The organism is Pseudomonas sp. F9001, assembly GCF_013385435.1.
Lineage (GTDB): Bacteria > Pseudomonadota > Gammaproteobacteria > Pseudomonadales > Pseudomonadaceae > Aquipseudomonas.
This window is the reverse complement of the sequence record NZ_JACAPX010000045.1, coordinates 1-42,871: the sequence shown is the minus strand read 5'-3', so window position 1 is coordinate 42,871 and position 42,871 is coordinate 1. Positions and strand designations below refer to the sequence as shown.

The window sequence follows — 42,871 nt, the reverse complement described above, 5'->3', positions numbered from 1 at the left end:
CCGATCCGAAGTTCGAAACCGGTACCGTTGAGACTGACAAAGAGCTGCTGCGCAACCTGGTGGCCTACTACTGCGTACTGGAAGGCATCTTCTTCTACTGCGGCTTTACCCAGATTTTGTCCATGGGCCGTCGCAACAAAATGACCGGCGTGGCCGAGCAGTTCCAGTACATCCTGCGGGATGAGTCGATGCACCTGAACTTCGGTATCGATGTGATCAACCAGATCAAAATCGAAAACCCGCACTTGTGGGATGCCGAGATGAAGGAAGAAGCGACACAGATGATCCTGCAAGGGACTCAGCTGGAGATTGAATACGCTCGCGACACCATGCCGCGTGGGGTGTTGGGGATGAATGCGGCGATGATGGAGGACTACCTCAAGTTCATCGCGAACCGTCGTCTATCGCAGATTGGTCTGAAGGAAGAGTATCCAGGGACGACTAACCCGTTCCCGTGGATGAGCGAGATCATGGACTTGAAGAAAGAGAAGAACTTCTTCGAGACCCGTGTGATCGAGTACCAGACTGGCGGCGCGCTGAGCTGGGATTGATTTAAAGCGGCCCCTTCGGGGGCCGTGTTGTTTCACCTGTCGATGTTTTTTTATGCCCAATCAAACCATCAAGACACCCTGCGTCGGCCTGTGCTCCACCGTTTACGGAGACCTGGTATGCCGGGGCTGCAAGCGTTATCACCATGAAGTGATTCAGTGGAACGGCTACAACGCCGAGGAGAAACAGGCGGTGTGGCTGCGCCTGGAACAACTGCTGGTGCAGGTGATGACCAGCAAGCTGCAGGTGCTGGACCCGCAGCGCCTGCGCCAGCAACTGGAAGATCGCAAGATCCGCTTTGTGCCCCACCAGTCGCCGTATTGCTGGGCGTACCAGTTGATTGCCCGGGGCGCGCGGGTGATTTCGAAGCTGGATGCGTATGGGTTGGCGCTGTTGCCGGAGTTTCGCGAGCGCAATCTGGCAGATTTGCGGGATGCGATTGACCGGGAGTTTTTCCTGTTGTCCGAGGCGCATTACGAGCGGTATATCGCGCCGGGGTTTCTGCGTGAATCGTTTGGGGCGCCATTGATAGCCAGTATTTAGACAACCACACAGAACCAGTGTGGGAGCGGGCTTGCTCGCGAAAGCGGTGTATCAGTTGCCGGATATATTGACTGACACACCGCATTCGCGAGCAAGCCCGCTCCCACATTTAGATCTTTGTCGCTCAGGAGGTCCAGGACGGCTCGCGATCGGTCTGCACCCCATAACGCTTTATCGCCTGCTGGCAAACCTGCCTGTCCAGACTCCCCTGCTCTACTAACGCCGTCAGCGCCGCCAGCACGATGTGATGGCGGTCCACCTCGAAGAAATCCCGCAACGCCGCCCGGGTATCGCTGCGACCAAAGCCATCCGTCCCCAGCACGGTGTAAGCCGAATCCACGTACGACCCAAGCATCTGCGGCACCGCCCTTACATAGTCAGATACCGCCACCACCGGCGCGCCCTTGGGCAAACACTCCGCCAGGTGGCTGCGCCGCGCCGGCTGTTGCGGATGCAGGCGGTTCCAGCGTTCCACGTCACGGGCGTCCCGGGCCAGTTCGCTGAAGCTGGTGACACTGAACACTTCAGCGTCAACCTGCCAATCCTCCGCCAACAATTGCGCCGCTGCCTGGGCTTCGCGCACCAGCGTGCCGGAGCCGAGCAACCGGACCTTGCCGCCAGGCTGCCCGCTCAGCCGGTACATGCCTTTGATGATCGCCGCTTCGACGCCTTCCGGCAGGCTCGGCTGCGGGTAGTTTTCGTTCATCAGGGTCACGTAGTAGAACTCGTCCACATCGTGCTCCAGCATCTGGCGCATGCCATGGTCGAGGATCACCGCAAACTCGCCGGCAAACGCCGGGTCGTAGGCACGGCAATTGGGCACGGTGGCGGCCATCAGGTGGCTGCTGCCGTCCTGGTGCTGCAAGCCTTCGCCACCCAGGGTGGTGCGCCCGGCAGTGGCGCCCAGCAGAAAACCTCGGGCACGCTGGTCGGCGGCGGCCCAGATGAGGTCACCCACGCGCTGGAAACCGAACATCGAGTAGTAGATGTAAAACGGCAGCATCCGCAGGCCATGCACCGAATAGCTGGTGGCCGCCGCGACCCAGGAACTGATGGCGCTGGCTTCGCTAATGCCTTCTTCAAGGATCTGCCCGTCGGTGGCTTCGCGGTAGCTGAGGATCGAGCCGATGTCTTCGGGCTCGTAGCGCTGGCCGACGCTGGAATAGATGCCGATCTGCTTGAACAGGTTGGCCATGCCGAAGGTGCGCGCTTCGTCGGCGACGATGGGCACGATGCGCGGGCCGAGGGCCTTGTCCTTGAGCAGATTGGTCAGCATGCGCACAAAGGCCATGGTGGTGGACATTTCCTTGCCCTCCGCCTGGGTGGCAAACGCGCCGTAGCCCGACACCGGCGGGACACTTACGGTGGGTGCCTGCTGGCCACGGCTCGGCACATACCCACCGAGGATGGCGCGGCGTTGGTGCAAGTAGCGCATTTCGAGGCTGTCTTCAGCGGGCTTGTAGAAGCTCAGGGATTCGGCCTGTTCATCCGACAGCGGCAACTGGAAGCGATTGCGGAAGGCGATCAAGGCCTCGCGGTCGAGCTTCTTCTGCTGGTGGGTGGTCATCTTGCCCTGCCCGGCCTCGCCCATGCCAAAGCCCTTTTTGGTCTGGGCCAGGATCACCGTGGGCTTGCCGGTGACCCGGCGTGCGGCGTGATAGGCGGCGTGGATCTTGACCATGTCATGGCCGCCGCGCTTGAGCCGGTCGATCTGCTCGTCGCTCAGGCCCTCGACCAGTTTGGACAGCGCCTCGCTCTGGCCGAAGAAATGTTCGCGGTTGTAGGCACCGTCCTTGGCGGCGAAGGTCTGGAATTGTCCGTCCACCGTCTGCGACAGGGTGCGCGCCAGCTCGCCGTCGGTGTCCTTGGCCAGCAAGGCATCCCAGTCCGAGCCCCAGACCAGCTTGATCACGTTCCAGCCGGCACCGGCGAACAAGGCTTCCAGCTCGTCGATAATCCGCCCGTTGCCCCGCACCGGGCCGTCGAGCCGTTGCAGGTTGCAGTTGACCACCCAGGTCAGGTTGTCCAGGCCTTCACGGGCGGCCAGGGTCAGGGCCGACATGCTTTCCGGTTCGTCCATCTCGCCGTCGCCGAATACACCCCATACGTGGCGGTCGGTGGTGTCCTGCAAGCCGCGGTGTTGCAGGTAGCGCATGAACCGCGCCTGGAAAATCGAGCTGATGGGGCCAATGCCCATGGACCCGGTGGGAAATTGCCAGAAGTCCGGCATCAACCACGGATGGGGATAGCTGGACAAACCTCGGGCACCCGCCTTGCCGGCACCGATTTCCTGGCGATAGTGGGCCAGGTCGGCCTCGCTCAGGCGCCCTTCAAGGAAGGCGCGAGCATAGATGCCGGGGGCGGAATGCGGCTGGTAGAACACCAGGTCGCCGCCAAAACTGTCGCTTCGGGCCCGGAAAAAGTGGTTGAAGCCCACCTCGAACAAATCCGCCGCGCTGGCGTAGCTGGCGATATGCCCGCCCAGTTCGCCATAGGCCTGGTTGGCGCGCACTACCATGGCCAGGGCGTTCCAGCGCACCACTGAGGCCAAGCGTTCTTCGGTGGCCAGGTCGCCGGGAAACGGCGGTTGCTGCTCTACGGCGATGCTATTGATGTAGGGCGTGCCATGCCGGGGTTTCCAGGCGATGTGCGGCGCGCCGCCGGCATCCGCCAGCATGTCGAGGATCTCCCGTGCGCGCGCCGCGCCGGCGTTGGCCACCAGGGAGGCCAGGGCATCGCGCCATTCGGCCAGTTCTTCCTGGTCCATCGCTGTCTGACTCACTGCACTCGCGAAACCGTTCATGGGCACCTCCGGGCTTTTTTCCAGTTTATGTCGGTGCCAAGGGATTTTTTGACTGTTGTGCGCCGCCTCTCGGGGCCTTTTGAGCATAAATCACTGCCAATCAGCAAATTCAAAGCACGTTGTGCTTCAACTCCCGAACACCCCGCAATTGTGTTTAAAATGCCGCCCGCTCAATGACCGACGTTGCCCGATGAACCCAGACGCACTCGCCACCCTGCACACCCATTTGCTGAACGCCCTGCTAACCGTCCCCGCCGAGACCCGGCGCCTGTTTCACGGGCGTGGCCGCTGCTGGCCGGGCCTGGAGCAACTGACGGTGGACTGGCTGCAAGGCGTGGTGCTGGTCTCGCTGTTCAAGGAGCCAGAAGCCACGGAGCTTGAGGCCTTGAAGCAGATGCTGGTGCAGATCGACTGGCGGTCATTCGGCGCCCATACCGTGGCGCTGCAACACCGCTACCTGCCGCAAAGCACCACCGAATGGCTGCTGGGCGAGGTGGTCGACGAACTGACCATCACCGAAAGCGGCCTGCGCTACCTGATCGACCTGGGCAAAAAGCAGAACAGTGGGCTGTTCCTCGACATGCGTTACGGCCGCAACTGGGTACGCGAACAGGCTCATGGCCTGCGGGTGCTGAACCTGTTCGCCTACACCTGTGGTTTCTCCGTGGCGGCCATCGAAGGCGGCGCCGAGCATGTGGTGAACCTGGACATGGCCCGAGGCGCCCTGAGCCGTGGTCGTGGCAATCACCGCCTGAACGGCCACGACCTGAGCAAGGTGACGTTCCTCGGCCACGACCTGTTCAAGTCGTGGGCCAAGGTCACCAACAGCGGCCCGTACGACCTGGTGATCATCGACCCGCCCTCGTTCCAGAAAGGCAGTTTCCTTTTGACCAAGGACTACCAGCGGGTGCTGCGTCGCCTGCCGGATTTGCTCACGGCCCAGGGTACGGTGCTGGCGTGCATGAACGACCCGGCGTTCGTCGAAGACTTCCTGATCGACGGCGTAACCCGCGAAGCGCCTGGCCTGCGCTTTGACCAGCGGCTGGAAAACCCGCCGGAATTCCCCGATATCGACCCGCAAAGCGGATTAAAGGCACTGGTGTTTCGCCAAGGCTGATGCCGAAACGTCCTGCGCTTGCTACGCTTAACCTACGCCGGGTGGTGAACCTTATCCCCCCCTTCCCGGTCGATACCTGCACACTCTGGCCAGATTCGACGGTGCTACCCCGTCGGCTGCCCTGTTTCACCTTTTGGAGAACGCCCCTGTGATATCGACCCTGCATGTAGCCCGTCTCAAGGCCTGGGGCGCCCATGGTTTTACCGCCACCGGCGTGGTGCTGGCCTTCCTGGCCACCCTGGCACTGCTCGACAACCAGCCCAAGGCTTGCCTGCTGTGGCTGGGCCTGGCCTTGATCGTCGATGGGGTCGACGGCTCTCTCGCGCGACGGGTGAATGTGCAAACAGTGCTGCCAAGCTTCGATGGCTCGGTATTGGACCTGGTGATTGATTACCTGACGTACGTGTTTATTCCGGCGCTGTTTATCTATCGCTATATCGCCCTGCCGGACTTCACCCCGTTGTTTACGGTGTCGGTGATTCTGGTGTCGTCGCTGTTCTGCTTCTGCAACGTCAACATGAAGAGCAAGGACAACTACTTCGTCGGCTTCCCCGCCGCATGGAACGTGGTGGCGCTGTGCGTCTATATCATCCAGCCGGAAGCCTGGGTTACCTTGCTCACCGTGATCGGCCTGGCGTTGCTGACCGTGACGCCGATGAAGTTCCTGCACCCGTTCCGGGTCAAGCGCTTCATGCCGATCAATATTGCCGTGACCACCATCTGGTTGCTGTGCAGCCTGCTGCTGGTGATCGACTTCCCGTACACCAATCGCCTGACCCTGGGCCTGTGGTTGCTGATGTCGGCGTACTTCCTGGGGATCTGCATCTGGCGGACCGCACTGGAGTGGGTCGAAACACATAAATAGCCAAGCGGGCAAGGTTGAAATGTGGGAGCGGGCTTGCTCGCGAATGCGGTGGATCAGCCACTCTATCCGGTGACTGACACTGCGCATTCGCGAGCAAGCCCGCTCCCACATTGGGAATGCATCCCGTGACGCTCTGCGTCACCCTTGCGGCAGCAGGACGCGGAGCGTCCAAGGCGGCATTCCCACGCAGAGCGTGGGAACGATCATAGTCGCAGGCCCCCACGCTAATCGGTAAGATACCGGCCTTTCGCGCAGCCCTTGCTGCGCCCTGCCGATTAAGTCTTGCCCATGCCCTTCGAACTCAGCGTTGACCTCACCACCCTGGCGATCCTCGCCGTGGTTGCCTTTATCGCCGGTTTCATCGATGCCATCGCCGGCGGTGGCGGCCTGCTCACCACGCCCGCCCTGCTGACCGCCGGCATGCCGCCCCACCTGGTGCTGGGCACCAACAAGCTCAGTTCCACCTTCGGCTCGGCCACTGCCAGCTTTACCTTCTACCGGCGCAAGCTGTTTCATCCGCGCCAGTGGGTGCACGCCATCGTCGGCACCCTGGTCGGTGCACTCACCGGCGCGGTCGTGGCCCATTACCTGCCGGCAGAAACCCTGAACAAGATGCTCCCGGTGATTGTGTTCGGCTGCGGTTTGTATTTGCTGTTCGGCGGCACGCCCAAGGCGGCGTTGGACAACGACGCACCGATCAAGAAGAAATGGCAGTCCACCCAGGGCTTTGGCCTGGGTTTCTACGACGGCGTCGCCGGCCCGGGCACCGGGGCCTTCTGGACCGTGAGTACCATGCTGTTGCACCCCATCGACCTGGTAAAGGCCAGCGGCGTGGCGCGCAGCATGAACTTCGTCAGCAACGCGGCGGCGCTGACGGTGTTCATTTTCAATGGCTCGGTAGACTGGATTGTCGGCCTGTGCATGGGCGTGTCGGTGATGTGCGGCGCGTTTTTTGGCGCACGCAGCGCCATCAGCGGCGGCGCCAAGTTCATTCGCCCGGTGTTCATCACCGTGGTGCTCGGCCTGACGGTGCGCCTAGCCTGGCAGCACTGGTTCAGCGCGGCCTAGGCGACGGGCCAGGTAGAGGTCGATCAGGTAGCGCGCAATCGAGCGCGACGCCGGCAACGGCGGCAGTTCATGGATGTTGAACCACTGCGCGTCTTCGATCTCGTCAGCCTGGGGCACAATGTCGCCGCCGGCGTACTCGGCGTGAAAGCCCAGCATCATCGAGTGCGGGAACGGCCAGCACTGGCTGCCCATGTACTGGATGTTCTTGACCTCCACCTGCACTTCTTCACGCACTTCGCGAATCAGGCAGTCCTCGGCCGACTCGCCCGGCTCGGCAAACCCCGCCAGGGTACTGTAGACCCCCGTGACAAAGCGCGGCGAGCGGGCCAGCAGGATCTCGTCGCCACGGGTCACCAACACGATCATGCTCGGCGAGATACGCGGGTAGCTGCGCAGGTCACAGGCCTGGCAGAACATCGCCCGCTCCCGTGGCACCTGCACCATCGCCTGGCCGCAACTGCCGCAAAAACGATGCTCCCGGGCCCAGGTGCCGATTTGCGCGGCGTAGCCCAGGACTTTGTACAGCATGTGATCGCCCTGCAGCATGAATGCCCGCAGGCCCTGCCAGCCGCAGCCCGGCACGTCGGCGGGGCTGTTGAGTTCCAGCAGGTACACCGGCTCGCCGTCCAGGTGGCCGATGCCATGCTCGGCGAACACCGAGAGGTCCTGGCGCTTGAGCCATTCCCGGGGAAACAGCGGGCCGTTCTGGTCGTGTAAAAAGCCTTCACGGCTGCGGGCCACGGCCCAGCCGCCCGGGGCGTCGTTGTCCAGCAGCGTTGTGGTAATCCAGCCTGGGGTCATGTTCAGTCAATCCACGAAGTCGGGTTTCTGCTTGCTCATATGGGCCGCGATGGCCACGCGCAGGTCGTTGGATTGCAACATAGCTGAGTTCCAGGTGGCAACGTATTCCAAACCGTCATTGATCGTGTGGTCACGCATGTAGCTGATCATCGCCTTGGTGCCGGTGACCGCGATCGGCGATTTGGCGGCGATTTCCCGGGCGATGTCCAGCACCCCGGCCAGCAGGCTCTGGTGATCGCTGTACACCCGATTCACCAGGCCGATGCTGCGGGCCTCTTCGGCACCGAACTGGCGGCCGGTGTAGGCCAGCTCGCGCAGCATGCCGTCGCCGACGATGCGCGGCAGGCGTTGCAGGGTGCCGACGTCGGCGGCCATGCCGATGTCGATTTCCTTGATGGAGAATTGCGCATCTTCGGCGGCGTAGCGCATGTCACAGGCGCTGATCAGGTCGATGGCGCCGCCGATGCAGTAGCCATGGATCGCCGCGAGTACCGGCTTGCGGCAGTTGTCGACGGCGTTGAAGGAAGCTTGCAGTTCGAGGATCTTGCGCCGCAGCAGGCGCGCGTTGCGGCCCACGTCCTTGCCAAACTCGTTGGCGACCGAGGCCAGCAGCATCAGGTCGATGCCGGAGGAGAAATGCTTGCCGGCGCCGCTGATGACTACGGCACGCACCGCGTCGGTGTTTTCGACCCATTGGAAGATGTCGATGATCTCGGTCCAGAACGCCGCGTTCATCGCGTTGATCTTTTCCGGGCGATTGAGCTGCACATGGGCGACGTTGCCGCTGAGTTCGACGACAAAGGCTTGGTATTCGGACATGGCAGTGATCCTTGACTGGCGGCTGGAATAGGGGCCGAACTATAACAAGGCACCGCGTGAGGTGGTAAGGCTGTGCAAACGCCAAATTCGGGACTGAAGAACGATGAAGATCAAATGTGGGAGCTGGCTTGCCTGCGATGGCGGTGTATCAGTTAGCAAAGATGTAAGCTGACCCACCGCCATCGCAGGCAAGCCAGCTCCCACAATGGTTTTGTGGTGTTCTTTAACTCGGCAGCCAGAGGCGGAAGCGTGCACCACCCAATGGCGAAGCCTGGGCCGTCAATGTTCCGCCCTGCGCCTCCAGCGCCCGCCGGCTGATGGCCAATCCCAGGCCAAAACCGCCAGTGGCTCGATCCCGGCTGCGATCCAGCCGGTAGAACGGCTCGAAAATCCGCTCCCGCTGGTCAACCGGAATGCCAATACCGTCATCATCCACGCAAATCTCGCACCCCCTGGGACACACCTTCACCCCCACCTGAATTCGCCGCTCGCAATACCGCATGGCGTTGCGCAGCAGGTTTTGCAGGGCCCGGGCGGTCAGGCGCGGGTCCAGGGTGAAGCGTTCCACGGCGCAGTCCAGCACCACGTCCATCACGATATCGGGGTTTTCCAGTTCGTCGTCGACGCTGCCCAGGATGCTGTCGATGAACTCATCCAGCACCACTTCCACCTGCTCGGGTGTTTGCGCCGGGTTTTGCAAACGGCTGTAGGAGAGCAGCTCCAGCACCAGCTCATCCAGCTCGCGAATGTGCGCCACCAACCCTTGCAGCCGCTCACGGCTGGCCGCCGGGAGGTCGTCGGACAGCGCCAGCGCCAGGCCGAAGTCCAGGCGCGTCAGCGGTGTACGCAGTTCATGGGAGACGGCATTGAGCAAATCACGTTGCTGGTTGAGCAGCTGTTCGATGTCGTTGGCCATGGTGTCGAACACCGCCGCGAGGCTGCCGATGTTGGAGCTGGGCGGGATTTTTGTGCGGGCCGCAAGGTTGCCCTGGCCGAGTTGCGCGGCGGTGCTTTTCAGGCGTTCCAGGTCACGCCAGTGGGGCCGCAGCCAGAACAGCAGGCATGCCAGCAGCGCCGCGCCGATCAGCACGTTCATGCTCCAGTACAGCAGGTTCATGTCCAGCGGGTCCGGCGGTACCGAGACCTTGACCACCAACTGGTCGTCCAGGGCCGAGCTGACGTCGTCCGCCCAGCCCCACTCGCCCAGGCGAATCACCATCTGGTCCTTTTCCAGCAGGCGCTGTTCTTCAGGGGTGTAGCTGGCGTCCTGGATACGCAGCAGTTGCACCTTCAGCGGCGCGAAATCCGCCGACAGGCGCACGGTGACATTGGCCCACTGCTCCATCGGCACCCGTCGATACTCCTTGACGATCAGGCTCTGCATGCCTCGGGACTGCTCGATGTTGTAGTTCATGTAACGGTGTTCAAACAGCTGGATCACCGCCCGGGGCACCAGGTAGATCGCGGCGGCGAAAGTGACGATAGTGATCAGGTACAGCCGAATCAGGACGCGAAACATGGCTCAGCATTCCCACTCGGAACGGCTGAACAGGTAGCCCTTGCCCCACACGGTCTTGATCTTGCGCGCCTCGCCCGCGTGGTCGTCGAACTTGCGCCGCAGCTTTGAAATCGCCACGTCCACCGAACGGTCGGTGCCGTTGAACTCGATGCCGCGCAGGCGTTGCAGGATCTGGTCGCGGCTGAGCACTTCGCCGGCGTGCCGGGCCAGCACCACCAGCAGGTTGTATTCACCGCTGGACAGCTCAACCGGCTGGTCGCGCCAGGTCACGGTGCGTTCCGACAGGTCGATGCACAGGTTGCCCATCAGGATCTGGTCGTTGGCCACCTGGGGTTCGGTGAGGCTGCTGCGGCGCAGCAAGGTTCGCACCCGCGCCAGCAATACCCGCGGCTCGCAGGGTTTGGTGACGTAGTCGTCGGCGCCCATTTCCAGGCCCAACACCTGGTCGTGGCTGTCGTCGCGGGCGGTGAGCATCAGGATCGGCAGCGTGGCCGAGTCGGCCCGCAGCAACCGGCAGACCTGCAGGCCGTCGAGGCCCGGCAGCATCAGGTCGAGAATCACCAGGTCCGGTGGGTTGAGCCGCGCACGCTCACGCACGTGGTCGCCACGGCTGAGCACACTGACGTGATAGCCGTTGCGTTCCAGGTAACTGGCGATCAATTCGGAGAGCGCGGCGTCGTCTTCCACCAGAAGAATGTTGGGCATGGTATTTCCAAATAATACAATTTCTGAGTAGTACGCAAATCCAATGTGGGAGCGGGCTTGCTCGCGAAAGCGGTGTGTCAGCCGCCGTATGCGTTGACTGAAACACCGCTTTCGCGAGCAAGCCCGCTCCCACATTTGATCTTCGGTGTCAGGAAGATCGTGTAAGGTTCGGCGGTTATGAAGGATATACGCCCGCGTGCATCTGTGGGTCGCACCTTACATTTCTTCACACACCACCTACAGAGCTTCACAGCACTGTGGCGGGGGCGCCCGTAGGATGCGCCAGTCAATATTGGGATATGAGCATGTCGAAGAATCTGTTTGCGCCGTTTTGCCTGTTGGCCCTGACACTGGCGTTGAGCGCGTGTGGCAAGTCGGCGGACGACGCCGCCGAGGCGCCGCTGGCCAAGGTGCGGATCGAAACCCTGGAAGCCAAGCCCCTGTCCATCACCAGCGAGTTGAGCGGACGGATTGCCGCGCCACGCATCGCCGAAGTGCGCGCCCGGGTGGCCGGCGTGGTGTTGCAACGGGTGTTCAAGGAAGGCCATGACGTCAAACAGGGCGATGTGCTGTTCCGGATTGACCCGGCGCCGTTCAAGGCCGACCTCGACAGCGCCCAGGCCAGCCTGCGCAAGGCCGAGGCCAATGCATTCCAGGCGCGCCTGCAAGAGCAGCGCTACAGCCAACTGGTGGAAGGCAACGCCATCAGCGGCCAGGAATACGACAACGCCCGCGCCGCCGCCCGGCAAACCGCCGCCGATGTGGCCGCCAACCAGGCCGCCGTGCAGCGCGCCAAATTGAACCTGGGTTATGCCACCGTGACTGCGCCGATTTCCGGTCGGATTGGCCGTGCGCTGGTGACCGAAGGTGCGCTGGTGGGCCAGAACGAAGCCACACCGATGGCGCTGATCCAGCAACTGGACCCGATCCACGCCGACCTGACCCAATCCACCCGCGAGCTGAACGACCTGCGCCGAGCCTTTCGCGCCGGGCACTTGAAGCAAGTCGGCCAGGACCAGGCCAAGGCCACGCTGATCCAGGATGACGGCAGCCTGTACCCGCTGCCGGGCAAGTTGCTGTTCGCCGAGATCAGCGTCGACCCGGGCACCGGGCAGATCATCTTGCGCAGCGAGTTCCCCAACCCGGACCTCGACCTGCTGCCCGGCAGCTTTATCCGCGTACGCCTGGAGCAAGCCGTCGATCAGCAAGGGATCAGCGTGCCGCAGCGGGCGATCACCCGCGACAGCGCCGGGATCCCGATGGTGTTGCTGCTGGACGCCGAGCAAACCGTGAGCCAGCAGCCGGTAGAATTGGGTTCGGTGGTCAATGACCGCTGGGTGGTGACCCGCGGCCTGAAGGCCGGTGACCGTATCGTCGTCGAAGGCCTGCAACACGCCCGCCCTGGCGAGAAAGTCCAGGTTGACGACAGCCCCGCGCCCATCGCCCAGGCATCCGGCCAATAAGGATCGTTAAACATGCCGCAGTTCTTTATTGACCGCCCGATCTTCGCCTGGGTGGTCGCCCTGTTTATCCTGCTGGCCGGCGCCCTCGCCATCCCGCAGTTGCCAGTCGCGCAGTACCCCAACGTCGCGCCGCCAAAAGTCGAGATCTATGCGGTGTACCCGGGTGCCTCCGCGCAAACCCTGGACGAAAGCGTGGTCAGCCTGATCGAGCAGGAGCTTAACGGCGCCGATCACCTGCTGTATTTCGAATCCCAGAGCAGCCTCGGTTCGGCCACCATCACCGCCACCTTTCAGCCGGGCACCGACCCGGAGATGGCCCAGGTTGACGTGCAAAACCGTCTCAAGGCGGTGGAGCCGCGCCTGCCCCAAGCCGTGACGCAGCAAGGCTTGCAGGTGGAGAAAGTCTCCGCCGGCTTCCTGCTGCTGGTCACCCTGACCTCCAGTGACGGCAAGCTCGATGACGTGGCGCTCAGCGATTACCTGGCGCGCAACGTGATGAACGAACTCAAGCGCCTGGACGGTGTGGGCAAGGCCCAGCTGTACGGCGCCGAACGCGCAATGCGCATCTGGATCGACCCGCAGAAGCTGATCGGCTTCAACCTGACCCCGGCCGACGTCAACGCGGCGATTGCGGCGCAGAACGCCCAGGTGTCGGCCGGCAGCATCGGCGATTTGCCGGGCACCAAGACCCAGGAAATCACCGCGTCGATCCTGGTGAAAGGCCAACTGTCGACCCCGGCCGAATTTGCCGACATCGTGCTCAAGGCCAACCCGGACGGTTCCACCGTGCGCGTCGGTGACGTGGCGCGGGTGGAAATCGGCAGCCAGGAATACCAGTTCTCCACCCGCCTGAACGGCAAGCCGTCCACCGCCGTCAGCGTGCAGCTGTCACCGGGCGCCAACGCCTTGAGCACCGCGACCCTGGTGCGGGCGAAGATGGACGAACTGGCGCGCTACTTCCCGGCCAACGTCGAATACAAAATTCCGTACGACACCTCGCCGTTCGTGAAGGTCTCGATCACCAAGGTGGTGTACACCCTGGGCGAAGCGATGTTGCTGGTGTTTGCGGTGATGTTCCTGTTCCTGCAAAACATCCGCTACACATTGATCCCGACGCTGGTAGTGCCCATCGCGCTGATGGGCACCTTTGCGACGATGCTGTTGCTGGGTTTCTCGATCAACGTGCTGACCATGTTCGGCATGGTATTGGCCATCGGCATTTTGGTGGACGATGCGATTGTGGTGGTAGAGAACGTCGAGCGGATCATGGTCACCGAGGGCCTGTCGCCCAAGGAGGCCACCCGCAAGGCAATGGGCCAGATTACCGGGGCGATTGTCGGCATCACGCTGGTGCTGGTGGCGGTGTTCCTGCCGATGGCGTTCATGCCGGGTTCGGTAGGCGTGATCTATCAGCAGTTCTCGTTGTCGATGGCCACCTCGATCCTGTTTTCGGCATTCCTCGCCCTGACCTTGACCCCAGCCCTGTGCGCGACCTTGCTCAAGCCGATTGCCAAGGGCGAGCACCATGAGAAAGGCGGGTTCTTCGGCTGGTTCAACCGGCGCTTCGAGCAGTTCACCGACCGCTATGAAGGCTGGGTGGCCTACGCCCTCAAGCGCAGCGGGCGTTACCTGTTGATCTATCTGGTGCTGGTGGTGGGGCTTGGGGTGCTGTTCGCCCGCCTGCCCTCGTCCTTCCTGCCGGTGGAAGACCAGGGCTACACCATCACCGATATCCAGCTGCCGCCGGGTGCCAGCAAAAACCGCACGGTGCAGGTCGCCGAGCAGATCGAGGCACACAACGCCGGCGAGCCGGGCGTGGGCGATACCACGATGATCATGGGTTTCAGCTTCTCCGGTTCGGGGCAGAACGCCGCGCTGGCGTTTACCACGCTCAAGGACTGGTCGGAGCGCAGCAGCAAGGATTCCGCCGCGGCCATTGCGGACCGTGCCAACGCGGCTTTCAGTGAGCTGAAGGACGCGATTGCCTATGCAATCCTGCCACCGCCGGTGGATGGCCTGGGCACCTCCAGTGGTTTCGAGTTCCGCCTGCAGGACCGTGGTGGCGTCGGCCATGCCGCGTTGATGGAGGCCCGCACCGAACTGCTGGCCGCTGCCGAGAAAAGCCCGATCCTGGCCAACGTGCGTGAAAGCGCCCTGGCCGAAGCTCCGCAAGTACAGCTTGAGGTGGACCGCAAGCAAGCCAATGCCCTGGGCATTTCCTTTGCCGATATCGGCAATGTGCTGTCCTCGGCCATCGGTTCGGCCTATATCAACGACTTCCCCAACCAGGGCCGCATGCAGCGGGTGGTGGTGCAGGCCGAAGGTGATCAGCGCAGCCAGGTGGCCGACCTGATGAAGATCCATGTGCGCAACAATGCCGGGAAGATGGTGCCGCTGTCGGCCTTCGTCGAGGCGCGCTGGATTCAGGGCCCCGCCCAGTTGACCCGCTACAACGGCTACCCGGCCATCGCGATTTCCGGTGAATCGGCACCGGGCCACAGTACCGGCGAGGCGATGGAGGAAATCCAGCGCCTGGTCAGCCAACTGCCCGCCGGCCTGGGCCAGGAATGGACTGGCCTGTCGTTGCAGGAGCGCTTGTCCGGCTCCCAGGCCCCGCTGCTGCTCGGTTTGTCGCTGCTGATCGTGTTCCTGTGCCTGGCGGCGCTGTATGAGAGCTGGTCGATTCCGACCTCGGTGCTGCTGGTGGTGCCCCTCGGCGTGCTCGGCGCGGTATTGGCCGTAAGCTTGCGCGGGATGCCCAACGATGTGTTCTTCAAGGTCGGCCTGATTACCATCATTGGGCTGTCGGCGAAGAACGCGATCCTGATCATCGAGTTTGCCAAGGACCTGTATGACCAGGGTGAAGACCTGATCGACGCCACGTTGAAAGCCGCACGCCTGCGCCTGCGGCCGATCATCATGACCTCCCTGGCGTTCATCCTCGGCGTGGTGCCGTTGGCGATTGCCACGGGCGCCAGCTCGGCCAGCCAGCAGGCCATCGGTACCGGGGTGATCGGCGGGATGATTACCGCGACGCTGGCGGTGGTGTTTGTGCCGGTGTTCTTCGTCGTGGTCATGAAGCTGGTGCGCAAGCGCCACACGTAATAAATGCGCTATGGTGCTTACACATCCCTGATTTGTGAGCGCCATGCCCTTCCTCGCACGCACCCACCCTCGCCTGTCCTCCGCCGCCGTCCTGGGCCTGGCGGTGGGGCTCCTGGCTCCCGCCGACACGATCATCAGCAAAATCCTCATCGGCTGGAACGCCGGGGTCTGGACCTACCTGGTGCTGATGCTGTGGCTCACCAGCCACTCCCGGGCCGACGACGTGAAACGCATCGCCGAGATCGAGGACGAAAACGCCGGCCTGGTGTTGTTCATGGTGTGCATCGCAGCGATTGCCAGCCTGGCGACCATCACCCTGAACCTGGTGGGCACCAAGGACCTGAGCGATAGCCAGCGCCTGTTGCATTACGGCTTCACCGGCCTGACGGTGGTTGGCTCATGGCTGCTGATCGGGGTGATTTTCAGCGTGCACTATGCGCGCCTGTATTACACCTGGGACGGCCCCGAGCCGGCACTGCGCTTTGCCGAGGATTTACGTACGCCCAATTACTGGGACTTCCTGTACTTCTCGTTCACCATCGGCGTGGCGGTGCAAACGGCGGATGTCGGGGTTGCCACGCGTACCATGCGCAAGGTGGTGCTGGGGCAATCGTTGATCGGGTTTCTGTTCAACACGGCGATCCTGGGGTTCTCGATCAACATCGCCGCCGGATTGTTTGGATGAAGCTGCACAAACCTTCTAGACGCTAAGCCCCTGCAGGAGCGAGCTTGTTCGCTCTTGCAGTGTTTTACCCCATAGGTATTTTATGGCCGCCCACAACTGGATCGACCTGGCTCAGGACGCCGACACCGGCATCGAGACCCTGCGCGCGCATTTCGAGGGCCACGCCTACGACCCGCACTGGCACGACAGCTACCTGGTGGGCGTCACGGAACAAGGTGTGCAGCAGTTCAACTGCCGGCGCACCCGCCATAACAGCGTGCCCGGCCAGGTGTTCCTGGTGGAGCCCGGCGAGCTGCACGACGGCGACGCGCCCACGGCGGACGGTTTTACCTACCACATGCTTTACCTCGACCCGCAGTGGTTGGCGCGGGAAGTCAGCGCAGTGTTCGAAGAAGCGCCGCTCGACAGCCAGCTGGGGTTTGCCAGCACCCTGGCCAGCGACCCGCGCCTGGCCCTGGCCACCAGCCGGGCCTTCCAGACCTTGCACGGAGGTGAGCTGCGCATCGTGCGGCAACAGGCGATGGACCAACTGCTCGAACGCCTCACTGCGCAACTGCACTGGCGCACCCGCTACCATGAAGACCCTCGCCTGCCACGGGTGGCGCACAAGGCCCGGGAATACCTGCATGCGCACCTGCAGCAAGACGTGGGCATGGATGAACTGGCGCGGGCCTGCGGCGTCGATCGCTTTCGCCTTACCCGCGCCTTCAAGAGCGCCTTCGGCCTGCCGCCCCATGCCTACCTGGTGCAACTGCGCCTGGCCCGCGCCCGGCATTGGCTGGCCAACGGCAAGCAACCCGCCGACGTAGCGATTGCCCTGGGCTTTGCCGACCAGAGTCACCTGGGGCGCTGGTTCGTGAGGGCGTATGGCCTGACGCCGGCGGCGTATCGCAAGCGGTGTTCACGCGTTTTGCAGCGCTAGCTGCGCCACCACCACTCGTCGGCACTGTCAATTCTCACAGGTTCGCCACGCCCCCCGATAGGTGTTTGATCTCCTTGTCAGCAGTCGGCCACTCAGGGCCGCGCCTCATTCAAGGAAGCCTGTCCATGCCCAATTTTCCCATAGCCCCGGATAATGCGCCGCTGGGCGACAACAACCCGCCCGGCAACGCCCTCGTGCTGCATAACCCATCGTCAGGTCTGGCGTCGCGCCGCGTCGAAGACCTCGACCCGCCCAAGTCAGCCTATCCGTCGGTCCCGCTGGATGCCACGCTGTATCCTGAAAGAGGGGTCTACGGCCTGGGCATCCGCCACGTGCGCCCCTTTGCCCAGTGGACCTTCGAACGCTGGTTCAACTTCAATTACGACTTCTACGCCCTCTACCTCAACGACCTGGTCAATGCAGTCGCCGCCGATATTGCGCTTGAAGACCGGGACCGTTACGACTTGTTCGTCCCCGAAGAATTCATCCCCGAAGGCGACGTCCAGATATACGGCCGCGTAGTGCGGGCCGGCAGCGGCCAGGAGAGTACGTCGCCGCTGCAAACCATCCTGATCAAGACCACCCGCCCCGGTGGCCGCGATAACGACCCCGGCAGCAAATGGCACCCGGGCTTGGTGATGACGGTGGAAGGCCTGCCTGAGGGCTCCACCGTTAATATAGATAATGCCAACAGCGGGGTCTGGTGCCTGATCCAGCGCTATGAAAACCTGCGCCAGAATGACCAGATCGAGCTGTCGTGGGATGGGGTTTTAGTCACGCATATCGTCAGCCCGGCCGAAGTCGCGGGTTCAGGGCCGATTCGCGTCTTTGTCTCCAGGGACATCATTTTGCAGGGGGGGGCATTTCGGCAAGCTGACCCTGCGGTTTCGGGTCTCGGACGTGGTGCAAAACTTCTCCGGGGATAAATACCAGTATTCCAAACGCTACTTCCTGGACAGCGAGCTGGATCCGAACCTGCTTTCTGCACCGATCTTCCTGGTGGATGGCGAAGAGGCGACCCAGATCGACTTCGATACCCAGAGCGAGGCAACCTTCGAAGTGCTGGTGACGGTGCCTCGGCAAACCCCGGCGCCCCTGCCGCGGCACCAATTGGCGGTGACCTTGTTCGGTACCCTGGGCGACGGTTCGACCCAGGTGTTCCCCTTGGCCCCGGTGGTGGACAGAAACCTCAGCGTTGAATTTGTCACCGTCGACCGCGAGATTATCGAACAACTGGTGGGCGGGTCCTTCCGGGTCTCGTTCCAGTGGCTGAAAAACGACGGCCGCGTGGAGCAATCCGGCAGTACCTCCGTCAGCGTGGTGGGCACGCCGGTGGCGATGCCGGCAGTGACGGTCGCACCGATCGAGGTGGGGCTGATCGAGCCCGATCAGGACATCACCGTGCAGATCCCCTTCTACGAACCCCACAACCCGGACTGGCTGGAAACCCTGGTGATTGAACATATCCGTCCTGGCGGCGGCGGCGAAGACTACGTGGAAGAACAACTGGCGGGCGCCCAGGGCGGCACGCGCTACGTCAGCAAAGAGCACCTGAAACAGTTTGAAGGCGTGGGCGACATCGCATTTTATTACCTGGTCAACGATGGCGCCGGACACGTCCTGGACGGCAACGCATTGACCATTCGCAAGTCTCGCGAGCTGTTCGCCCGCGTGGGTGAGCGCATCGGCAACATGCCGACTGCACACCTGGAAGGCGCCCTGGGCAACAACATCGACCCCAGCCATGTGACCACGCCCACCTTGCTGCTGACCCTGCCCCTGACCTTGCCCGCCCCGCACGGGCAGACCGAAGAAGGTGACCTGATCCACTAGAACGCCATCGGCTCCGGCCTTGACGGCTCGGCCAGTGGCGTTGTGCGCATCAACGGCGGCACGGCAGGCAAGCCCCTGGTTTTCCCGGTGAGCCGGGCGATCCTCGACAACAACAATAATGGCAGCCTGCGCATTACCTATAGCCTCGAACGCAGCGGCCCGCCACGCCTGGTATTGCGCTCCGAGGTGCTCAACCTGACCGTGGGCCGCGGCGTGCAACTGGAGCGTCCGGTTATCGACGGCGCCACCCTGTTCCCCGACGCACTCAACCCCCTGGCCGCATTGAGCGGCGCCAAGGTCATCGTGAGATACCGGCCGATGCAGGCCACCGACCAGATCAAGGTCGACTGGTTGAGCCGCGACGGGCTGGGCAGTGCCACCGAGTACACCTTGGGCAACCCGTCCACCAACGAAGTATTCGTGACCATCCCGGCGCGCACCATCGCCAGGGGTATTCGCCCCGGTGGCAACCAGATCAGCGTGCAATACCACTTCAACCGTGGCGCCTTTCCGTACCCTTCGGACACTGTCGACCTGCACCTGCTTCCCCTCACCGGGCTGCCCACACCGACGATCGACGGCATTGGCGACAGCACCCTGCTCGACCTGTCGAAACTCAATGACCAGGCCCGCGCCCGTGTATCCGTCTGGCCGTTTATCGATGCCGGGCAGTTTATGTGGATGAGTTGGGAGGGCACGTTTGCCGACGGCAGCCCGTACCGCGAGGACACCTACACCGCCAACCTGGTCACCGAAAACGGTGCCGCCAACGGTATCTCGCCACCCGCGCCAGTGGACAAACTGCAGCGCTTGATGGATGGCTCGCACCTGACCATCCGCTTCTGGGTCAGCCTGGCAGAAAGCCCCGACAAAAACACCGCCGTGCTGTTTGGCGTGCGTGAACACCGTGTGCAAACCCTGCCCGCCGTGCTGCCGCACCCACGGTTCAACGACCAGCCCGGGGCAACGCTGACCATTCAGCCGCTGGACCACGTAGACAACGCCAGTGTCACGGTGGCGTATGGCGGCATGAATCCAAGCCATTCCATCCAGTTGCAATGGATTTTCCCGGATGGTGGTGTTGCGGATATTGGCGCCAAGGACGGCCTGGACGGCGGTCGTGTGGATTTCGTCATTACCAATGAAGTGCTGGCAGACAGCGTCGGCAAAACCATTGAGTTGCGCTATGTCGCCACCATCAATGGCAGCCCGGTGCCTTCAGAAACGCAGGTATTGACTGTGGCCAGGATCCCGGCGGGCAGACCGCCACAACCGCGAATCAATAACATGAACAGCGGCACAACCCTGGACCTCCAGGCGTTCACCGGGGATGCACACGCCTCTGTAGCCAAATGGGAATTGAGCAAGCAAGGTCAACGTGTATGGATCACGCTGGAGGCGGCAGGTGTAGAACCTTTGTCGGTGCTGAGGGCACACGCCATTACTGCTGCTCAAGCGGCCAACGGCATCACCAACCAAGCTGTCTCCCGCAGCTGGCTGGCAAGCCTGGGGAAAAACACTACGTTCACGGTGACCTGCAAAGTGACCTATGACGGCAGTGACGATGAGTCAAAAGCCATCCCGCTCCTGCAAAGTACCTATACCGTGACATGGCTAGCGGAGGTCACATTTATTCCTACCCTCCTTCACTCATCAAGGGGGATCGTCGTCAGCCCTGACGGGCGCCGCGTTTATGTCGCTGTTGGCGCGGGTGGTAGAACTGCGATTTACGTTATCGACACAGCAACGGACGCCATTATTCACTCGGCTTCGTATGACATTCAGTCCAGTGGGCACCTTGCAATTCACCCGGACGGATCAAGACTCTACCTGGACCTAATCTACATCGGTATAGCGGTAATCAGTACAACCTCCTTCGCCAGAGTTGCGACCTATGCCACCGGAAATGAACATATAGTGGACATGGCGATCAATACTGCAGGCACTCGGCTATATGTCACTGCGAGGAGCGGTGCTTATACTTACGACGCCGCCACCGGCAATCGGATAGCTCAAATAGCGGGTCAGTCTTACTTCATCGCCCGCTTACCTAATAATACGCGCGCCTATCTGACGACCTATGGCGGCGGCTTCAACCCGGTTGATACGACTGTTATCAATACTGCAAACAATAGTGTTGTGACTGTCATTCAGGGAACGCGCGGGCCGATGGCTTTAAGTACCAACACCCCTCGCCTCTATTTTGCGAGAGGTGATGGCTTGGGGATAATAAACACCAACACCAACAGCTTGGTGACCGTGATTGAGGCGGGATCGGGAACGTCGGTTGCAGTCAACCCGGTACTTCCTCATGCCTATACGGCAGGGTACAGGGCCTTCAACATATTTGACACAAATACGGACAGGCTTATAGCGACTGTACCCGTGGATATTGAGTTTGATTCTGCCGCTATTGCAGTACTACCAAACGGTTCAAAAGCTTATTTCACCAGCCGTGACTCGCAAGGACTCTACGTCATGCGTTATTAATTAACTAACCGAGGTATAACCGGGACAGGTGCATCTAAACCATGGACTTGTCCCTTTTTTTGTCCCCTATAGCTCTCCCGCCACTATCCCCTCCCCGTGTCCGCCCGCCCCTGCTCAAACCTTCCAGACACGCCACCACGCACCTGCAACCATCGACTCCATCGCCCCACTTACGGAGTCGCCCCACCATGTTCCCTACCCTGTTGCCCTTCCTGTTATTCGCTTTTGTAGCCTCCATCACCCCTGGCCCCACCAATATCCTGGTGCTGAGTAACAGCGCACGGTATGGCTTCAAAGCCGCACTGCCTATCGTGCTGGGCGCATGCGCGGGGGCGGCGGGGATTGTGCTGCTGGTAGGCTCCGGCGTTGGCCAGTCGCTGGCGCACTGGCCCCGGGTGCAGGCAGCGATGCAATGGCTGGGGGTCGCCTGGCTCAGTTACCTTTCCTGGCAGATCTTCAGCGCCCCCGCCGAGTCAATCGACCCGGCTGCCGTGCAAAAACCCTTGGGCCTGGCCGGCGCCGCCAGCCTGCAACTGGTCAACCCCAAGACCTGGATGATGGCCCTGGCGGTGGTGAGCGTGTTTGCCGGCAATGGCGATGAACGCCAGAGCCATGTGCTGTACCTGTCGCTGGCGTTCTTTGTGATCGCCTTGCCGTGCCTCGGCGCGTGGGCATTGCTGGGGGTTGGAAGCAGCCGGGTGTTTCGCTCGCCCAAGGCCATGCAACGGTTCAACCGCTGCATGGCGGTGTTGTTGCTGGTCTCAAGCTGGCTGAGCGTCTGGGTGTAGACACAACCGTTCGTCGGCACTGTCAGTTTTCACAGCTATCCGCTATCGGGGCTGCGGGTGTTTGATTTCCCTTGCCTATATGCACAGCCAGCGCTGTGCGTGACTTCCAGCAAGGAGTGGTCAGCATGCCCAACCAACCGATCGACCCCGATGACAATGCCTCGGTCATTGACGACCCAGGTGTACCTGTTTCCGACAGCCCCCTGGCCCTCCTTGAGCCCGCGCCCCTGCCGGTGATCACGGCTGAAGACCTGGCCCCACCCTATTCGGCGTTCCCGCCGGTCTCGCTTGACCGGTATCCCGATGAACCTTACGCCTATGGCCTGGGCATTCGGCATGTTCAGCCCTATGCGTATTTCGTCCTGGAAAAATGGCACACCTGGGCCATCTTCGACGCCTTTGAGTTGTACCTCAATAACGATCTTCAGGTATCTGGTGTCGTCGAGATGGACCAGGATCGTTATGGCATGTACGTCATCGCCGAACGCATGCCTGAAGGTGAAGTGCAAGTGCGCGCGCGGGTAGTGCGCGCAGGCAGCGGCCAGGAAAGCACCTCGCCGCCGCAAAGCATATTGATCAAGACCACCCGTCCCGGCGGGATTGAGAACAATGGTGACGACAAATGGCACAGTAAACTCAGCCTGAGTGTCGACGGTTTGCCCGAAAGCAGCACGATCAACATGGACACGATCAGTCGCGGGTTATACGCCGTGATTGCGCCCTATCCGAACGTGCGCAAGAACGACACCATTGAGTTCTATTGGGACGGAATTGAGATCAGGCACCTGGTCACGGCCGCCGAGGCTGGCGGTATCCAGCCGATCAGGGTATTTATCAGCAAGGAAAATATTCTCAAGGGCGGCCTCAACGGCGCACTCACCCTGCGCTTCAGGGTGTTCGATGTGGTTCAGAATTACTCAGGGGAAAAATACCAGTACTCCAAGCCGTATGGACTGGTCGCCGAACTGGACCCCAGCTTGATGAGCGCGCCGTTTTTCCTGGTGGATGACGCGGAAAGCCGGCAAATCGATTACGACACGCAAAGTAATTCACTGTTCGAAATCCTGTTGCAGACCCCACGGGTGACACCGGCCCCGCTGCCCCCAAATCAGGTCACGATTACCCTGACGGCCACGCTGGCGGACGGCACGATCGAAGAACTGGTGCTTGATCCTGTCGAAGTCAGGAACGGTCGGGAAGAGATCTTCCCGGTGGACCGCGATTTGATCGAGCGCGTCATCGGCGGCTCGTTCAGGGCTTCATTCGTCTGGCACACCGCCACCGGTGGCCACCTCGGGCAGTCTGGCAGTGTCACCGTGACGGTGGTGGGTACACCGACCTCGATGCCGGCAGTGACCGTGACCCCGAGCGAGTTGGGCCTGATCAACCCGGACGATGATGCCTTTATCAGCATCCCGTCCTACCAGCCCCACGCCTACGACTCGCTGGAAACCCTGGTCATCGAGCAAATTGTTCCAGGGGGCGGTGGAATTCGCTATTCCGACCCGCAACTGGCCGGAGACCAGGGCGGCACTCGCCGCGTGCCCAGTGAAGCGCTTCAACAATTCAAGGGGCTGGGTGACGTCGCAGTGTATTACCTTGTCGACGACGGCGCGGATGCCCAGTTGCATGCCTACGGTGCGCTGATTGAACGCAAATCACGGGTGCTGACAGTACGCATCGACGAACGCCTCGAAACCATGCCTGCCCCCACCCTGCAGGGCGCGATTGACGACAACGTTGACCCGGTTGACGTAGTGGGCGACAGCGTGCTGCTGACGCTACCCTATACGGCAACCAGGAGCCGCGACCATATCCAATGGAACATTGTGGGCACGGGCACAGGCGGTTCCGCCAGCGGTTCGGTGACGATCAACGGTGCGACACAGGGCCAGCCACTGGTACTGCAGGTCAGCCGTGCAGTGCTGGATAACAACTTCGATGGCCAACTGCGCATCACCTACAGCTTGGAACGCGAAACCCCGCTGCCGAAACTCACCTTGCGCTCGTTTACAACCCTCCTGACCGTGGGCCGTGGCGTGGAACTGGATGCGCCTGAAGTCGTGGAAGCCGAGCAGTACCCTGACCGGCTTGACCCGCTGGCGGCTCAATCGGGAGCAACGGTGCTGGTGAAATACCGGCGCATGCGCGAGAGCGAATCGTTTTCGGTGAAATGGGTGACGGCCGATCTGCTGGGCAGCACCGTCGAAACGGGTTGGGGCAACCCCGACACCAATGAAGTTAGCGTGCCGATAGAGGCCCGTACCATTGCCAAGGGCATTCGCAACGAGCGTAACCGCATCAGTGTGCAATACAGTTTTACCCGCAGCGGGTTTCCCCATGACTCGGATATTCTGAACCTGGACCTGCTGCCGTTGAGTGGGTTACCCACACCAACCATCGACGGGGTCGGCAACAGCGTGATCCTGCCGACGAACGAGCTCGTCGCTCAAGCCCGCATCCGTGTGGCGGCCTGGCCTTTGGCCTTTGAAGAGCAGTTCATGTGGCTGCAATACACGGGTACCAACACCGACGGCAGTGCGTTCAACCTGGACACTTTTATCGCCGCCCCCGTTGGAGAAAGCGCCACCCTGGGTGTCTCGCAACCCATACCGTTGGCGGAGCTGCAAGGCCTCAAAAATGAGTCGCACCTGACCATTCGCTTCTGGGTCAGCCTGGCCGAAAGCACTGATAAAAACACCGCAGTACTGTTTGGTGTGCGCGAGCATATTATCCAGTCGATCCCCGCCACGTTGCCGCGCCCGGCCTTTGCCAATCTGCAAGGCGCGACCTTGACCATCGACCCACAGGACTGGCAGAACAACGCCTATGTGGCGGTGGCCTATAACGAAATGACCGCGGCCCACCGCATCGCCCTCGAGTGGATTTACCCGAACGGCACCATGGCGACCATCCCGGCGCAGAACGGTAACACCAATAAGCGCGTCGACTTTCAGATCAGCCGGGACATCCTCGCCAACAGCGCGGGCAAATTGATTGAGCTCCGTTATATGGCGACGATAGGGACGACTACTGTCCCGTCAGAAACACAGAAGCTGACCGTCAACCGTGTTCCGTCCTCGGCGCTGCCTCGGCCGCTGATCAATGGCGTCCCTACAGGCGGTGAGTTGAACCTCAATAACTTCAGCACCAATGCCACCTTGAGTGTTGCCCCTTGGCCTTTGGCCGCAACGGGCCAGAAGGTCTGGGTGCAACTGACCAGGGCGGGCAGCGCGCCGTTGAATGTGCTGACAAACTACAGCCTGCTGGCGGGAGAAGTATCGACCGGCTTGGTGAACAAGGCGGTACTGCGCACATGGCTGGACGGGCTGCCTAACAACAGCATCATCACCGTAACGTGCAAGGTAACGTTTGATGGCAGCAGCGTTGAATCCACGGCCATTACGTTCCCCACTGCGACCTATACGGTAATCACTTCGCTGAGGATTGATCAGAGTCAAATGAACTTGAACGGTACAAGGGTGCTCACCAACTGGCCCGCAACCGGGAGGGATTGGGCGGGCAATACGCAGACACGAGTAGCCAGCGGAGGGGTTGGTTCTTATTCCTATGCCTCCAGCGCACCTACTATTGCTTCAGTACACTCAACCACGGGAAAAGTAACAGGCAATCGTAATGGTACGGCCACGATCACCGCGAGAGACAGAAATAATATTTCGCGGTCCTATACGGTCGTTGTCTCTAACATCTTCCAACTACAAGTCAATGAAACACACCAGTCTCCTACTGCTGCTATTAACTGGATGAACTCAATAGGAGGACGCCCACTTGTAATAGGCAACAGCGGAAATGGATCGATAATTTCCGCGTTAAGCTCTATATACAACCCTCCTCCAAGACTCAGAGAGTATGGACTTTGTTCATTCAATGGTGGTTGGTACAACTTCATAACGATAGGAACCGGACCGCTATACTGGGTGGCTGTGCGCGGGCATTACAACATGTCGGCGTGGTGTATGACTCCCTATTAAAAAATCAAGATACGTAACCCCACAAAAAAAGGAAGCCTCGGCTTCCTTTTTTCTTTACCCCTGTTTCCTAGAAGTCGTAACGCACTCCCACATTAACCCCCCACGGCTGATCCACCTTCTTGCCCTGGGCATGTTCAATATCAGCGTGCAGCTTGACGTTCTTCGACACCGACATCGCCACGCCCGCTGCCACTTCAATACGCGAACCGAACACATCGTTGTTGAAGCGCTGGTCGTTCACCTTGACCTTGTTGCTGTGGTTGAACTCATGGGCCAACGCTGTACGCAGGTAGGGCTGCAGCACCCCGCCGCTCTCCAGCTGGATATTCTTGCCACCTGTCACGCCGAGCTTGCCCACCACGGAGGCGGTGCGATCACCCTTGGCCTGCAGGCCATTGTCCAGCTCGTAACTTTGCGCCTGGATAATCGCTGTGCTCAGTTGCGAGTACGGTTCTACAAAGTAACCATCGTCGAGCTTGATATGCCGGCCGACTTCCGCCGATGCGCTCACGGCATTCTGCGTGTAGTTGCCCTTGGCACGCTTGCCGTCGCTCATGGTCACGTTGACCTCGTTGTGCAAGCGGTTGAGCTTGACCACGCCGTCGAAGTACAGCCCGCTCTCGTCGTCGATCCAGGTGGCATACCCCCCCAGGTAGTAGCTGTTGACCTTGCCGCTCCCGGAAGTGTTGGCGCTGATGTCGGACGTGCTGTGACCCGCCATGACACCGGCCATCCACTGGCCATCTCCGCCCGACAATGGCGCATCGGCCCCCAGGCTCAGGCCACGCTGGTTTTGCGTGTAGCCACCACCGTCCTTGTTCCCGGCTACCTCGTATTTGTTGCCGTAGCCACGCATCCAGAACCCGTTGCTCTGGCCGTCGCTGAAACGCAGTTCACCCATGCGGGTACGCAGCAGGGACATCTCGCCGTACAGCACGGTGGGGGCCGTGTTGAACAACGCCATTACGGTTTTGGTGCTGTTGCTGGTACCACGACGGTTAGGATCGAGGTACCAGTCGGTGTCTTCCTTCTTCAGCCCGTAGGAATAGGCGCCCACATCCACGGTGTCGCCGTCCAGCGAGAAGTGCGCATCGCCACCTTCGGTGTGCACCACACGAATCGGCAAGGCACTCGCCAACTCGGAGCCGGTCGCCGCCAACAGCAGGCTGTGGTTGCCCGTGGCAACCCCGTTGACGTTGAGCAAGTCGGTCTGGCCGGTGCTGAAGTCGGTGTGCATCACATAGCTGCCGTCACCCGACAGGCTGTTGACGTCCAACTGGAAGAACTCATCGGCGCCGCCAAAGTGCACGGTGCCGCCGCCCATGATCAAGTCGCCGACTGAACTGTCATCCACCAGCATCCAGTGGGACGCTGAATTGACGCTCAACTCGGCGACGTTCTGCAGTTTGCCGGTGAGCCAGGAGCCATTGTTGAGCTGCAACCTGGCGGTGCTGCCGTCTTCGACCACGACGTCGCCGACCAGGAAGCTGCGGTCGACGTTCATGTTGGCGGTGGCGCCGTTCATGACTTCCAGCAGCACACCGTTTGCGCCGGTCAGCGTGGAGCCATTGAGTACATGAATATCAGCAAGGGTGGATTCCCCGGGCCGGAACGAGCCGACCTGAATCGCCGAACCGGTCTTGCCCTCGACGCTCGAGCGGTCGAGGATCAGGCTGCTGGCCAAAGTCGGGTCGTTATCCACGCCCATCTTCACGCCAATGTCTCCACCAACGATGCTGGTATTGAACGCACGGGCCTGGCCATTGAACAGTTCGATACCCACGCCATCATCTGCGGTCGCCTCGACACGCGAATCGGTCAGGTCCAGCACACTGTGGGCACTGGCCGAGGCACCACGGGTGCTGCCGGTGATGTGACTGTTGACGACCATGACGCTGGAACCATTGGTGGCGCCCAGGGAACGGGCCGCTGCCAGCCCGGTTCCGTTGTTGTGGGTAATGTTGCTGTTGGTGATCAGCACGTTGCTGCCCGTGACATGAACCCCGGCCCTTGCCGAATCCCGCGCAACGACGTCCGAACCATCGATGCGGATGTCGGAGTTGATTGCGGCAATGTCCCGGGTGCTGCTGCCGGCATTGACAAGCAGGGTTGCGGAGTTGGCAGTGATTTGCAGGGTGGGCACTCCCAGAACCGTCAGGCGGGAACCTGCACGCAATTCAAAAGTGTCAGGGCGCGGGCCAGGCCCCGCCATTTCATCCGGGCCGGTCACGACACGCGCTTCGGACAGCTGCGCCATGAGCATCAGCAGTGTGACGGCCTTGGCCTTGAAGGCAAGGCTTAAGGGAGTTGGTTTGAAATTGAATGGAGCTGACATCTTTACGGACCTCTGGGTTGGCGTTCCTTTACGGAAAAAAACTGGCCGGTTCCGAAAAGCGTGTGGACCCTGCCAATCAAGCGGCGCCCAAGGTACCCAGAGCTGTTCCCAACATCTGTAGGACTAATCCCAAGGTGCTGTGCTGAAAGTGAATGCAGTTTGTAGTCGACCCAAGGGCAAAAATGCCAAAGAGGAGCAAGGCTCCTCTTTGGCAATAGGGCTCAAACAAGTATCAAGGAAGCGGGACGGCAGTACCGTCGCAGAAAAAGCCATTCGTTCCACCTATCCGAACCCCGCGAACAAGAGGATGCGCTTCATCGGAAGGTAATGGTCCTTCAGGCAGGTTGATGGTGTACCAGATCCGCGCGGAGCCCGCCAGCCTTGCACCCGAGTTGGGCTGGATGGGTTTGTAGATGGTCTCATAGGGCCCCAGGAGCAACTCGAACCCAGAATTGATCATGGCTTGCGTGAGCGGTATGGAGTCCACTCGACCCACTGCTGCCGGGACCGCTACCATTCCTGCATTGTCGCTGTAGCCCTGCCAGTGCAGCGTAACTACCATCCTCAGTTCAAAGTGCTCCGAAGACGGGATAAACACCACAACGTTTCCGGGAGGATTTTCAGGCCTGAACGTAGTGCAGTTGATCGCCCCTGCGTCCGACAGATGTCGTACCACCGGCGGGGCAAGCTCTTTGAAGTTGGCATTCACCGTCACCGTGGTTTCAGGGGAAAACTGGCGGTTGGTGCTGGCCCCTTGGGCAATGGTGTAGAACACCGTCTTGCGGCCATTGCCATGACGCTCAATGAAGCTCCACGGGATTGAGAGCGGAATCACCTGGCCAGCCGAGGCGCCGGTCACCGGTTGAGTAGCAACGAGTTCGCCCGAATAGTAAAGGCGGATCGTAAAGTCGCTGGCATCCGGTGTGGGTGCCGTACTCCATAACGTTACCCGAGCAATTGCAGGCCGGTTGGCGTGGTCGCGCTCCAGCTCGTCGTCGGGGCCCTCGGTACCGGTTGCGTCCACCCCCTTCACGACTACTGGCAGCAGGTCATCGTTGATCGGGTCCGGGCCAATGGGAGTGGGGCCGACAACAAACAGGTCCAGGTTGACGGTGGTGGTCGGTGTCGCCGGGTTGTTGACAGACCGCCGCCGCACCACATAGGAAACGGTCAACGGCAATAGCCCTCGAGTGGCGCCATACAGGATTTCCAGCACCCTGTACGGAACGTAAACCTCCGCCGGGAAACGGCTGTTGCCCAGTGGCTGGGCCTCCAAGTTAACGGTGGTGATGCTTGTCCTCAATGTGACGAGGAATTCATCTCCATCGACGCCGCGCAGAAAGTTCGTATATTCAGGAATACGCACGATCATGCCGCCGTCCAGCGCAACGTCCGCCCGATCAATCAATACATCGCCGGGGGGTGAGGTTCGGTCAACCAGGGGGGCCAGCAGGTTCTCGGGCGCTGGAAACAGGCCCACGTCCATCTCGTAGGCAGTCGAAAGCCGCGCCCAATTCCCTGCCGCGTCGAACAACTCATACCGCAAATTGCGCAGGCCATCCGGATTGGCGTCAACCACGGATAATGGCAATGGAAAGCTCAGGTCCGCAGGCAGATTCCAGCGTGGCGAAGGATCGGGCGGGTTGGGTGCATAGGGCGTATCGGAGCCATTATAGTAAAGATACGCCCAATCGCCCGCGGCCCGACCATGCGCCACATAATCCGGGATCGTAAACACTGCAGACTCATTGGGCTTGCTTTCAAAGTAGTCGCGGTCGGCAGGTGTCGGCAGGTCGGCAGGCGGAATCGGTGCCGGCGGTGCATCGGGGGAAATGGCATACGGTGGTGTCAGGTCAACGACAACGGTCTGCGGATCTGATTCGGAATAGTTGTCAACGCCACGTACGTTAATTCCGTACTTGATTTGGTACCGCCCCGCGGGCCGCCGACCTTGAGCAATGTTCACCACTGTCTCAGGCCCTGGGGCAACAACGGTGAAATTATAAATGGGCGCGCCCCACTCGGTGTCATCGAAATTTTTCCACCAAACAGTGACAAGATCGTCAAGAAACGGATGGGTATCGGCGTCAGGCCATAGTGGAATAGAGAAATTCAAATTCTCACGCAGGTTGTACTCCCGTGAAAGCAATCCAGGGTAGCCAGGCACCTCACCTTCAAGAAGACCATCAGGCAAGGCGTCAGTCGTATTGGCACTTCGATTCTTTGCATAGTTACGGATAAAGTCGATCGTGTCCTTTTTCATTACGTGTCTCCAGATATTAAGACGAATTACATCTCACCCACACTTCCCTACCATTGACGTAGCCGTTCGCGTCGCGAGACAAAGCGCTTGCACGCCTATCACACGCCGACTATTCCCTGCACAACAACAAATTCACCCAGTCCTTTAATCTTTGACCAACGTTGCCTTTCCATCACTAGTGCAACTAATGACATCCCCGGGTTTACAAAACCCACCCGTTGGAAAGGTCAGGTCGACACGGATATGTCCGCTCCCCTTGACGTCTGGCCGGGAGTCACCCACCTTGCCCAGGTTGCGCCACACTTCGAAACTGGCGACAGCTGAACCGTATTCGCGCATAGGCTCGAGGGTCCGGTCGAACGGTTCCACCACAACGTTAATACCGTTATCAATATGGGGTTGCAGCACCTGGATGGTTTCTTCGTATTCAGTGCCAGCAATAGGATCAACCCAGTTATTACGCGCATAGCCTTGCCAGTGAAAACGCACCTCGTCGTTAAGTTGCAGGCCGATATTGCCCGGAATCAACCAATGCACGCCATATAAAGGCGAAGGCGAAGAACAACAGGTCACATACTCGTTAGTCAGGGTGTGCTGAACTTGCGGAGGAGTAAAATCAATCAGCGCCGTCACATCGACATTCACAAAAGTTGGTGGCGACTGTTGTTCGTTGACCCCATTACTGGTGAGGTAATGGACCGGCAGACGTGGATTGACCGTCCCCTCGATCAGATTCCAGGGAATATCGGTAAACCACACCAACTGCCCTCCTACCTCCCCCAACTGCACCCGATGGCTGGCGACCGGGCCAACACCGTTCCAGAACAGACTGAGCAATTGACCCGCAACCGGATCTGCAAACAAAGGAACATATGCCTGGGCAGCCAGCCCACGATCCAGATGATTGAGCTGATTGGGAGTCCTGGAGCCGCGCCCTATCACCGTGACGCTGGCCAGGGTCGGGTTAAGCAATGCGGGCGCATTGGGATGGTCCTGGCCGGCAATCGTCAGGTCGACATTGAACCGTTCCGATAAGGAACGAAATGGAGGCAGGGCTCCGCGAATGATTTCGTAGCGCACCACCGCCGCTTCGGGAACCGGTACAGGCGCAGGCCCCCTGAGGGTCAGCCATGGAATTTCCACATCACAAGGGAAGCCCAGTACCGGCTGCGGGACTGTCGGACGGGCATTCCAATAGGCGATTACCTGGTCCCCCGGCGCCCAATCGTCGTAGGCGGGGTCAATGCGCATGAACACGCCACGACGTGCATCATCGCGCTTGATCAGGCCGTCGTCGTATGCCGGTGGCCGAATTTGCGGACGCGGCAAGTTGCTCGGCAACGGCGTCAGTGCCAGCTGAAACAGCAGTCCGGCACTCTGGCTGCTGAAATTGCCTGCCTCGTCAAAAATGCGGTAGAAAATATAGGCGTCACCGTTGTTCAACCTGCGAAAAATATCGGGGTCCACGTAAGCAACCAGCGGGTCTGAGGCTAACGCGATCACGTACTCGGCGTCCGCCGCGCTTAGCGGCGGGTTATCCCGGTTGGACAGGTAGAATTCAATCCGGTCCTTGTCCGAGCGCACGGTGTAAAACGGAATATTGAACGCCAGCGGCACGTTATCGAGCAGGTATTGCTCATCGACGTTCGGGGTCGGGGCAACTACAAAACCCACAGTATCCAGAGGGTTCAGTAACTCAGGCGAGTCCAGATCGATGGTGAGTGTTCTCCTGGGATTCAACACACCGACGCCGCCAAAGGAGTCCTCAACCGTGTAGTAGAGTTGCGCGGTGCCGGAGCCCTCATCAGTCAATCGTGACAGGGGCACCTCCAGTGAGATCACCGCAGGCAGAGGGGGTGGCGGGCCAAACACCTGCCGCGAATCAACCACCTCATCGACACCCGCCCACACCCAGTGGAGGCGCACGGTGTGCGGCTCATCCAGCGCCTCGGGGCGCGGGTTCCACATCGGGATGTTGACCTGCAGCGGGCCCTGCAGGCGCGAGCGCGGGATCAGGCCCCGGGGGTCACCACTGTCGACGCCGGGTATGTCCATCGGGTCCAGCAACACAGTGCCCCCGTCGTCTGCGCCCAAGGGTTTGATCAGGTAAGTGGATTCAGAGACGTCAGACATGGGTTTAATCCTCAACACGGTGGACAGTGGCCTGCCGGCAGGCGGCGTGTGTATACCAAGTGGCGTTGAGAGAATTAAGCGCCCGATTCCTTCGTCCGGATACTGTCAGAATTAACAGGTAGACCCCTCCATTCGTCGCTTTTGCTCGGCCTTGCTGCCTGGGCGGTTACTGAGCAGCGCTTGACGAAATTTCCTACTTGGTGTTTCCTGAAACCGGTTTCAGCGATTGGTTTCGCCTTGGAACCCAGATAAATCCAATAAGAAAGGCCCACCGCCGTGACTACTTTCTCCGCCGCCCAACGCAGCCGCGTGACCATGCTGGACGTCGCCGAGCGCGCCGGTGTGTCCAAGGCCAGCGTGTCGCGCTTTATCGGCGACGACCGTGCCCTGCTCTCCGATGCCATCGCCCTGCGCATCGAGCAGGCCATCGATGAGCTGGGCTATCGCCCCAACCAGATGGCCCGCGGCCTGAAACGCGGGCGCACCCGCCTGATCGGCATGCTGGTAGCCGATATCCGCAACCCCTATTCGATTGCCGTGATGCATGGCGTGGAAACCGCCTGCCGCCAGCACGGCTACAGCCTGGTGGTGTGCAACACCGACCGCGATGACGAGCAGGAGCGCCAGCACCTGGCGGCCCTGCGTGCCTACAATATCGAAGGGCTGATCGTGAATACCCTCGGCCATCACCTGGACCAATTGCTGGAACTGCAACGGGAAATGCCCCTGGTGCTGGTGGACCGCAAGGTCGAACCGCTGCACAGCGACCTGGTAGGGCTGGACAACCGGGTAGCGGTGCGCATGGCCGTGGAGCATCTGGAACAGCAAGGCTATCGCGACCTGCTGTTGGTGACTGAAGCCACCGACGGCACCAGCTCGCGGCTTGAGCGCCTGGACAGTTTCAAGGCGGAGATGACCAACCGTCCGACGTTGACCGGCGCCGTACTGGAGTTGGACGGCGAACTGGAACAGCGTCTGCAAAAGTTTCTAGGCAAATCCGGCCCCAAGGCGTTGTTCTGCGCCAACGGAATCGCGGCACTGGCGTGTACCCGTGCATTGAAAAATCTAGGCTGCGACCTGTTTGATGACGTGGGCCTGATCGCCCTGGATGACCTCGACTGGTACCCGCTGGTGGGGAACGGCATCACCGCCCTCGCCCAGCCCACCGAGGCCATTGGCGCCAGTGCGTTTGACTGTTTACTCAAGCGTTTGCGCGGCGATAGCCAGCCCCCACGCACCCTGGATTTCTTGCCACAACTGATTATCCGGGGCTCGACCCAATCCCTTGTGGGAGCTGGCTTGCCTGCGATAACGGTTTCTCCGGCGAAGCAGTAGGCGGCTGACCGCCGCCATCGCAGGCAAGCCAGCTCCCACACGTTTATTTTGCGAATAAAAATGAAACCGGTTTCAGAGGTCCACAACAATGCATAAATACCCCGTCTCCATCAGCCTTTCCAGTTACGGCGCTGACCTGGTCCGCCAGCAAGGCCAGTTGAGTTTCGTCGAGGTGCTGGCTGCCGCCGGCGCGCAACGCATCGAATGGCGCGAAGAGCTGCTGACCACCGAACAACCCCATGAGCTGGCGCAAGCTGCAGCCGATCAAGGCCTGGAGTGCGTGTTCTCATCGCCCCTGGAACTCTGGGTGGCCGGTCGCTCACAGCCCAATGCCGAACTGGCCGCCACCCTCGACCGCGCCCAGGCATTCGGCGCCCGCTGGCTGAAAGTCTCCCTGGGCTATTTCACCGACACCAACGACCTCGACAGCTTGAGCGCCCTGCTCAACCGGCATCCGGTCAAGCTGCTGGTGGAAAACGACCAGACCCTGCACGGCGGGCGCATCGAGCCGATGCAGCGCTTTTTCAACGAAATCGAGCGGTTGGCGGTGCCGGTGAAAATGACCTTCGATATCGGCAACTGGCAATGGCAGGACCAATCCGCGACCACCGCCGCGCGCCTGCTGGGCCGGCATGTGGACTACCTGCACTGCAAGGCCGTGGCCCGGCGCGCCGACGGCAAGCTGGTGGCCCTGCCGCCGGGCGCCGCCGACCTGCATCTGTGGGAACAACTGCTCAAGCACATGACTCAAGGTATTACCCGGGCCGTGGAATTTCCGCTGCAAGGCAATGACCTGGTGCAGGTCACCGCCCAACAGGTCGCCGCCCTCGCCGTCCTCGGCCAGCCCCGCGTGGAGAACGCACATGTCTGAGATCGATATCCTGTCGTTTGGTGAAACCATGGCGATGTTTGTCGCCGAACAGACCGGCGACCTGGCCCAGGTTGCCCAGTTTCACAAGCGCATTGCCGGCGCCGACAGCAACGTCGCCATCGGCCTGTCACGCCTGGGCTTCAACGTCGCATGGCTGAGCCGCGTGGGTGCCGATTCCCTCGGGCGCTTCGTGGTGGACACCTTGCAGAACGAAGGCCTGGACTGCACCCATGTGGCGGTGGACCCGCTGCACCCCACGGGCTTTCAACTCAAGTCCCGCGAGGAAGCCGGCGATGATCCGCAGGTGGAGTACTTCCGCCGTGGCTCGGCCGCCAGCCATCTGTCGGTCGAGGCGATCAAGCCTGAGCTGTTGCAAGCCCGGCACCTGCACGCCACCGGCATTCCGCCGGCGCTGTCGGATGCCACCCGCGACCTGTCGCGCCAGTTGATGACGCAAATGCGCGAGGCCGGGCGCAGCGTGTCCTTCGACCCGAACCTGCGCCCGTCCCTGTGGGCGAACGAGCAACGCATGATCAGCGAAATCAACGCCCTCGCCTGCCTGGCGGACTGGGTGTTGCCGGGCTTGAGCGAAGGCCGCTTGCTCACCGGTTTTGAAGACCCGGCCGACATCGCCGCGTTTTACCTGGACCAGGGCGTGGAAGCCGTGGCCATCAAGCTCGGGCCCCACGGCGCGTATTACCGCACCCAGTTGGACCAGGGGTTTGTCGCCGCCGTGCCAGTGGCCAAGGTGGTCGACACGGTCGGCGCCGGCGATGGATTTGCCGTGGGCATGATCAGCGCGCTCCTGGAAAACCTGAGCTTCAGCGAAGCCGTGCAGCGCGGCAACTGGATCGGCAGCCGCGCGGTGCAGAGCCGTGGCGACATGGAAGGCTTGCCGTTCAGGACCGATCTGCCCCACACCCAGAAAGCCGGTTAATCAGCATCACCGAGTTACCTGTTGCCACAACTACAACAAGCTCAGGAGCAACCTTATGGAACCGTTGAAACTCGCCACCCGCCGTTGGTGGTACATCATGCCCATCGTGTTTATCACCTACAGCCTGGCGTACCTGGACCGCGCCAACTACGGCTTTGCCGCCGCCTCCGGGATGGCCGAAGACCTGATGATCACCCCGGGCATGTCGTCATTGCTCGGCGCGCTGTTCTTCCTCGGCTACTTTTTCTTCCAGGTGCCCGGTGCGATCTACGCGCAGAAACGCAGCGTGAAGAAGCTGATTTTCGTCAGCCTGATCCTGTGGGGCGGCCTGGCCACCCTGACCGGCATGGTGTCCAACGCCTACATGCTGATCGTGATCCGCTTCATGCTCGGGGTGGTCGAAGCCGCCGTGATGCCGGCGATGCTGGTGTACCTGTGTCACTGGTTCACCCGCGCGGAACGCTCGCGGGCCAACACCTTCCTGATCCTCGGCAACCCGGTGACCATGATGTGGATGTCGGTGGTCTCGGGCTACCTGGTGCAGCATTTCAGCTGGCGCTGGATGTTTATCATCGAAGGTTTGCCGGCGGTGCTGTGGGCGTTTATCTGGTGGAAGCTGGCGGATGAAAAACCCGCAGACGCCAAATGGCTGAGCGCCCAGCATAAAAAAGACCTGGAAACCGCCCTCGCCGAAGAACAAGTGGGCATCAAGGCGGTAAAGAACTACGCCGAGGCCTTTCGCTCACCCAAGGTGATCATCCTGGCGCTGCAGTTTTTCTGCTGGAGCATTGGCGTGTATGGCTTCGTGCTGTGGCTGCCGTCGATCCTCAAGGCCGGCCTGAAAATGGACATGGTCGAGGCCGGCTGGCTCTCGGCGCTGCCGTACCTGGCGGCGGTGATCGGCATGCTGGCGGTGTCCTGGGGCTCGGACAAACTGCAAAAACGTAAACGTTTTGTGTGGCCACCGTTGCTGATCGCCTCCATCGCGTTTTATGCGTCCTACGTGCTCGGCGCCGAACACTTCTGGTGGTCGTACACCCTGCTGGTGATCGCCGGGGCCTGTATGTACGCGCCTTACGGGCCGTTTTTCGCAATCGTCCCGGAAATCCTCCCGGCCAACGTCGCCGGCGGCGCCATGGCGCTGATCAACAGCATGGGCGCCCTCGGTTCGTTCGGCGGTTCGTATCTGGTGGGCTACCTCAACAGCAGCACCGGATCGCCCGGCGCCTCGTACTTGCTGATGAGCGGTGCGCTGCTGGTGTCGGTGGTGTTGACGATCTTTCTCAAGCCCGGCGCCAGTGACCGCGAACGCGCCCCGCTACAATCCCTTGAATTGAAGGTAAAGACCTGATGAAAAAGTCTGTCGTGCTCTACAAGAAACTCTCTGCACCGCTGATGGCCCGCCTGCATGAACAGGCCGAGGTCACGCTTATTGAATCGCTGGATGAAAGCGGCCTGGCCAAACTGCGTGAAGCCTTGCCGACGGCCCAGGGGTTGCTGGGTGCCAGCCTGCGCCTGGATGCCAAACTGCTGGATCTGGCGCCAAACCTTGAGGCCGTGGCCAGCGTGTCGGTCGGTGTCGACAACTACGACATTGACTACCTGACCGCGCGCGGCATCCTGCTCAGCAATACCCCCGACGTGCTGACCGAAACCACCGCCGATACCGGCTTCGCCCTGATCCTGGCGACCGCCCGGCGAGTGGTGGAGCTGTCCAATATGGTGCGTGCCGGCAACTGGAACCAGAACATCGGCCCGCTGCATTTCGGCAGCGACGTGCATGGCAAGACCCTGGGCATTATCGGCATGGGCCGGATTGGTGAAGCCTTGGCCCAGCGTGGGCACTTCGGGTTCGGCATGCCGGTGATCTACCACAGCCACTCGCCAAAACCTGCAGTGGAGGCGCGGTTTGACGCGCAATACCGCAGCCTGCCGGACCTGCTCCGGGAAGCCGATTTTGTGTGCCTGACCTTGCCGCTGACGGCTGAAACCGAAGGTTTGATCGGTGCTGAAGAGTTCGCGTTGATGGGCCCGGAGACGATCTTTATCAACATCTCCCGAGGCAAGGTGGTGGACGAGGCGGCACTGATCGAGGCGTTGCAACAGCGCACGATTCGTGCGGCGGGGCTGGATGTGTTTGTGCGCGAGCCGCTGCAGCATGATTCGCCGTTGTTGCGCTTGAGCAATGTGGTGGCGACGCCGCATATCGGTTCAGCGACTCATGAGACGCGGGAGGCGATGGCCAAGTGTGCGGTGGACAATCTGCTGGCGGCGCTGGCGGGTGAGAAGCCGAAGAACCTGGTGAACCCAGCCGCCTGGAAACACTGATTCCTGAAACACCACAGCACCCAATGTGGGAGCGGGCTTGCTCGCGAAGGCGGTGTGTCAGCCACCGAATGCATCAACTGACACACCGCTTTCGCGAGCAAGCCCGCTCCCACATTTTTGATCGTATTTCAGGTCAGATGACGAAGCGCGCCACCATCCCGTTCAAATCCACTGCCAGGCGCGACAGTTCGTGACTGGCGGCTGAGGTCTGATTGGCGCCCGCCGCCGACTGCGTCGCCAGGTCGCGGATGTTCACCAGGTTGCGATCCACTTCGCGGGACACCTGAGCCTGTTCTTCCGACGCACTGGCGATCACCAGGTTGCGCTCGTTGATCAGGCTGATGGACTGGGTGATCTGCTCCAGGGCCACACCGGCAGCCCGCGCCATTTCCAGGGTGCTTTGGGTGCGCTGGTTGCTCTGCTGCATGGACTGCACCGCTTCACCCGTACCGCTCTGGATGCCGGCGACCATTTTCTCGATTTCCTGGGTCGACTGCGCCGTGCGATGGGCCAGGGCCCGCACTTCGTCCGCCACCACCGCAAAACCACGCCCGGCTTCACCGGCACGCGCCGCTTCAATCGCCGCGTTGAGTGCCAGCAGGTTGGTCTGCTCGGCAATCGCGCGAATCACGTCCAGCACCTTGCCAATGTCACGGCCCTGGGTGGCCAGGCCTTCGATCAGCACCGAGGTGTTTTGCACGTCCTGGGTCATGGTCTGGATCGCGCCGACGGTTTCCACCACTCGGTCGCGCCCTTCCCGCGCAGCCTGGTTGGACTGGCTGGACGCCTCGGAGGTGGACACCGCGTTGCGTGCCACTTCTTCTACGGCGGCCGTCATTTCGTTGACCGCGGTGGCGGCCTGGTCGATTTCGTTGTTTTGCTGTTGCAGGCCTTTGGAGGCTTCTTCGGTGACGGCGCTGAGCTCTTCAGCGGCGGAGGCCAACTGCGTGGCTGAGCCGGCGATGTGCTGGATGGTCTGGCGCAGGTTGTTCTGCATCGCGGCCAAGGCGCCGATCAGGCGGGCCGGTTCGTCCTTGCCGTCGTCTTCGATCGCTTTGCTCAGGTTACCGCCAGCGATGGTTTCAGCAACCTCCAGCGCTTTGCGCAAGGGCGTCACGATACTGCGCGTCAGCAGCCAGGCCAGCAGTACGGTCATCAACGCAGCAATCACGGAGACTGCGATGATGCCAGTGATTGCATCCTGATAACTTTGCCCGGCCTCGGTGTCGGCCTGCTTCGCGTCAGCAGCGTTGATGGCGATCAGTTTATTCAACTGCTCGCCCATCTGGTCGGTGCCATCCTTGATGCGGCTGTTGATCAGGGCGCGCATCTCTTCCACTTTGTTCTGCTGCGAAAGGCTCACCATCTCGGCCTGAGCCTTGAGGTAATTGTCGAGCGTGAGGGCAAACGTCTTGTACAGCGCCGCCTCTTCATCCCCCGCCGGCATGGTGGCATAAGCCGCCTGGGCGGTCTTGACCTTGCCTTCCAGCACGCCCATGCGGGTCTGGGCTTCCTGCAAGGCCGCCGGTTCACGGTTCACTAACACGCGAAACGACAGAATCCGCAGGCGCAGGACGTTTTCGGTCATGGTCGCCAGATACCCGACGCTGGGCAGTTGGTTGGAGCCCATGTCGACCGATGCCTGACGAATCAGAGTCATGCGGTTCGCCGCAAACACCCCAAGAATAACGACAAGCAACGCGATGAAGGCGAAACCGAGAAAAGCTCGAGGTGCGATATTCAGGTTACGAAGGGACATAGGGGGCGCTCTTAGAAGTAGTGGCTGCGAGCATCCCTGCCGCGACACGGTCAGTGGGCGTCAACGCGCCGCTCTGACCGGCTGGCGCCACTGTTGTAATAGGTATGTGGGCCTATAAACGGTATCGGCCGGCTTGAGGATTTAATGGGGGATGTTTCGAAATTTTTTTTCACACTTCTGACAACTGGCACTTTCTGGCATCCTGCGCCTCCTTTTTCCTACCCTGGCCCGTATTTTGTCTGACACTCAAACCCCTCGCCCCCGTTATAAATCCGACCTGATCTACGGCCTCGACGACCGTCCGCACTTCAGCGCGGCGATATTTGCCGCCCTGCAGCACGTGCTGGCCAGCTTTGTCGGGATCATCACCCCGACGCTGATCGTCGGCGGCGTGCTGGGCCTGGAAAGCGAAGTGCCGTACCTGGTCAGCATGGCGTTGTTTGTGTCCGGGCTCGGCACCTTTGTGCAGGCCCGCAAGTTCGGCCCGGTGGGTTCGGGCCTGCTGTGCCTGCAAGGCACCAGTTTTTCGTTTATCAGCGTGATCCTCAGTGCCGGCTTCATGGTCAAGGCCCGGGGCGGCGGCACCGATGAGATCCTGTCGACGATCTTCGGCATCTGCTTCTTCGCGGCGTTTATCGAAGTGGTGCTCAGCCAGTTCATCGGCAAGCTGCGCAAGCTGATCACCCCGGTGGTCACCGGCACCATCATTACCTTGATGGGTTTGTCGCTGATCAAGGTGGCCGTCACCGACATGGCCGGCGGTTATGGCGCCAGCGACCTGGGCGCCGCCGGCAACATGGGCCTGGCGGCCCTGGTGTTGCTGACCATCGTGGTGCTCAACCGCTTCAACAACCCGTTCCTGCGCCTGGGTTCGATCGTGATCGGCCTGACCCTGGGTTTTGTGGTGGCCTGGTGGATGGGCCGCGTCGACCTGGGCGCCCTGCCCCAGTTGCCACTGATCAGCGTACCGGTGCCGTTCAAGTACGGTTTTTCGTTCGACTGGGTGGCGTTTATCCCGGTAGCGGTGATCTTCCTGATTTCGCCCCTGGAAGCCGCCGGTGACCTGACCGCCAACTCGATGATCTCGCAACAGCCGGTCAAGGGCCCGCTGTACATCAAGCGCATCAAGTCCGGCCTGCTGGCCGACGGCCTCAACTCGGTGATGGCGGCCACCTTCAACAGCTTGCCGATGGTGACCTTCGCCCAGAACAACGGGGTGATCCAGTTGACCGGCGTGGCCAGCCGTTATGTGGCGTACTTCATTGCCGGGCTGCTGGTGCTGCTGGGGCTGTTCCCGATGATCGGCGCGGTGTTGCAACTGATGCCCAAGCCGGTACTCGGTGGCGCCACGTTGATCATGTTCGGCACCGTGGCCGTGGCCGGGATCAAGATCCTCGCCGAAGCCGGGCTGCACCGGCGCAATGTGCTGATCGTGGCGATCTCCCTGGGCATGGGCCTGGGTGTGGCGGCAGTGCCGGAAGTACTGCGCGAGCTGCCCAAGGCACTGCACAACATCTTCGAGTCGCCGATCACCGTGGGGGCGTTCTGCGCTATCGTGCTGAACATCTTCCTGCCTGAGGAGTTCATAGAACTGGAAGAAGATGAATTTGATCCGGAAGCCTCCACCCTCAAAGTGATGCAGGACCCGGACGTCACGAAATAGGAGAACCCGTTTTATGCGCAAGCTCATGGTTTTGTCACTGCTGCTCACCCTGAGCGCGTGCGCGCTGTTTCCCAACCGCGACCCGGTGAACATCAACGTGGTGGGCATCGAGCCGCTGCAGAGCCAGGACCTGGAAGTGCGTTTCGCGGTGAAGCTGCGGATACAAAATCCGAATGAAACCGCGATCGACTACAGCGGCGTGGCCCTGGACCTGGAGGTCAATGGCCGGCCGCTGGCGTCCGGGGTGAGTGACCAGGGTGGCTCGATCCCACGCTTTTCGGAGACGGTGCTGACGGTGCCGGTGAGCGTTTCGGCGTTTTCCGTGTTGCGCCAGACCCTTGGCTTGAGCCAGACCCAGAGTTTGAATAACCTGCCGTACGTGTTGCGCGGGAAACTCGCAGGTGGCCTGTTCGGCACCATGCGTTTTGTGGATCGCGGGACCCTGGACTTTCCCAACACTGCCACTTGGTAACGACATGGATGCGCAACCTACGCTGTATACCGAACGGCTGATCCTGCGGCCGTTGACGCTGGAGGATGCCGAGGGTGTCCAGCAGCAATTTCCGCACTGGGAAGTGGTGCGTTACCTGAATGCCCTGGTGCCCTGGCCGTACCCGGCGGATGGTGCGCGCAGCTATCTGGAGCATGTTGCATTGCCGGCGATGGCTCGGGGTGAGGAGTGGCATTGGTCGATCCGCCTGAAAAGCGCGCCTGGGGTGTTGATTGGTAATGTCAGCCTGATGGATGAGGTGGACAACAACCGCGGCTTTTGGCTGGCGCCGCAGTGGCAGGGCCAGGGGTTGATGGCCGAGGCCAGTGCGGCGGTGACCGAGTATTGGTTCCAGGTGCTGGGGCGACCGGTCATGCGGGTGCCCAAGGCGGCGCCGAACGTGGCCTCCCGGAGGATTTCCGAGCGTACGGGAATGCGGTTGGTCAGGACCGATGAGGGGCAGTTTGTCGCTGGGAGTTTGCCCAAGGATATCTGGGAGATTACCCGGGAGGAATGGCTGGGGAGTCGGCGGGGCTGAGGTGGGTTTTGGGTGTATATCCGTTATTTGGGTAACGGCTGATATGGGTTCCGCTCTTACAGCGGCTCACTTTTGAAGAGCGCAAAAGTAAGCAAAACGCTCTTGCCCCACCACTCGGCACCTCGCTAATGCTCGGTGTGCCCTCACTCCGG

Annotated in this window: 31 protein-coding genes; 22 read left to right on the top strand and 9 right to left on the bottom strand. The window is 61.1% G+C overall.

Annotation, left to right across the window (positions count from 1 at the left end; genetic code table 11):
* Positions 1–551, top strand: a 551-nt coding sequence (locus HX818_RS28920) for a ribonucleotide-diphosphate reductase subunit beta (RefSeq protein WP_177019348.1), incomplete at its 5' end; no start/stop codon positions are given.
* Positions 552–603: 52 nt separating this feature from the next.
* Positions 604–1,092 (top strand): DUF1289 domain-containing protein, encoded by a 489-nt coding sequence (locus HX818_RS28915; protein ID WP_003208512.1) that lies wholly within the window; start codon positions 604–606, stop codon positions 1,090–1,092.
* A 124-nt stretch (positions 1,093–1,216) separates the two neighbouring features.
* On the opposite strand, the gene mdeB is transcribed toward HX818_RS28915, so the two are convergent.
* Positions 1,217–3,895, bottom strand: coding sequence for an alpha-ketoglutarate dehydrogenase (gene mdeB, locus HX818_RS28910; RefSeq protein ID WP_177021207.1), 2,679 nt, complete (start codon positions 3,893–3,895; stop codon positions 1,217–1,219).
* Between the two features lie 190 nt (positions 3,896–4,085).
* On the opposite strand from mdeB, the gene HX818_RS28905 reads away from it, so the two are divergent.
* From HX818_RS28905 to HX818_RS28895, 3 genes are all read left to right on the top strand, one after another.
* A complete protein-coding gene (locus HX818_RS28905) occupies positions 4,086–5,012 on the top strand; it encodes a class I SAM-dependent methyltransferase (protein ID WP_177021206.1) in 927 nt (308 codons plus the stop codon).
* Between the two features lie 148 nt (positions 5,013–5,160).
* On the top strand, positions 5,161–5,877 hold the full coding sequence (gene pcsA, locus HX818_RS28900) for a phosphatidylcholine synthase (protein ID WP_003208507.1): 717 nt from the start codon (positions 5,161–5,163) through the stop codon (positions 5,875–5,877).
* A 288-nt stretch (positions 5,878–6,165) separates the two neighbouring features.
* Positions 6,166–6,945, top strand: a complete 780-nt coding sequence (locus tag HX818_RS28895; protein ID WP_102605805.1) for a TSUP family transporter — start codon at positions 6,166–6,168, stop codon at positions 6,943–6,945.
* Here HX818_RS28895 and nudC read toward each other — a convergent pair.
* The 4 genes from nudC to HX818_RS28875 all read right to left on the bottom strand — a co-directional run bounded on the left by nudC (position 6,913) and on the right by HX818_RS28875 (position 10,789).
* Positions 6,913–7,746, bottom strand: coding sequence for an NAD(+) diphosphatase (gene nudC / locus HX818_RS28890; protein WP_177021205.1), 834 nt, complete (start codon positions 7,744–7,746; stop codon positions 6,913–6,915). The two genes, HX818_RS28895 and nudC, sit on opposite strands and share 33 nt — an antisense overlap.
* A 6-nt stretch (positions 7,747–7,752) precedes the next feature.
* Complete coding sequence (locus HX818_RS28885) at positions 7,753–8,565, bottom strand: crotonase/enoyl-CoA hydratase family protein (protein ID WP_177021204.1); 813 nt, start codon at positions 8,563–8,565, stop codon at positions 7,753–7,755.
* A gap of 223 nt (positions 8,566–8,788) precedes the next feature.
* On the bottom strand, positions 8,789–10,084 hold the full coding sequence (locus HX818_RS28880; protein ID WP_177021203.1) for an ATP-binding protein: 1,296 nt from the start codon (positions 10,082–10,084) through the stop codon (positions 8,789–8,791).
* 3 nt (positions 10,085–10,087) lie between these two features.
* Positions 10,088–10,789 carry a response regulator transcription factor gene (locus HX818_RS28875; protein ID WP_003214048.1) on the bottom strand — a complete coding sequence of 234 codons (702 nt, stop codon included), beginning with the start codon at positions 10,787–10,789 and terminating at the stop codon, positions 10,088–10,090.
* Between the two features lie 305 nt (positions 10,790–11,094).
* On the opposite strand from HX818_RS28875, the gene HX818_RS28870 reads away from it, so the two are divergent.
* The 9 genes from HX818_RS28870 (at position 11,095) to HX818_RS28840 (ending at position 26,067) form a co-directional block, all read left to right on the top strand.
* Positions 11,095–12,252: an efflux RND transporter periplasmic adaptor subunit gene (locus HX818_RS28870; protein ID WP_023658897.1), complete on the top strand. Its 1,158-nt coding sequence runs from the start codon at positions 11,095–11,097 to the stop codon at positions 12,250–12,252.
* Positions 12,253–12,264: 12 nt separating this feature from the next.
* Complete coding sequence (locus HX818_RS28865; RefSeq protein ID WP_003214052.1) at positions 12,265–15,357, top strand: efflux RND transporter permease subunit; 3,093 nt, start codon at positions 12,265–12,267, stop codon at positions 15,355–15,357.
* Between the two features lie 43 nt (positions 15,358–15,400).
* On the top strand, positions 15,401–16,042 hold the full coding sequence (locus HX818_RS28860) for a DUF1345 domain-containing protein (RefSeq protein ID WP_003214055.1): 642 nt from the start codon (positions 15,401–15,403) through the stop codon (positions 16,040–16,042).
* Between the two features lie 82 nt (positions 16,043–16,124).
* Positions 16,125–16,964, top strand: coding sequence for an AraC family transcriptional regulator (locus HX818_RS28855; protein ID WP_177021202.1), 840 nt, complete (start codon positions 16,125–16,127; stop codon positions 16,962–16,964).
* 125 nt (positions 16,965–17,089) lie between these two features.
* A complete protein-coding gene (locus tag HX818_RS31350; RefSeq protein ID WP_256344779.1) occupies positions 17,090–17,890 on the top strand; it encodes a hypothetical protein in 801 nt (266 codons plus the stop codon).
* On the top strand, positions 17,868–18,797 hold the full coding sequence (locus tag HX818_RS31345; protein ID WP_256346366.1) for a hypothetical protein: 930 nt from the start codon (positions 17,868–17,870) through the stop codon (positions 18,795–18,797). Before HX818_RS31350 ends, HX818_RS31345 begins: the two co-directional genes overlap by 23 nt.
* A 42-nt stretch (positions 18,798–18,839) precedes the next feature.
* Positions 18,840–21,287 (top strand): YncE family protein, encoded by a 2,448-nt coding sequence (locus tag HX818_RS31340; RefSeq protein ID WP_256346365.1) that lies wholly within the window; start codon positions 18,840–18,842, stop codon positions 21,285–21,287.
* A 188-nt stretch (positions 21,288–21,475) separates the two neighbouring features.
* Positions 21,476–22,075 carry a LysE family translocator gene (locus HX818_RS28845; RefSeq protein ID WP_177021201.1) on the top strand — a complete coding sequence of 200 codons (600 nt, stop codon included), beginning with the start codon at positions 21,476–21,478 and terminating at the stop codon, positions 22,073–22,075.
* 125 nt (positions 22,076–22,200) lie between these two features.
* Entirely contained in the window at positions 22,201–26,067 is a 3,867-nt protein-coding gene (locus tag HX818_RS28840; protein ID WP_177021200.1) for an Ig-like domain-containing protein, read from the top strand.
* Positions 26,068–26,134: 67 nt separating this feature from the next.
* On the opposite strand, the gene HX818_RS28835 is transcribed toward HX818_RS28840, so the two are convergent.
* From HX818_RS28835 to HX818_RS28825, 3 genes are all read right to left on the bottom strand, one after another.
* Complete coding sequence (locus tag HX818_RS28835) at positions 26,135–28,402, bottom strand: autotransporter outer membrane beta-barrel domain-containing protein (RefSeq protein ID WP_177021199.1); 2,268 nt, start codon at positions 28,400–28,402, stop codon at positions 26,135–26,137.
* 232 nt (positions 28,403–28,634) lie between these two features.
* A complete protein-coding gene (locus HX818_RS28830) occupies positions 28,635–30,665 on the bottom strand; it encodes a hypothetical protein (protein WP_177021198.1) in 2,031 nt (676 codons plus the stop codon).
* A gap of 144 nt (positions 30,666–30,809) precedes the next feature.
* A complete protein-coding gene (locus HX818_RS28825) occupies positions 30,810–32,798 on the bottom strand; it encodes a hypothetical protein (protein WP_177021197.1) in 1,989 nt (662 codons plus the stop codon).
* A gap of 276 nt (positions 32,799–33,074) precedes the next feature.
* On the opposite strand from HX818_RS28825, the gene HX818_RS28820 reads away from it, so the two are divergent.
* The 5 genes from HX818_RS28820 (at position 33,075) to HX818_RS28800 (ending at position 38,269) form a co-directional block, all read left to right on the top strand.
* Positions 33,075–34,133: a LacI family DNA-binding transcriptional regulator gene (locus HX818_RS28820; protein ID WP_177021196.1), complete on the top strand. Its 1,059-nt coding sequence runs from the start codon at positions 33,075–33,077 to the stop codon at positions 34,131–34,133.
* Between the two features lie 88 nt (positions 34,134–34,221).
* Positions 34,222–35,004 (top strand): sugar phosphate isomerase/epimerase, encoded by a 783-nt coding sequence (locus tag HX818_RS28815; RefSeq protein WP_087694384.1) that lies wholly within the window; start codon positions 34,222–34,224, stop codon positions 35,002–35,004.
* Entirely contained in the window at positions 34,997–35,941 is a 945-nt protein-coding gene (locus tag HX818_RS28810) for a sugar kinase (RefSeq protein ID WP_087694383.1), read from the top strand. Before HX818_RS28815 ends, HX818_RS28810 begins: the two co-directional genes overlap by 8 nt.
* Before the next feature lie 55 nt (positions 35,942–35,996).
* A complete protein-coding gene (locus HX818_RS28805; protein WP_003214078.1) occupies positions 35,997–37,292 on the top strand; it encodes an MFS transporter in 1,296 nt (431 codons plus the stop codon).
* Positions 37,292–38,269, top strand: a complete 978-nt coding sequence (locus tag HX818_RS28800) for a D-glycerate dehydrogenase (protein WP_177021195.1) — start codon at positions 37,292–37,294, stop codon at positions 38,267–38,269. Before HX818_RS28805 ends, HX818_RS28800 begins: the two co-directional genes overlap by 1 nt.
* A gap of 133 nt (positions 38,270–38,402) precedes the next feature.
* On the opposite strand, the gene HX818_RS28795 is transcribed toward HX818_RS28800, so the two are convergent.
* Positions 38,403–40,028, bottom strand: coding sequence for a methyl-accepting chemotaxis protein (locus HX818_RS28795; protein ID WP_177021194.1), 1,626 nt, complete (start codon positions 40,026–40,028; stop codon positions 38,403–38,405).
* Between the two features lie 235 nt (positions 40,029–40,263).
* Between HX818_RS28795 and HX818_RS28790 the strand changes: the two genes are divergently transcribed.
* From HX818_RS28790 to HX818_RS28780, 3 genes are read left to right on the top strand one after another with little or no spacing between them, the layout of a single operon-like run.
* A complete protein-coding gene (locus HX818_RS28790) occupies positions 40,264–41,691 on the top strand; it encodes a nucleobase:cation symporter-2 family protein (RefSeq protein WP_008431217.1) in 1,428 nt (475 codons plus the stop codon).
* Positions 41,692–41,704: 13 nt separating this feature from the next.
* Positions 41,705–42,163: an LEA type 2 family protein gene (locus tag HX818_RS28785; protein ID WP_177021193.1), complete on the top strand. Its 459-nt coding sequence runs from the start codon at positions 41,705–41,707 to the stop codon at positions 42,161–42,163.
* A 4-nt stretch (positions 42,164–42,167) separates the two neighbouring features.
* Entirely contained in the window at positions 42,168–42,719 is a 552-nt protein-coding gene (locus HX818_RS28780; protein WP_177021192.1) for a GNAT family N-acetyltransferase, read from the top strand.
* Positions 42,720–42,871: the final 152 nt, after the last annotated feature.

What these genes read in the sequence shown, in the direction of transcription:
- HX818_RS28915 (WP_003208512.1), top strand. Translation starts at nt 604, where the DNA reads ATGCCCAATCAAACCATCAAGACACCCTGCGTCGGCCTGTGCTCCACC.
- mdeB (WP_177021207.1), bottom strand. Translation starts at nt 3,895, where the DNA reads ATGAACGGTTTCGCGAGTGCAGTGAGTCAGACAGCGATGGACCAGGAA.
- HX818_RS28905 (WP_177021206.1), top strand. Translation starts at nt 4,086, where the DNA reads ATGAACCCAGACGCACTCGCCACCCTGCACACCCATTTGCTGAACGCC.
- HX818_RS28895 (WP_102605805.1), top strand. Translation starts at nt 6,166, where the DNA reads ATGCCCTTCGAACTCAGCGTTGACCTCACCACCCTGGCGATCCTCGCC.
- nudC (WP_177021205.1), bottom strand. Translation starts at nt 7,746, where the DNA reads ATGACCCCAGGCTGGATTACCACAACGCTGCTGGACAACGACGCCCCG.
- HX818_RS28885 (WP_177021204.1), bottom strand. Translation starts at nt 8,565, where the DNA reads ATGTCCGAATACCAAGCCTTTGTCGTCGAACTCAGCGGCAACGTCGCC.
- HX818_RS28880 (WP_177021203.1), bottom strand. Translation starts at nt 10,084, where the DNA reads ATGTTTCGCGTCCTGATTCGGCTGTACCTGATCACTATCGTCACTTTC.
- HX818_RS28875 (WP_003214048.1), bottom strand. Translation starts at nt 10,789, where the DNA reads ATGCCCAACATTCTTCTGGTGGAAGACGACGCCGCGCTCTCCGAATTG.
- HX818_RS28870 (WP_023658897.1), top strand. Translation starts at nt 11,095, where the DNA reads ATGTCGAAGAATCTGTTTGCGCCGTTTTGCCTGTTGGCCCTGACACTG.
- HX818_RS28865 (WP_003214052.1), top strand. Translation starts at nt 12,265, where the DNA reads ATGCCGCAGTTCTTTATTGACCGCCCGATCTTCGCCTGGGTGGTCGCC.
- HX818_RS28860 (WP_003214055.1), top strand. Translation starts at nt 15,401, where the DNA reads ATGCCCTTCCTCGCACGCACCCACCCTCGCCTGTCCTCCGCCGCCGTC.
- HX818_RS28855 (WP_177021202.1), top strand. Translation starts at nt 16,125, where the DNA reads ATGGCCGCCCACAACTGGATCGACCTGGCTCAGGACGCCGACACCGGC.
- HX818_RS31350 (WP_256344779.1), top strand. Translation starts at nt 17,090, where the DNA reads ATGCCCAATTTTCCCATAGCCCCGGATAATGCGCCGCTGGGCGACAAC.
- HX818_RS28845 (WP_177021201.1), top strand. Translation starts at nt 21,476, where the DNA reads ATGTTCCCTACCCTGTTGCCCTTCCTGTTATTCGCTTTTGTAGCCTCC.
- HX818_RS28840 (WP_177021200.1), top strand. Translation starts at nt 22,201, where the DNA reads ATGCCCAACCAACCGATCGACCCCGATGACAATGCCTCGGTCATTGAC.
- HX818_RS28835 (WP_177021199.1), bottom strand. Translation starts at nt 28,402, where the DNA reads ATGTCAGCTCCATTCAATTTCAAACCAACTCCCTTAAGCCTTGCCTTC.
- HX818_RS28830 (WP_177021198.1), bottom strand. Translation starts at nt 30,665, where the DNA reads ATGAAAAAGGACACGATCGACTTTATCCGTAACTATGCAAAGAATCGA.
- HX818_RS28825 (WP_177021197.1), bottom strand. Translation starts at nt 32,798, where the DNA reads ATGTCTGACGTCTCTGAATCCACTTACCTGATCAAACCCTTGGGCGCA.
- HX818_RS28815 (WP_087694384.1), top strand. Translation starts at nt 34,222, where the DNA reads ATGCATAAATACCCCGTCTCCATCAGCCTTTCCAGTTACGGCGCTGAC.
- HX818_RS28810 (WP_087694383.1), top strand. Translation starts at nt 34,997, where the DNA reads ATGTCTGAGATCGATATCCTGTCGTTTGGTGAAACCATGGCGATGTTT.
- HX818_RS28805 (WP_003214078.1), top strand. Translation starts at nt 35,997, where the DNA reads ATGGAACCGTTGAAACTCGCCACCCGCCGTTGGTGGTACATCATGCCC.
- HX818_RS28800 (WP_177021195.1), top strand. Translation starts at nt 37,292, where the DNA reads ATGAAAAAGTCTGTCGTGCTCTACAAGAAACTCTCTGCACCGCTGATG.
- HX818_RS28795 (WP_177021194.1), bottom strand. Translation starts at nt 40,028, where the DNA reads ATGTCCCTTCGTAACCTGAATATCGCACCTCGAGCTTTTCTCGGTTTC.
- HX818_RS28785 (WP_177021193.1), top strand. Translation starts at nt 41,705, where the DNA reads ATGCGCAAGCTCATGGTTTTGTCACTGCTGCTCACCCTGAGCGCGTGC.
- HX818_RS28780 (WP_177021192.1), top strand. Translation starts at nt 42,168, where the DNA reads ATGGATGCGCAACCTACGCTGTATACCGAACGGCTGATCCTGCGGCCG.